46 protein-coding genes (1 of these 46 running past the window's edge) are annotated in these 57,671 nt (G+C 46.4%); 22 read left to right on the top strand and 24 right to left on the bottom strand.

The genetic code is table 11. From position 1 onward, the window contains the following. The 6 genes from rlmKL to pepN form a co-directional block, all read right to left on the bottom strand. A protein-coding gene (gene rlmKL, locus QL223_RS15805; protein ID WP_281545265.1) for a bifunctional 23S rRNA (guanine(2069)-N(7))-methyltransferase RlmK/23S rRNA (guanine(2445)-N(2))-methyltransferase RlmL crosses the window boundary here: on the bottom strand, positions 1-224 show its start. It extends 1,909 nt beyond the left edge of the window; 224 of the gene's 2,133 nt are visible here — the first part of the coding sequence; it begins with the start codon at positions 222-224; the stop codon falls past the left edge of the window. Between the two features lie 969 nt (positions 225-1,193). Next, positions 1,194-1,742: a cell division protein ZapC gene (locus QL223_RS15800; RefSeq protein ID WP_165011768.1), complete on the bottom strand. Its 549-nt coding sequence runs from the start codon at positions 1,740-1,742 to the stop codon at positions 1,194-1,196. Positions 1,743-1,883: 141 nt separating this feature from the next. Then, positions 1,884-2,894, bottom strand: a complete 1,011-nt coding sequence (gene pyrD, locus QL223_RS15795; protein ID WP_039849701.1) for a quinone-dependent dihydroorotate dehydrogenase — start codon at positions 2,892-2,894, stop codon at positions 1,884-1,886. A gap of 58 nt (positions 2,895-2,952) precedes the next feature. Continuing rightward, positions 2,953-7,770 carry an NAD-glutamate dehydrogenase gene (locus QL223_RS15790; protein WP_281545264.1) on the bottom strand — a complete coding sequence of 1,606 codons (4,818 nt, stop codon included), beginning with the start codon at positions 7,768-7,770 and terminating at the stop codon, positions 2,953-2,955. A 155-nt stretch (positions 7,771-7,925) separates the two neighbouring features. Next, positions 7,926-8,153, bottom strand: a complete 228-nt coding sequence (locus QL223_RS15785) for a DUF2835 domain-containing protein (RefSeq protein ID WP_002537074.1) — start codon at positions 8,151-8,153, stop codon at positions 7,926-7,928. Positions 8,154-8,220: 67 nt separating this feature from the next. Beyond that, the gene (gene pepN, locus QL223_RS15780; RefSeq protein ID WP_281545263.1) at positions 8,221-10,830 is read right to left on the bottom strand and encodes an aminopeptidase N; all 2,610 of its coding nucleotides are present in this window, start codon (positions 10,828-10,830) and stop codon (positions 8,221-8,223) included. Between the two features lie 953 nt (positions 10,831-11,783). On the opposite strand from pepN, the gene pncB reads away from it, so the two are divergent. Next, positions 11,784-12,944, top strand: coding sequence for a nicotinate phosphoribosyltransferase (gene pncB / locus QL223_RS15775; protein WP_281545262.1), 1,161 nt, complete (start codon positions 11,784-11,786; stop codon positions 12,942-12,944). Positions 12,945-13,004: 60 nt separating this feature from the next. Here the strand turns inward: pncB and QL223_RS15770 are convergent, their stop codons facing one another. From QL223_RS15770 to QL223_RS15755, 4 genes are all read right to left on the bottom strand, one after another. Further along, positions 13,005-13,670, bottom strand: a complete 666-nt coding sequence (locus QL223_RS15770) for a lipocalin family protein (protein ID WP_281545261.1) — start codon at positions 13,668-13,670, stop codon at positions 13,005-13,007. 249 nt (positions 13,671-13,919) lie between these two features. Further along, positions 13,920-15,923 carry a carboxy terminal-processing peptidase gene (prc, locus tag QL223_RS15765; RefSeq protein WP_002539357.1) on the bottom strand — a complete coding sequence of 668 codons (2,004 nt, stop codon included), beginning with the start codon at positions 15,921-15,923 and terminating at the stop codon, positions 13,920-13,922. Between the two features lie 17 nt (positions 15,924-15,940). Beyond that, positions 15,941-16,597 carry an RNA chaperone ProQ gene (gene proQ, locus QL223_RS15760; RefSeq protein ID WP_002539359.1) on the bottom strand — a complete coding sequence of 219 codons (657 nt, stop codon included), beginning with the start codon at positions 16,595-16,597 and terminating at the stop codon, positions 15,941-15,943. Positions 16,598-16,712: 115 nt separating this feature from the next. Continuing rightward, on the bottom strand, positions 16,713-17,171 hold the full coding sequence (locus QL223_RS15755; RefSeq protein ID WP_281545260.1) for a GAF domain-containing protein: 459 nt from the start codon (positions 17,169-17,171) through the stop codon (positions 16,713-16,715). A gap of 352 nt (positions 17,172-17,523) precedes the next feature. Between QL223_RS15755 and QL223_RS15750 the strand changes: the two genes are divergently transcribed. The 3 genes from QL223_RS15750 (at position 17,524) to rsmF (ending at position 22,912) form a co-directional block, all read left to right on the top strand. Further along, positions 17,524-18,738: a paraquat-inducible protein A gene (locus QL223_RS15750; RefSeq protein ID WP_281545259.1), complete on the top strand. Its 1,215-nt coding sequence runs from the start codon at positions 17,524-17,526 to the stop codon at positions 18,736-18,738. Continuing rightward, a complete protein-coding gene (locus QL223_RS15745; protein ID WP_281545258.1) occupies positions 18,725-21,349 on the top strand; it encodes an MlaD family protein in 2,625 nt (874 codons plus the stop codon). The genes QL223_RS15750 and QL223_RS15745 overlap by 14 nt, the downstream gene beginning before the upstream one ends. Before the next feature lie 132 nt (positions 21,350-21,481). Continuing rightward, positions 21,482-22,912 (top strand): 16S rRNA (cytosine(1407)-C(5))-methyltransferase RsmF, encoded by a 1,431-nt coding sequence (gene rsmF, locus QL223_RS15740; protein WP_281545257.1) that lies wholly within the window; start codon positions 21,482-21,484, stop codon positions 22,910-22,912. Positions 22,913-23,141: 229 nt separating this feature from the next. Here the strand turns inward: rsmF and QL223_RS15735 are convergent, their stop codons facing one another. Together QL223_RS15735 and QL223_RS15730 are read right to left on the bottom strand one after the other, a co-directional pair. Beyond that, complete coding sequence (locus QL223_RS15735) at positions 23,142-23,978, bottom strand: S1-like domain-containing RNA-binding protein (RefSeq protein ID WP_281545256.1); 837 nt, start codon at positions 23,976-23,978, stop codon at positions 23,142-23,144. A gap of 192 nt (positions 23,979-24,170) precedes the next feature. Further along, positions 24,171-24,974: a putative PEP-binding protein gene (locus QL223_RS15730; protein WP_039850116.1), complete on the bottom strand. Its 804-nt coding sequence runs from the start codon at positions 24,972-24,974 to the stop codon at positions 24,171-24,173. A gap of 327 nt (positions 24,975-25,301) precedes the next feature. Between QL223_RS15730 and QL223_RS15725 the strand changes: the two genes are divergently transcribed. The 3 genes from QL223_RS15725 (at position 25,302) to QL223_RS15715 (ending at position 27,503) form a co-directional block, all read left to right on the top strand. Next, positions 25,302-26,363, top strand: coding sequence for a 3-deoxy-7-phosphoheptulonate synthase (locus QL223_RS15725; RefSeq protein WP_002539369.1), 1,062 nt, complete (start codon positions 25,302-25,304; stop codon positions 26,361-26,363). 50 nt (positions 26,364-26,413) lie between these two features. Further along, entirely contained in the window at positions 26,414-26,896 is a 483-nt protein-coding gene (locus QL223_RS15720) for a YajQ family cyclic di-GMP-binding protein (protein WP_281545255.1), read from the top strand. A 73-nt stretch (positions 26,897-26,969) separates the two neighbouring features. Further along, complete coding sequence (locus QL223_RS15715) at positions 26,970-27,503, top strand: dihydrofolate reductase family protein (protein WP_281545254.1); 534 nt, start codon at positions 26,970-26,972, stop codon at positions 27,501-27,503. Positions 27,504-27,556: 53 nt separating this feature from the next. Here QL223_RS15715 and QL223_RS15710 read toward each other — a convergent pair whose 3' ends face one another. Continuing rightward, positions 27,557-29,908 (bottom strand): helicase-related protein, encoded by a 2,352-nt coding sequence (locus QL223_RS15710; RefSeq protein WP_281545253.1) that lies wholly within the window; start codon positions 29,906-29,908, stop codon positions 27,557-27,559. Positions 29,909-30,126: 218 nt separating this feature from the next. Here QL223_RS15710 and QL223_RS15705 point away from each other — a divergent pair, with 218 nt between their 5' ends. From QL223_RS15705 to QL223_RS15690, 4 genes are all read left to right on the top strand, one after another. After that, positions 30,127-31,818 carry an NAD-dependent malic enzyme gene (locus QL223_RS15705; RefSeq protein ID WP_281545252.1) on the top strand — a complete coding sequence of 564 codons (1,692 nt, stop codon included), beginning with the start codon at positions 30,127-30,129 and terminating at the stop codon, positions 31,816-31,818. Positions 31,819-31,936: 118 nt separating this feature from the next. Continuing rightward, entirely contained in the window at positions 31,937-32,596 is a 660-nt protein-coding gene (locus tag QL223_RS15700; protein ID WP_281545251.1) for an ElyC/SanA/YdcF family protein, read from the top strand. Positions 32,597-32,840: 244 nt separating this feature from the next. After that, a complete protein-coding gene (locus QL223_RS15695) occupies positions 32,841-34,211 on the top strand; it encodes a DASS family sodium-coupled anion symporter (protein WP_281545250.1) in 1,371 nt (456 codons plus the stop codon). 143 nt (positions 34,212-34,354) lie between these two features. Next, positions 34,355-35,437 (top strand): ketoacyl-ACP synthase III, encoded by a 1,083-nt coding sequence (locus tag QL223_RS15690; RefSeq protein ID WP_002539377.1) that lies wholly within the window; start codon positions 34,355-34,357, stop codon positions 35,435-35,437. 349 nt (positions 35,438-35,786) lie between these two features. Here the strand turns inward: QL223_RS15690 and QL223_RS15685 are convergent, their stop codons facing one another. From QL223_RS15685 to QL223_RS15670, 4 genes are all read right to left on the bottom strand, one after another. Next, positions 35,787-36,953: a GGDEF domain-containing protein gene (locus QL223_RS15685; RefSeq protein WP_281545249.1), complete on the bottom strand. Its 1,167-nt coding sequence runs from the start codon at positions 36,951-36,953 to the stop codon at positions 35,787-35,789. A gap of 299 nt (positions 36,954-37,252) precedes the next feature. Beyond that, on the bottom strand, positions 37,253-38,164 hold the full coding sequence (nagK, locus tag QL223_RS15680) for an N-acetylglucosamine kinase (RefSeq protein WP_002542533.1): 912 nt from the start codon (positions 38,162-38,164) through the stop codon (positions 37,253-37,255). Between the two features lie 163 nt (positions 38,165-38,327). Then, entirely contained in the window at positions 38,328-39,056 is a 729-nt protein-coding gene (locus QL223_RS15675; protein WP_281545248.1) for a tRNA-uridine aminocarboxypropyltransferase, read from the bottom strand. A 101-nt stretch (positions 39,057-39,157) separates the two neighbouring features. Continuing rightward, on the bottom strand, positions 39,158-39,502 hold the full coding sequence (locus QL223_RS15670; protein ID WP_002542531.1) for a DUF3802 family protein: 345 nt from the start codon (positions 39,500-39,502) through the stop codon (positions 39,158-39,160). A 324-nt stretch (positions 39,503-39,826) separates the two neighbouring features. Between QL223_RS15670 and QL223_RS15665 the strand changes: the two genes are divergently transcribed. From QL223_RS15665 to QL223_RS15655, 3 genes are all read left to right on the top strand, one after another. Further along, on the top strand, positions 39,827-43,087 hold the full coding sequence (locus tag QL223_RS15665) for an ATP-binding protein (RefSeq protein ID WP_281545247.1): 3,261 nt from the start codon (positions 39,827-39,829) through the stop codon (positions 43,085-43,087). An 83-nt stretch (positions 43,088-43,170) separates the two neighbouring features. Next, positions 43,171-43,860 (top strand): DUF3334 family protein, encoded by a 690-nt coding sequence (locus QL223_RS15660; RefSeq protein ID WP_002542528.1) that lies wholly within the window; start codon positions 43,171-43,173, stop codon positions 43,858-43,860. Positions 43,861-43,921: 61 nt separating this feature from the next. Then, complete coding sequence (locus tag QL223_RS15655) at positions 43,922-44,386, top strand: hypothetical protein (RefSeq protein ID WP_281545246.1); 465 nt, start codon at positions 43,922-43,924, stop codon at positions 44,384-44,386. Between the two features lie 48 nt (positions 44,387-44,434). Here QL223_RS15655 and fruA read toward each other — a convergent pair whose 3' ends face one another. The 3 genes from fruA to fruB are packed head-to-tail and all read right to left on the bottom strand — an operon-like array spanning position 44,435 to position 48,241. Next, positions 44,435-46,156, bottom strand: a complete 1,722-nt coding sequence (gene fruA / locus QL223_RS15650) for a PTS fructose transporter subunit IIBC (protein WP_281545245.1) — start codon at positions 46,154-46,156, stop codon at positions 44,435-44,437. Positions 46,157-46,174: 18 nt separating this feature from the next. After that, complete coding sequence (gene pfkB / locus QL223_RS15645) at positions 46,175-47,122, bottom strand: 1-phosphofructokinase (RefSeq protein ID WP_281545244.1); 948 nt, start codon at positions 47,120-47,122, stop codon at positions 46,175-46,177. A gap of 3 nt (positions 47,123-47,125) precedes the next feature. Beyond that, positions 47,126-48,241 (bottom strand): fused PTS fructose transporter subunit IIA/HPr protein, encoded by a 1,116-nt coding sequence (gene fruB / locus QL223_RS15640; protein ID WP_281545340.1) that lies wholly within the window; start codon positions 48,239-48,241, stop codon positions 47,126-47,128. Positions 48,242-48,570: 329 nt separating this feature from the next. Here fruB and cra point away from each other — a divergent pair, with 329 nt between their 5' ends. Then, the gene (cra, locus tag QL223_RS15635; protein ID WP_281545243.1) at positions 48,571-49,551 is read left to right on the top strand and encodes a catabolite repressor/activator; all 981 of its coding nucleotides are present in this window, start codon (positions 48,571-48,573) and stop codon (positions 49,549-49,551) included. Positions 49,552-49,659: 108 nt separating this feature from the next. On the opposite strand, the gene QL223_RS15630 is transcribed toward cra, so the two are convergent. After that, positions 49,660-50,376: a hypothetical protein gene (locus QL223_RS15630; RefSeq protein ID WP_281545242.1), complete on the bottom strand. Its 717-nt coding sequence runs from the start codon at positions 50,374-50,376 to the stop codon at positions 49,660-49,662. A gap of 112 nt (positions 50,377-50,488) precedes the next feature. Between QL223_RS15630 and QL223_RS15625 the strand changes: the two genes are divergently transcribed. Then, complete coding sequence (locus QL223_RS15625; protein WP_281545241.1) at positions 50,489-51,145, top strand: hypothetical protein; 657 nt, start codon at positions 50,489-50,491, stop codon at positions 51,143-51,145. Positions 51,146-51,223: 78 nt separating this feature from the next. Here the strand turns inward: QL223_RS15625 and QL223_RS15620 are convergent, their stop codons facing one another. Beyond that, positions 51,224-51,631, bottom strand: a complete 408-nt coding sequence (locus tag QL223_RS15620) for an Arc family DNA-binding protein (RefSeq protein WP_281545240.1) — start codon at positions 51,629-51,631, stop codon at positions 51,224-51,226. Between the two features lie 134 nt (positions 51,632-51,765). On the opposite strand from QL223_RS15620, the gene QL223_RS15615 reads away from it, so the two are divergent. The 6 genes from QL223_RS15615 to QL223_RS15590 all read left to right on the top strand — a co-directional run bounded on the left by QL223_RS15615 (position 51,766) and on the right by QL223_RS15590 (position 56,072). Next, a complete protein-coding gene (locus QL223_RS15615) occupies positions 51,766-51,930 on the top strand; it encodes a hypothetical protein (RefSeq protein WP_281545239.1) in 165 nt (54 codons plus the stop codon). Between the two features lie 72 nt (positions 51,931-52,002). Next, positions 52,003-52,212, top strand: a complete 210-nt coding sequence (locus QL223_RS15610) for a hypothetical protein (RefSeq protein ID WP_281545238.1) — start codon at positions 52,003-52,005, stop codon at positions 52,210-52,212. Further along, complete coding sequence (locus QL223_RS15605) at positions 52,209-52,922, top strand: phage antirepressor (protein WP_281545237.1); 714 nt, start codon at positions 52,209-52,211, stop codon at positions 52,920-52,922. Before QL223_RS15610 ends, QL223_RS15605 begins: the two co-directional genes overlap by 4 nt. A gap of 337 nt (positions 52,923-53,259) precedes the next feature. Beyond that, on the top strand, positions 53,260-54,411 hold the full coding sequence (locus tag QL223_RS15600) for a DUF262 domain-containing protein (protein WP_281545236.1): 1,152 nt from the start codon (positions 53,260-53,262) through the stop codon (positions 54,409-54,411). Next, positions 54,411-55,775 (top strand): AAA family ATPase, encoded by a 1,365-nt coding sequence (locus QL223_RS15595; protein ID WP_281545235.1) that lies wholly within the window; start codon positions 54,411-54,413, stop codon positions 55,773-55,775. Before QL223_RS15600 ends, QL223_RS15595 begins: the two co-directional genes overlap by 1 nt. 102 nt (positions 55,776-55,877) lie before the next feature. Beyond that, positions 55,878-56,072, top strand: coding sequence for a hypothetical protein (locus tag QL223_RS15590; RefSeq protein WP_281545234.1), 195 nt, complete (start codon positions 55,878-55,880; stop codon positions 56,070-56,072). Positions 56,073-56,140: 68 nt separating this feature from the next. On the opposite strand, the gene QL223_RS15585 is transcribed toward QL223_RS15590, so the two are convergent. Both QL223_RS15585 and QL223_RS15580 read right to left on the bottom strand, forming a co-directional pair. Further along, complete coding sequence (locus tag QL223_RS15585; RefSeq protein ID WP_281545233.1) at positions 56,141-57,106, bottom strand: hypothetical protein; 966 nt, start codon at positions 57,104-57,106, stop codon at positions 56,141-56,143. Positions 57,107-57,205: 99 nt separating this feature from the next. Beyond that, positions 57,206-57,490, bottom strand: a complete 285-nt coding sequence (locus QL223_RS15580) for a hypothetical protein (RefSeq protein ID WP_281545232.1) — start codon at positions 57,488-57,490, stop codon at positions 57,206-57,208. Between the last annotated feature and the right edge of the window lie 181 nt (positions 57,491-57,671).

Raw genomic sequence — 57,671 nt, 5'->3', positions numbered from 1 at the left:
CCCAGATACAGGTCCATGTCGTCACGCACTGCGAATTCACCCAAAACAAGAATGAAGCGTGACGCCGTGCGGCTCCATAAACAGCACGTGTAGAGAGTTTTTTCATCCGCGCGGAAGCGAACACCAGCGCTTACAGCTTTCACACTGCTGGCACCCAGTTTTTGTAGTTCTTCTGCTAGCAGATTTTCTAAACCGCGGGAGGTAATTGCTAAATATTGATTCATGGAAATGGATTCTGAGGAATGTTGCGCGCGATTATAAACGAATTCAGACGCCAACGCTCTATCAAGGGTGATATATCTCACTATTTTCCTTGATATACGGATGCTCCTTTTTCCCAGACTTACATGGCATAGCAATGCCTAATCACCCCTCAAAAAAGACGCTTAGCAAAAAGTCGGTTTCTCACAATCCCACGCTCACCTTTCCGTCACCCATCACTTATCCACAGGCGAATTTTCGTTTCCCAGGGGAAACATGCTTAATCCGCTTAGAATGCCGCTATCTTTCGGTGAAAATTTCTCATTTCATTCATCGCCCTTCGATCACTTAGTAAGCACACACTTATCCACAAAGACATATTTAATATGACTTTGTGATTCTGAATTTGGTTAGATTGATTCCCAGCAGGAAATACAAATCAACCCTAATATCTGGTATATACCAGATGGTGTTTTTGGATGTGTATCCCTCTATAAAGGGGGAAGAAATGGCATTGATGTTTACCAAATTGAGCTAATTTTGGCTTGAATGAAGAAGAAAGAGAGAGCAAAAATACAGCAGATAGTTTCACTTAATGTGACATTAATCACTATTAATATCCGATGTATCTCCCCGATTATCAGCTGAATCGACGAAATGTCGGGCTAACACTGTCGCATTATTTGCCAGAGAATATTGAGAATGTACCGAAGATTTTTATCACTCAGCTAATGAAACCTGAGCCTCATTCTTCGGCAAGATTGATGAAGAATTTCCGTCGCGTAAAATCTTTTTACAGAACATAAAGGCACACGCTATCGAATCAGCATTGCCCTTTTTCATGCCATGAGATCGGGTCATTTCTCTTTAGAGATAAAGAGCGAGTAAATGTGTCTGGCTAGGTAGCGCTGAGCGCTCGGTTTTGCATTTGGGAGTAAGAGGATTTTGAATCAAACAACGGAAAGAAGATGGGGCTGATAGAAGCCGCTCTATCAGCCCACTAACGCATAATGACCACTGCCGTTATCGTATTGCTGTTGGTATGTAGATAACCGGTCATTCATTACTTTTATAGCTTCGCAAAACCGCATATTTTTAGTGTCGTTCAGCATGAGCGGGTTCTCACTGGCATGCATGCACAAGGACGCTGAGCCTGCATTTTCAATAACCAGGAATGCTTCGCTGCCGTGATCGGTTTTCAGTTCAATAATGGAACCTAGTTCTGGAGAGAGGTCCCCTTCCTGAGCCTGAAAAAACCAGCTTTTAGGTAGAAGCGGTTTATGGAAGCGTTTTGCTGCCACTGCGTTCAAAACGATTTCGGCCTTTCTAGGGCCAGATAAAGGTAAGACGCTTACTGCATCTGAGTAAGCTTGAAAGAGTGATGCGTCATCGACTGAAAATGGGGTATCGACAAACGCATCGGGGATGAGGTGTTTCTTTTCAATAGCAACACGGAAAACCATCTCCTGACCCAAATCCAGCATCAGCGTTTGAGCTTCGGAATCGAAGTACCACTTCCACGCATTATTTGGCTTCAACATCGTTTTCGCTCCTGCGACAACCTGAGATTCGGTCCGTGACCATTGAAATTAAAGGTGCTTTCGGAGAAGTTTAATCGGCAGGAGAGAAAAAAAAAGGGGAAACAAATTCCCCTTCTCGTTCTAATTTCTTAATTTTCAGGCTTAAATATTTCGAACTATATCTTTTACCAGACGTGGGCCGTGGTAGATGAAACCAGAGTAAACCTGAACAAGTTCCGCACCTGCCATCATTTTCTCTTTTGCTGCCATCACTGAGTCAATACCGCCTACACCGATGATGGGTAGTTTGCCATTCAGTTCCAGATTCAAACGACGAATCACTTCCGTGCTCTTGTTCTGAACAGGACGGCCACTCAACCCACCCGCTTCATGTGCGTGCGGCATGCCTTCCACCAGCGAACGATCAAGAGTGGTGTTAGTTGCAATCACACCATCAATACCATGGCGCACTAAAGAGTCTGCCACCTGAACCAATTCGTCTTCGGTCATGTCTGGTGCAATCTTCAATGCGAGAGGAACATACTTGCCCTTCTCTTCTGCCAGTTTGTTCTGACGTTCTTTCAAAGAAGAAAGAAGATCGTCCAACGCTTCACCGTATTGCAACGAACGAAGTCCTGGCGTGTTTGGCGAAGAAATGTTAACCGCGATATACCCTGCATGGTCATAAACTTTGTCCATACAGATCAGGTAATCGTCTTTGCCATTTTCCAGCGGCGTGTCTTTGTTCTTGCCGATGTTAATGCCGATGATACCTTCGTACTTTGCCTTCTTCACATTCTCCACCAGCGCATCGACACCATGGTTGTTGAAACCCATGCGGTTGATGATGCCTTCTGCCGGAAGCACGCGGAACAAACGAGGCTTGTCGTTACCATCTTGAGGGCGTGGTGTTACTGTCCCTACTTCTACGAAACCAAAACCCATTGCGCCAAACGCGTCAATGCATTCGCCGTTCTTATCAAGGCCAGCCGCAAGGCCAACTGGGTTTTTGAAATGCAGTCCCATGACTTGAACAGGACGAGGAGGAAGATGCTGACGATAAAAGATATCGAGAGGAGTGCCGGTGAAACGCGAAAGATTCTTGATAGCCAGATCATGCGCATGTTCTGGATCCAACTGGAAGATTGCCGATCTGGCGAGGCGGTACATCATGTAACCTCCAAAAAAAAGCCCCGTATAAACGGGGCTGTATTATTAACGCTTTATCGGCTTAATTCAAATTTAAAAGCGTAAGTTCCCGCAATGCAACGGAGAATTTAGCAAATTCGTGGGCGGAACCGACTTTAAACTCGGCAACGATGCTTTCCCAACGACCTAAACTCACGGCATGCTCTACCATCCACGCTTCTAAACCAAGCTCTGCGCTCTCGCCTTTCTTCATTCCTTCCAGAATATGAGCAGTCAACATGCGTTGTTGCCAATCCAGATCTTCGCGGAACGATGCACGAGCCAGTGCCTGCCAGTGGTTTTCCACTGGTTGGTTTGTGATCTGCTTAAGGAACCAGTGCAGCGACAGCGTGTCACCCAGTACAAAGTACAGACGGGCAACCACATCAAACGGTTTCTTCATTTGATCTGAAACCTGCGCCAGATCCAAACCTGCGTAGAGACTGGTCAAACGGGCAACCTTATTCGAGATGTCTTTTGGCACACCCTGAATAATGTACTCTTCCGCTTGTTCTTCATGCTCTTTGATTTCCGCAGGAACCAGATATTTTTCAAGGTTGTCCGCCAGGTTCTTAACCGCTGGTTTGTAGAACGCCACTTGTTCTTCCAGACCTTTCCCTTTCATCGGATTACGGAGAATCCAACGCGTGGTGCGGCGCATCATTCGTCTGCAGCGATACATCACTGCATACTGAACCTGTGCGGGTAGCTTGTTATCCAATGCACGAACATCTTCAAACGTCTGACCAAAATCAAACACTTCACGGGCAATCGCGTAAGCCGCCGCAATATCACCGACGCTTGCGCCAGTTTCATCTTGCATACGGGTAACAAAGTTAAAGCCCATGTCATTCGACATTTGGTTTGCGAGGCTGGTTGCGATAATTTCGCCACGTAGAGGGTGCGTTTCCATCGCATCGCGATAGTTACGTTGTAACTCCTGTGGGAAGTATGCCGGCAGTAGCTTACCGAAATGCGGGTCTTGGGTGATTTGCTCAATCACCAACTGCTCTTTCAGCACCATCTTGCCATAAGCCACCAATACCGCGATTTCTGGTCGGGTCAAACCTTGACCACGTAGTTGGCGTTCAGCCAGTGTTTCATCATCTGGCAGATATTCCAGTGCGCGATCCAGTTTTCCGTCTTTTTCGAGGTAATGGATAAAGCGGATTTGCTCTTTCAACAGAGAAGCTTGTTGCTCAGAGGTCACTGAGATTGATTCACTCTGGCAATAAGCGTCATCAAGTACGATGTCAGAGACTTCATCTTCCATACGCTCGAGCAGCTCATTGCGCTGTTTGTATGTCAAATCCCCTGCAGCCACCAGACCATTCAACAAGATCTTGATGTTGACTTCGTTATCTGAACAATCCACACCACCGACGTTATCGATAAAGTCAGTGTTAACACGGCCACCGTTCATTGCGTATTCAACACGGCCGAGTTGCGTCATGCCTAAGTTACCGCCTTCGCCAATGATACGTGCACCCATTTCGTTGCCGTTAACACGTACTGCGTCGTTCGCGCGGTCACCTACGTCAGTGTGGGTTTCGGACTCTGATTTCACATAAGTACCGATACCGCCGTTCCAGAACAGATCCACATTGGTTTTCAGGATCTGCTTGATCAACTCATTCGGTGTCATGGTTTGCTTGCGCACACCCAACATCTTCTGGATTTCCGGTGTCAGCTCGATGGATTTCGCTTTACGCGAGAACACACCACCGCCCTTCGAAATCAGCTTAGGATTGTAATCTTCCCAGCTTGAACGTGGCAGTTTGAACAGACGATCACGCTCAACCCAGGATTTCGCTGAATCTGGGTTTGGATCAATAAAGATATGCAGGTGGTTAAATGCGGACAGCAGTCGAATGTGCTTAGACAGCAACATACCGTTACCGAATACGTCACCGGCCATGTCACCAACAGCCACACAAGTGAAATCAGTCTCTTGACAGTCGATACCGATTTCGCGGAAGTGACGTTTCACCGATTCCCAACCACCTTTTGCCGTGATGCCCATGGCTTTGTGGTCGTAACCGTTTGAACCACCTGATGCGAATGCATCACCCAGCCAGAAGTTATACTGGTCAGACACAGAGTTCGCAAGATCAGAGAAAGTCGCTGTCCCTTTATCGGCCGCAACAACCAAGTAAGGGTCATCTTCATCATGGCGAACGACGTTAAGTGGTGGCGTCAAATCACCTTCAACAATATTGTCAGTGATATCCAACAAGCCTTGGATAAAGATTCGGTAACAACGCTGACCTTCTGCAAAGATCTCGTCACGGCCGCTTAGCGAGTGTTGCTTCTTACAAACGAAGCCACCTTTCGCACCCACAGGCACAATCACGGTATTCTTAACCTGTTGCGCTTTCACCAAGCCAAGTACTTCAGTACGAAAATCTTCCTGACGGTCAGACCAACGCAGACCACCACGGGCAACTTTACCGCCACGAAGGTGAACACCCTCGATATCTGGCGAGTAAACAAAGATTTCAAAGAAAGGTACAGGTTTAGGAATTTCAGGAATATTGCCCGGCTGCAGTTTCAAAGACAGGTAATCTTTGTTTTCGCCAGTTTCCTTATCTTTCTGGTAGAAGTTCGTACGAAGGGTTGCAAGGATCATTTCCATGTAACGTCGGATGATACGATCATCATCCAAGCTTTCGACTTGCTCCAGCTCTTCTTCGATCTTCTGGATGATCAGTTGCTGATCTTTATCGCTGTTCTTCTTCGGATTAAATCGCTTGCTGAAGAGTTGAACCAAAAGCTGCGCGAGATCTGCGTGTGAAGCCAGCGTTTCTTCAATGTAAGACTGACTAAATGGGAACGCGACCTGACGCATGTAACGCGCATAAGAACGAAGAATCGTCACTTCACGGCCACTCAGGCCCGCATTCAAAACCAGACGGTTGAAACCATCATTCTCTAGTTTGCCGTGCCAGATACCTGCGAACGCATCTTGGAAACGCTCGCGCGCGTCAGACAATACAAAGCCATTGCTCACGCTGTGCAGCATTGAGAAGTCTAGGATCCAATAAACATCGCCAGACGTCGTCTCGACTTTGTACGGTGCTTCACCAATCACGCGAAGACCAAGGTTTTCGAGCATTGGCATTACGTCAGAAAGGTGAATCGCTTCATCTTTCTGGAACAGCTTCAATCGTACTGCACGCGAATCTTTAGGCTCTTCTTGAGGGCGATAGAAAAGCATATCCAGCTTTTTCTCTTCGCTCAGTCCTTCAAGGCGCTCAATATCCGCAACCGCTGAACCCGGCAGCATCGCCTCTTTATATGAGCGAGGGAATGCACCGAGGTAACGTTTGGCAACTGGTGTACCTAGGTTCTCACCAAAGGTCGTGATCACCGCTTCTTGCAGACGATCATCCCAGGTTGATGCTGCTTCAGTCAGGTTCTGTTCCAATTTCTTCACGTCAATGTCAAAGTTGTTGTTATCTACACGGACAATGTAATGGGTTCTCGCCAATGGACTTTCTGAGAAGAAAGTGTTGAACTCAACGTCCTGATCCGAGCCAAAGTAGTTGCCCAGAATGCGTTGGGTTGCGCGGCGGAATTCCGTGTTGTATCGCTCACGCGAAACATAAACCATGCAGGAGAAGAAACGGCCGAATGGGTCGCGGCGCACGAAGATTCTCAGCATGTCACGGTCTTGAACCTGAACAATCCCCATACCAATATCGAGCATCTCTGCTTCGCTGGCCTGGAACAGTTCATCACGTGGGAAGTTTTCAATGATATTCGCCAGCGCTTTCCACGAATGCGATCCTTCGTAGTAGCCACTGATATCTAGGATCCGGCGAACTTTGTTTTTCAACACTGGAATGTTGGTGGTTGACTGGTTGTATGCCGACGATGCGTAGAGACCATGGAATCGATGCTCACCGATAACATTGCCCTTCTTGTCGAAGCACTTGATACCAATGTAATCCATGTATGCTGGACGGTGAACGCGCGATTTGCTGCTGGCTTTATTAATGACCAACAAGTCTTTGCGAAGTGCAGTTGCACGTGCAGATTCCGGCATTTCAGACAACTTTAGACCAGGACGTTTTGGATCCAGCTTTTTCGCCAGACCTAAACCCTCTAGCGATGAGGCTTTCAGTTCGTGGTCACCTTCTATTGCATTCAGTTCGTAGTACTTATATGCCATAAAGGTAAAGTTGTGGGATGCAATCCACTGCAGGAAATCCACCGCTTCTTGTTGGAGGTCTTTGCTGACCGGCGGTTTGTCTTTCTTGAGTGATTCAATCACTGATTTGATCTTGTTTTGCATTGGCTGCCAATCATTAACAATCAATGCAACGTCCGTGAGGGTTTCCGTCAACTCTTCCTCCAGAGCAGACATCTCCTTCTTCGAACTCATTCGGTCAATTTCTAGGTGGAAGACAGTTTGCCTTACCCCTTTGTCGTCTCCGATTGCTTTAACACTGCCCTTCGCATCTTTCTCAACTGACAGTGGTCCGTTCAACATCAGGTGTGATGCAATGTCCAGACGGTTGAGCGCCATGCGGACAGAGTCAACGAGAAACGGAGCATCTGGGGTGAGAATTTCGACGATGGTATGGGTGGACTGCCATCCGTCTCCACTCAGTGTAGGGTTAAAGACTTTAACAAAAACTTTGTCTTGTTCGAAAGCGTTCAAATGATGCCACAGGCTGATAACAGCACCGTAGAGGTCGGATTCATTCCTTTCCTGCAAATCATCATCTGAGATGGGACCCAAAATCCTTTTTGCCAAAGTTTCTACAAGCGGTTGCTGTGTCTTGTCCAGTTTTTCAGCAATAAGATGATAAACCTTCTCAAGTAACACCGGCACAATAGGGTCACGCGCGGTCATGGTTTACTCCATATATTTTTTATGTAATCGCTATGAGTATAGAGGTTAATTAGTCTTTGCGACTCATGGAGTAGTTTACGGCGTCATTTATAATTTCGTTACATCAATTTTCGTTAATTAGATTCGAGTTTTTAGTTATGTGATTGCCGTACGGTTTAACCAATTTGTTCAAGAGATTTAAAACGGTTGTTTTCGTCAACTGTTAAGCGAAATCGCCCTTTTACACCCAGTTGACTCAAATATGGACGCAGTCTTGATGCAGGTAGTTGCAGTGTTAAACCATTGTCGGTTCTGACAACTACGGTTGACGCAGCACCGCTATAATGCTGCTGAAAAATGTGGTAATCGATGTCCACAGAAAATAAATAGACACTTGAGTTCATAAAAAAGCCGTCTCCTTTTAGACGGCTTTTAAATTACCTAATCGATATTAATTAGCAAGCGTACGGTTTAAGCTTCCAGCGCTTTGTTGATTTTCTCGTAAAGATCTTTCGCAAGATTATCCAAAGCAGCCAAACGCTCGAGTTGTGCGCGCATTAAATTCTGGCGTTCTTTATCGAAACGCTTAAATTTGAGCAGTGGATCTATTAAACGCGATGCAACTTGTGGGTTCGATTCGTTCAGTTTAAGCAATATTTCCGTTAAAAACGCATAACCCGAACCATCTTTCGCATGGAAATGCACAGGGTTAGCATTGCAGAAAGATCCGACCAGTGAGCGCGTACGGTTAGGGTTCTTCAAGCTAAATGCTGGGTGGCTCATTTGCGCCTTGAGATTTTCGAGTGCGTTCGCCGCAGGGTTACAACCTTGCAGTACAAACCACTTGTCCATAACCAAGCCATCATGTTGCCACTTATCACTGAAAGACTGCATCAGGGCATCGCGGTTTGACAGTTCAGCATGGTTTGCTGCCGCCAATGCTGCAGCAGTGTCGGTCATGTTATTGGATTCTTCATAGTGCGCCGTCACCAAAGCTTCACCCTGCTCATTAGAAGCGAGATAGCTTAAGCAAACATTACGCAATGAACGCTTTCCGATTGCTGCATGGTCAATGGTGTATTGGTCTTGCTTCAGCGTGTGGTAAATCGCACTGAACTCATCAGCCAGATCTACGGCAAGACGATGCTTGATTTCACCTCGTACTTTATTGATGGCATCAACGTCGACAACATCGAACCAACCGCCAATTTCATTTTCACTAGGCAGCGTGAGTACTTCTGCAATCAACGCCACATCCAAGTCTTTGTTGAGCAGGACACCACGGAATGCATCAACCACTTCGCTCGGCAGTTCTACACCCTCGCCTCGCTGGACTCTCGCAACATTTGCTTTGATATGTTTCGCCAACAACATTTGGCCAGCATCCCAACGCGCAAATTCGTTACGGGCGTGTACCATCAGGAATGCCAGTTCTTCGTCTGAGTAGTTGTAGTTAAGTTTTACTGGTGCTGAGAATTCACGCAGCATTGAAATCACTGGCTTCTCAGTGATGCTATCGAACACAAAGGTTTGTTCTGCGTCAGTGACACTTAGAACATGATGTACTTTTTCGCCGTTACGTTGTAACTCAATAACATCACCATTCGCATCATACAGCTCAATATCAAATGGGATCAGCAGCGGCTGTTTCTCTTTTTGATCTGCGGTGGCTGGCGTGTGTTGTTTTACGGTGAGCGATAATGTCTGAGTCGCTTCATTGTATTCATCGGTTACATCAAGTGTCGGCGTACCCGATTGGCTGTACCACAAACGGAATTGGCCGAGGTCAACGCCGGAAGCATCTTCCATTGCTTTCACGAAATCTTCGCAAGTTGCTGCTGTTCCGTCATGGCGCTCGAAGTACAGCTTGATGCCCTTTTGGAATTTCGCTTCACCAAGCAATGTATGCATCATACGAATGACTTCGCTTCCCTTTTCGTAAACGGTCAGGGTGTAGAAGTTATTCATTTCGATCACTTTGTCAGGACGGATCGGATGTGCCATTGGGCTGCAGTCTTCAGCAAACTGAGGGCCACGCATCACACGAACATTGCTGATGCGGTTTACCGCTCTAGAACCCAGATCGGAAGAAAATTCCTGGTCACGGAAAACGGTCAGCCCTTCTTTTAAGCTCAACTGGAACCAATCGCGACAGGTTACACGGTTACCCGTCCAGTTGTGGAAATACTCGTGACCGATAACCGCTTCAATGCCGAGGTAGTCTGTGTCCGTTGCCGTATCAGAATTTGCCAGCACGTATTTCGAGTTAAAGACGTTAAGACCTTTGTTCTCCATCGCACCCATATTGAAGAAATCAACAGCGACGATCATGTAGATATCAAGATCGTATTCAAGGTCGAAACGATCTTCATCCCACTTCATGGAGTTTTTCAAAGAGGTCATCGCGTGGGTAGCGCGGTCTAAGTTGCCTTTGTCGACAAAAATTTCAAGCGCCACATTACGACCGCTACGAGTCGTAAAGGTATCTTCCAGCAAATCGAAATCACCGCCGACCAAAGCAAACAGGTAGCTTGGTTTCGCATAAGGGTCTTCCCATTGCACCCAGTGGCGACCACCTTCTGCTTCGCCTGAGCCAACTTTGTTACCGTTGCTCAATAGGAATGGGAATGCTGATTTATCCGCAGTGATTTTAGTGGTGAACTTCGCCAGAACATCGGGACGGTCCAGATAGTAAGTAATACGGCGGAAACCTTCTGCTTCACACTGTGTGCAATATGCACCATCAGAAAGGTAAAGTCCTTCCAGTGATGTGTTTGCGGCAGGATCAATTTCTGTTTCTATCAGCAAATCAAATTCTGCTGGCAGATTGGAAAGCAATAATCCTTCTTTGCTTTCCTGATATTGGTTCCAAGCTTCCCCGTTCACTTCAACACGCTTCAGCGACAGTCCTTCACCATCCAACATCATAGAATCTGAGCCAGCCACCTGCTGCACCACTTTGCTCTTCGCAATCACACGTGTAGAAGATTCGTGTAAGTCAAAATCCAGGTCGATATGGGTGATCGTATATTCAGGAGCTTTATAGTCCTTGCGATATTTGGCCTGAGGTTGTTGCGTCATGTCAGATTCCTTTTATTGCATAACGTAGACAGACGAGCCGTGTCGCCTGTTATAGAAATGGGACAATCGTCTAAGATACTCGCTTCATAACCGCATTACCACACACCGACCGGTTAAAAACGAATCAAACTCGCTCTCATTTACTCGATTTATAGAAGGAGCTCCTACTCTAAACATTAAAAAGATTGATGGCGTTCGCTGTTAGCCCGGAAATGCCTTATCACAGTAAGGGTTTCCCATTTGAATATATATATACCCAAACAACCTGAAGATGCTCGCATTCAGAGGTCATCAATGCGTTCAATTCGAGGCAAATTTCACGAGGAATAGTCGTTCTATTTCCGTGGAATTTAACAAAGAAGTGGGCGCATTGAGGACCTCCCTTCGGGCGAGTTGACTGACGCCGTGCTCTTTGTTGTTCCTTTTTGATGGAGATGACTACACCTACAAAGGAACGCCGCGATCACAACGCCAGTCAATCTCGCTGAATCCTGCATCTTCAGGTTGTTTGGGTATACACTCAACCGACGATTTCATGCACAATAACGGTCGAAATCCCCTATTCAGGTTGACTAAATAGCTACATTTGGCGTTAAATTTGCTCCCTTGGGCTCGTTTTACATCGACGTAAATCTTGAGGCCAGTAAACGTTCAGACAAAACCCGACCTAGGGTCTGTTGGCCTTTGGTGGTTTAGTTTTGTTCTAGCCCTAAGCGTTTTAGGCGCGGCGAGGTGTGTGCCGCCTAGTCATTCTAAGCAAATACACCTCAACAAAGCATACAACGCTTAGGGCAGAACCCTTCGGGCAGCGTTTGTGAAAACTTTCTCCTGCGTTATCAGCTTCTCATGTAGGCTAGCTACACATCGAAGCCTCTGCCTTGCAGAAAGCTCCCACAAACTGCTGCAAAAATCATCACCAAAGGGCAACAGACCCTTGAGGTTATTTATCAGGCATGCTTACGCCAATCATTTCGTCATTACTAGACACGGATGCCTACAAACTGAATATGCAGCAAGCGATTTTCCACCACTATCCAAATGTGGCAGTATCTGCTGAATTTCATTGCCGAAGCAATGAAAGCCTTGCTGCGCTTAAAGAACGTTTAGAGTTTGAAATTCACGCTCTTGCTGAATTGAAATTTACCGCAGAAGAAATCACCTACCTCTCCAATCTTGGGCACTATCAAGGTGACTACCTCGATTTTCTCGGCACATTCTCTTTAAAAGCAGACCAGGTTACCGTTACTATTTTAGACGACCAACTGGCCATTCGTATTGATGGTTCCTGGCTCGATGTCATCCTATGGGAAGTGCCTTTACTTGCTGTTATTTGCGAGTTACGTTGTCACGCGAACTATCCTCATTCAACCTCAGAACAAGCTGTCGAATTACTAAAAACCAAATTGGGTTCGCTTGAGAATGTGAGCGAAGATTTTCACTTTGTCGATTTCGGTACCCGTCGCCGCTTTTCTAAAGCCGTCCATCATGCCATCGTTGAGCATCTAACTCTGAATTGTTCTCATTTTTCAGGAACGTCAAACCTGTTTCTTGCGAAAAAGCATGACATCCCAGCCGTTGGTACTCAGGCACATGAGTGGTTCCAGGCACATCAGCAGTTGACCGGTGATTTGGCTGATTCACAACAACTGGCGTTGCACCGCTGGTTACAGGAATATCCCGATCGTTTAGGCATTGCCCTCACCGATTGCATTAACATGGATGCTTTTTTGAATGACTTTAACCTGCACCTAAGCCAGAAGTTTGCGGGTTTGCGCCATGATAGCGGCGATCCAATTGAGTGGGGCGAAAAAGCCATTGGTCACTATGAAAGTCTTGGTATCAATCCTTTAGAAAAAACACTGATTTTCTCTGATGGACTGACACTGGAAAAAGCCTTGGCTATTCACGCTTACTTTACTGGACGCATCAACACCTCTTTCGGTATTGGCACTCAACTAACCTGCCATTTACCGAATGTTGAAACGCTCAACATCGTGATAAAACTCGTGACTTGTAATGGAAAGCCAGTGGCGAAGATTTCTGATGAACCCGGAAAATCTATCTGCCGGGACGACTCATATTTGGATGCACTAAGAAAAGCGTTCAATATCTGAACAGAGCAAATAACAAAGGGCGCATCAGCGCCCTTTGTTATTTTTGTAAGCATTGTTCAATTAAGGTGTTTGTTGCCGTTTCAACACTGCTTCCATACCAAATTGATTATTGGTTAGCGTGAGCGTGTCTGCATCCAGTTCAAACTGCGAGTCTTGTTGACCACCGCGGTAAATCAGTACCAAATGATCATCTTCCAAAATATAAACACCTCGGTGCGTAATAGACTGCCCTTCGGTACCGGATACTCTGACTGAGAATAGAAAATCAGGACGAAGCATCAGTGCCAGTTCAGCCACTCCATCATCAACATCATGCCCTTGAATGACATCGCTATACCAAGCGCCAGAAAGATTGTTTGGCAAAATTTTGGTGAATTTCGCGCCGCGCAGCATCAACTGATTATGGTTAAGTTTGTATTCATGATGTTGGGATTCGCCCTGATCGTCATTTAAAACCAGTGTGGATTCATCCAAATCGTAGTAGCCGTTGGCTTCTTCGACTGTGCCATCACGTTTTAATAGTTTTACGTTGAACCGATAGTCAGAGTTAAAGGAGATGTTAATGGCTTTGTATTGATTGTCTTCGCCTTCAGCTTCTTGCTGATCAGGGCTAAACCAATACCAATCGCCGAGGAGCAATGGGAAATCGAATTGGGTCAAATCTGATGCCTTTGCAGGCATAGACAAGCAGAAGAGCACGCTAAACAGGCATAACCACTTCTTCATAAGATTCCCCTTGTCAGGATGGCTGTCTTTATAACTTTAGACGCATATCACTTTTTGAGTGGGGAAAATTAACGTAATACAGAAGATAACTTATTGATATTTTCTATATATACCGAGACCTGTTGGTCTACATAGTCATCGCTATAGCCCTTTCCTCTGCCTGTAACGCATTCATATGAAATGAAACCAGAGGCAAAAAAAGCGGGCATAAAATGCCCGCTTTCGTTTTTGTGTTTTGATTTTTCTCGGTTAGCTATTCAGCTTCTTCGCGAGATCGACTGTGATAGCTGCTGCCTCGTCGAGGTAGGCATCAGGTTCTTCATAATCGTTTGGCACATCATCCAGTGTCTTGAACGGTTTCTCACCAAGCATCTTTTGGCGATCGTTCAATCGAACAAGACGTTTTTTATCAGCTTCTTCCTGCTCTGCAATACGCGCCTTTTCATTCAGAGAGATAACGTTATTGTCTTTGTCCGCTTTGTACTCAGCAATATCACTCATGATAAAACCAAACTCAGCATCTTGCTTAATACGCTGTTGATGCGCGTTGTCCAAAGCACCCACCATTCGACTGATGGTGTCAGTAGATTGGTATGCCGCTGGATTGATGCTGTCCCAAGGCAGAGCATTATCTTCCACACTCTCACCAGTCTCTGACGGATCAATGGCTGTTGGGAATGGAATGTCAGGTACTACGCCTAAGTGTTGAGTGCTTCCACCATCAATTCGGTAGAATTTTTGGATCGTGTATTGAACATGACCTAGCGGCTTATCGAACAAATCGTAGATGTGGTTCAGCGAACGGTGTTGTTGAACTGTTCCCTTACCAAAAGATTGCTCGCCGAGGATCACCGCACGTCCGTAGTCCTGAAGCGCAGCGGCGAAAATTTCTGACGCTGATGCTGAGTAACGGTTGATAAGCACAGTGAGCGGACCATCGTAATAAATGGTGTTATCACTGTCGCTGTTCACTTTCACTCGGCCGTAGCTATCACGCACCTGCACAACCGGACCGTTTTCAATGAACAGCCCCGTTAAAGCAGAAGCTTCGCTTAACGCACCACCACCGTTGTTTCGAAGGTCGATAACAAGACCGGTGACTTTGTCTGCTTTCAGTTTGGCGATTTCTTTCTTGGTGTCTTCCGCCAGACCAACGTAGAAGCTAGGTACAGAAATCACACCTACTTTCTTGTTGTCCTGTTCGATCACTTCAGATTTCACCGCTCGGTCTTCAAGACGGATTTTATCACGCACCAAAGTGACAGTGTAACTCTTCGCATTCGCACCATCAGGCAGGATTTGTAGTAAGACTTTACTTCCCTTTGGCCCTTTGATGAGCTGAACAACATCATCCAAGCGCCAGCCAATCACGTCGATAACTTTCTCTTTATCCTGACCAACACCGATGATGCGATCGCCTGGAGACAGTTTTTTCGATTTAGATGCAGGGCCACCTGCCACTAAGGAACGAATCACCGTGAAATCATCTTCTACCTGCAGCACTGCGCCAATACCTTCAAGAGACAGGTTCATCTCTGACTGGAATTGCTCTGCGTTACGAGGAGAAAGATAGCTGGTATGAGGATCAACTTCGCGGGCAAAGGCATTCAGATAAATCTGGAATACATCTTCACTTTTGGTTTGCGTCAATCGCTTAAGTGCATTGTTGTAGCGTTTTGATAACGTTTCCTGAATCTCTGGCCAAGTTTTACCCGCCAGTTTCAAGTTAAGCGCATCATTCTTTACGCGCTGACGCCAAAGCTCGTTAAGCTCAGCGTCGTTCTTTGCCCAAGGCTCTTCGCTGCGATCAATGACCATCTCTTCATCTGCATCAAAGGTAATTTCCTCATCAAGCAGAGCAAGTGCGTATTGATAGCGTTGGAAGCGGCTGCGTAGAGAAGCATTAAAAATATCGTAGGCTGCTGATGTGTCGCCTGAACGGAGTTGTTCGTCCAGAGTCAGTCGCCATTTTGACAGCGCATCGACTTCTTCCTGAGTTAGGAATAAGCGATTGAAATCAAGGGTTTCAAGGTAGCGGTCAAAGACGTTGGCAGAGAATTCGTCATCAAGCTGGAATTGCTTGTAGTGCGACTTTTCAAAGCGGCGAGTGATACGTTTGCTTGCAGTTTCATGCTGAGGCTCAGATACCAAAGTAGGAAGGTCAGCAGCATCGTAATTAGCCTCTAGGGCTTGGGCGGATGCCGCCAGCAGTACACTGGCAGCAATCGCGGAAAAGCGGATTCGACAGATCATGCGTCGAGGGATCTCCTTTACGAACTGAGGTGCTCCGCTTTTACTAGCATGGTCAGGCCATTACTTAAACGAACGCGAACCTCGTCCTTGTTGAGTTCTACGATGGTGGCAGGCATGTTGCCGTTGCCCATATTAACGTTGACGTCTTTACCTACGACAATGTCTTCAGCCTTGAGTTCGCGACGCGGTTCTACAGGCTTCTTATCTAGCTTAGTATTTTTTGACTTAGCTGGTCGAGGTTTTGATGGGTTAGCTGTTGATTTATTTGATTTTGGCGCTCTTTTCGCTTTAGCGTCAGATTTTTTGTCGCCGTTTTTCGCAGCTTGCTCTTTACGACGCTCAGCCGCACGCGCTTTGCTTTCTGCCAGTGCGGTCTGTGCGTGGTCGATATGCTCTTGCTCAAGCTCGCCACAGTCGTTACCGTCCAAATCAACGCGAATCGCACCAGCCTTCACGCCGTATAGGTAACGCCAGGAAGAGGTATATTGGCGCAGTGCAGCGCGGAGCTGAGTTTTACTTACTTTCGGGTCATCAGCAAGACGCTCTGCCAAGTCTTGGAAAATGCCGATTTTCAGAGGACGAGCTTCACCTTCAAGAGTAAAGCATTGCGGGAAACGTTCAGCGATATAGGCAATGACTTGTTTGCTGTTGGCCAGTTTTTCAGTGTTTTCCATTTTTCTTCCTGTCTCTTTGCTCTAGTAAGGGCAATAGAGAGTGTGTACGAGTTAACAAATTAAGTGCTGCGTATTATAGAGACCTGTGATTGAAAAACCACAGAGAAGCTTAAATTTAGAGGTGTTTTTGCAATTCATTGACCAATAAAGTGAGTCCGGTTTCATCCTCTTGATCAAATCTTGCTTTTTTTGGCGAATCTATGTCCAACACGCCAATCAATTTGTTGCCTTGATACAGAGGCAATACGATCTCAGAATTGCTGGCTGCATCACAAGCTATGTGACCTTCGAATTGGTGGACATCCTCTACCCGTTCAACTCCACCGTTTGCATAAGCTGTCCCACAAACACCACGACCGTAGGGAATTCTCACACAAGCAGGTTTGCCCTGAAACGGTCCTAGCACCAGCTCTTTACCATCATCAAGATAGAAGCCCGCCCAATTAATGTCGTCTAATTCCTGAAACAAGAGCGCGCTGATGTTTGACAAATTAGCGATCAGATTCGGCTCGTCTTCTATTAGAGCGACAGTCTGGCGAGTGAGAAGCGAGTAAAAATCCGCTTTGTTTTCCATATGTAGACTACTTCCTTAACGTGCGATGGCCTACGATATGTTGAATCTGCTGGGGATTCAATCGTCGCATTAACGTATGACAGTTTTATCATCTATTACTGTCACTAATAATCCAGCTTAGAAACCACTTTGAAGCTTTGACGCCCGATTATTTCAGGTTGTTTGGGCATAACAGTTTGATTAAGATGCACATTGTATTGAGTATCAGGCACGCGTAAAAATGTGTTGTTTTGGTACCAATAGTGACGCTTGCCTGCCAGGAATGGTCATCTCTGCACGAGTGGTAATACAGGTAGCTCCCAAGGATTGGGTATATTTACACCAGTGACTCTATTTAAGGGGAAGATACGCTATGCATGTGCTGAGATGTGCGTCATGCGATCTGCTACTACATGAAGTGCCTGTGACAAGAGGCTTTAGCGCTCGCTGTCCACACTGCGATAGCCGGGTGATTAAAAACTCGTCCATCAGTTTATCCGGTGAGCTGGCAATTGCCATCGCAGCGCTGGTGTTGTTCATCCCTGCCCAGCTCTATCCTTTGGTCACCATTAACCTCTTCGGTGTGCCATTCTCAACCACGGTAACCAGCGGCAGTGTCGTTCTTCTGGATACATTTCCTTTTGTTGGCACTTTGGTCATATTCTGCGTAGCGATTGCCCCACTTTTATATTTGTTAACCATATTGGCATCGCACTTTTCTCTATTCATTCGAAATGCCACTGCGCTGAGATACAGCACAAAAATACTGAAATACATCCGCCACTGGGTAATGGTTGATGTGTTCCTGGTTAGCTTGGCGGTGGGTTGCTTTAAAGTACGGGATTTTGCAGAAGTGAGCCCGGATGCTGGATTATTAAGTTTCGTTCTGCTCCAAATCCTGACCGCTGTTCTTCTCTCTCGGGTATCCCCAAAACGCTACTGGGATGCTTTTGGTCTATCAAAAGAATCACGCGAAGAATCTACCGAGATCAAGTGTGAAGAAAATACGCTGACCGCCTGTAAGCTCTGCGGATTGACACAACATTCCGATCATGAGCACTGCATCCGTTGTGGCACCAAGACCGAACACCGGGTATTTCAAAGCATGCAGAAAACCTGGGCTTCTCTACTTGCTGCTGTTGTCTTTATCTTCCCAGCCAACTTCTACCCCATTTCCATTTTGCTGACCAACGGAAAAAGGCTGGAAGACACAATATTCTCGGGTGTTGCCTCCCTCATTAAGCAAGGGATGTATGGCATTGCCATCATTATCTTCACTGCCAGTATTATTGTTCCCGTAGCAAAAATTATTTGTCTGGCGTACATCCTGCTTTGTATTCACTTCAAAGTGGAATCAGGCAGGAAGCTTCGAATGAAGCTGTATCGGTTTGTTAAATGGATAGGTAAATGGTCAATGATGGATCTCTGCGTCATTGCCATCATGGTTTCCCTGATTGACCGCGGAAACCTTCTCGATTTCACACCAGGACCTGGTGCTATAGCCTTTGGGCTCGTTGTGGTACTCACTATGATTGCCGCAGAAAGTCTGGACTCTCGACTTATTTGGGACAAGTATGAGCAACGTTGAAGACTCACAAGTCAAAGACCCTGTGATTAAGAAAGACAAAAGTATCTCTCCACTGTGGATTTTCACCCTATTAGCTTTTGTTCTCGCTGGCTGGCTGCTTTATAAATCAGTCAATGAAGCCGGTGAACGCATTGAAATCTTCTTTACCGATGCTCAAGGTATCGAGGCAGGAAGAACCACCATTCGCTATCAGGGGCTTGAGGTTGGCATTATCCGGAAAGTCACCCTTTCTGATGATCTAAAAAGCATCTCCGCACAGGCTGAAATTTACCCAGAAGCCAAAAAGATCCTTCGCCAGAACACCGTATTCTGGGTGGTACGCCCCCGTGCATCAATCACTGGCATCAGCGGTTTAGATGCTCTGGTTACGGGTAACTACATCGCGGTGCAGCCTGGCACAGGTGACGAACGAAATACCTTCGTTGCCGCCGATGAGCCACCGGTCAATGCATTCGGCGATGATGGACTGCTGATTCAGCTACAAGCACCAGATCTTGGCTCTATCAGCGTAGGCTCTGGCGTTTACTACAAAAAAATCCGTGTGGGCGAAGTCATTGATTACCGTCTAACTTCGGACAAGCAAGGTGTGACACTGTCACTCAACATCAAGAATGAATATGCCAAATTGGTGACAAAGGCATCGAAATTCTGGAATGTCAGCGGTGTTGAAGCCGATATTGGTATTGGCGGTGTTGAAGTCAGCATTGAAAACCTCGCTTCGGTGATCGCCGGAGGCATTGCTTTCGATTCTCCGCCAGAAAGCAAACCAGCTGAACCTTTGGCCATGTATTCGTTGTATCGCTCTATCAACGATACGGACCGCGGTATTATGGTTACGATTAATCTGCCTGATAACCACGGTATTACAAATCCAGAAGCCCCTATTCTTTTCCAAGGGCTGGAAGTTGGTCGATTAAGCGGCATTCACTTCAATGAAGATTTTAGTGGCACAGAGGCCACTGCCAACATCAACCCATCCATGGCTTGGCTGCTGAAAACAGGAAGCGAATTTCTCATTGAGAAGCCAGAAATCAGTCTCGCAGGCGTTAAGCGTCTATCGAATCTAATCACTGGCAACACACTGTCGATCAAGCCCGGACAAGGTGATGATGCCAAAGTGTTCGCTGCCAAAACACAATCCGATTTAATCGAAGAAGATCCCCGCTCTCTACTTGTCACTGTCACAGCGGAGAGCAGTTGGGGGTTAAAAGCGGGTACTAAGGTGCTATATCGTGGTGTTCAGGTGGGTTTTGTAAAAGGTACAAAACTCAGTGATCAAGAAGTTAAACTGGAGCTGGTCGTATATCCCGACTACAAGCATCTGGTAAAAAGCGGCTCCAAGTTCTTTATTCTTGGCGGTGCCACAGGGCAAATTAACGCTGAAGGCATTGAGTTTAGCGTTCCGACTGTCGCTCAAATGGTGGAACCGGCAATCAGCTTTACCAGCGCTGGTGAAAATACCCCTCTTGCCGAATACCCACTGTTTAAATCAGACATTCAGGCTCGTAACGCTCAGAAAGCCACCAAAGGCTTTCAGCGTTTCACTCTGATTGCAGACAAACTCCCTTCAGTGTCTGAAGGCAGTCCTGTCATGTATAAGAACTTCACTGTCGGTAAAATTGAGCGGTTTGAGCTCACTCAATCTCGAGTGGAAGTGACGATTCAGATTGAAAACCGTTATCGCCATTTGGTCACCAGCAATACCGTTTTCTGGAATCATTCCGGCGTCGACATCGAAGCAGGTTTAAGTGGCGTGAAGATCGACACTGGTTCATTGAAGTCTATTGTCTCCGGCGGTATTTCTTTTGGAGATATCAATGGCATCGAAAACCGTAACGGGAAAGACTGGAAGCTCTATGACAGCCTGACGGATGCACAAAACCACGGCCTCAAATTGACCTTCTCTGCCGATGATGCAAGTGGTCTTGCGAAAGGCAGCAAAATCAAGTTCCAGGGCGTTGACGTGGGTGAAGTCACCTCTTTAGCGCCGGCATTCCAAACGGAAGGTGTCACCATCAAAGCGATGATTTATCCTGAGTTTTCCGGAAAACTGGCGCGAGCCACCAGCTATTTCTGGGTGGCACAGCCTTCACTGAGTTTGACCAAAACAGAAAATCTGGACTCTTTGTTCGGCTCATACATCTCTGTGGTACCGGGCAAAGGCGACAAACGCGACAACTTCCAGCTTCATAAATCAGCGGAATATTCTGGTGGCTTGTCGCTGGTGCTAGAAAGCGAAAACCGCGGCTCAGTGAGTGTCGGCACTCCTATTCTCTTCCGAGACTTTGAAGTTGGCGCGGTTACGGCAGTCCGATTGGGCCGCTTTGCTGACCGCGTCTTAATGGAAGTAAAAATCAGTGATGATTACAAACACCTGATACGCAACAACACCGTGTTCTGGAATCAGTCCGGTGTCGATGTTTCTATCGGTATCACTGGCGCAAATATTCGAAGCGGAACGTTGGAAAGCATCCTCAAAGGTGGCATCGCGTTCGCTACACCGCCGGGAGATAAACTGGCGAAGCCTGCCCGTTCTGACCAACACTTCCTTCTTCATAAAGCACCAGAGGAAGATTGGACTTCCTGGCGAACAGCCATTCCCTATTTCTAAGTCAGTTATCCTGATACAGCGCGGGCTTTGTCCCGCGCTTTTTTATGCAGCAAGCCGAGGTTCTTACTGGTTTCTCAACGCTAATCCTTTTACACTTCGCAGTTCAGTAAATGCCAGCAAGAGACCTTTCAGGTGCATCCAAATATCAAGATCCCAGAGTCGTTCCTAAATCAAATTGAACAGATTCTGCCTTCTCACCTTTCTATGACTGATTTCATCGAGTCGTGTAAACGCCCTCTTCGAAGAAGCCTTCGCGTAAATACGCTGAAAATCTCGGTGGAAGATTTTCTTGAACGTGCCAATGAAAAAGGCTGGAATCTTTCGCCTGTGCCATGGTGTGACACAGGGTTTTGGCTGGATGACTACGACGAAGACAACGTGCCTCTGGGGAACACCGCAGAGCACATGGCTGGCCTGTTCTACATTCAGGAAGCGAGCTCAATGCTGCCAGTCACCGCATTGCTGGAAAACGACATTACATTGAACCGTGTTCTGGATATGGCAGCCGCACCAGGCTCCAAGACCACGCAAATCGCAGCAGCTTTGAGCAATGAAGGTCTTCTGGTTGCTAATGAATACTCGGCGAGCCGAGTCAAAGTACTTCATGCCAACCTGCTTCGCTGTGGTGTGGTGAATTCGGCGCTGACTAACTATGATGGCCGTGTGTTTGGTGACTGGTTGCCAGAAACCTTTGACGCGATCTTGCTCGATGCACCGTGTTCTGGTGAAGGGACGATCAGAAAAGATGCTGACGCCTTTAGCAACTGGAGCCTGGAATCTGTGCAAGACATCGCGAATACCCAGCGCGATCTGATTGTGAGTGCCTTCCACGCTCTGAAACCGGGCGGCACCATGGTGTACTCGACATGTACCCTTAATCACGATGAAAACCAACATATCTGCCATTTCATCAAAGACACTTTTGGTGATGCTGTCGAATTTGAACCACTCAATGACCTTTTTAAAGGTGCTGCTGCTGCCTGCACAGAAGAAGGCTTCCTGCATGTGTTTCCGCAGATTTTCGACAGCGAGGGTTTTTTCGTTGCTCGCCTGAAGAAAACGGACAGCGTCGGCTCTGAGATGGTCAAAAAGCGTCCACGTAAATTTCCATTCCAAAAGGCCAAACCAAAAGAGGCTGATGCAGTAGTCAAAGCACTGGATGACACACTGGGACTTTCCGTTCCTCAATCATCTAACGTGTGGCTGCGTGATAAAGAAGTGTGGATTTTCCCAGAACAGGTTGAAGATATTCTTCCTGAAATCAAATTTGATCGCATTGGATTAAAGCTCGCAGAAGCCCATAAGAAAGGATACCGCTGGCAGCATGAGACCATCATGGCTTTAGCGAAAGGAAACGAGCCAAAGTGTGTTGAGCTGTCTGTGGCTGACGCTAAAGAATGGTATATGGGCAGGGATATTAGACCAGAAGGCCTGACAGATTCTGGTGAAGTCATCGTTTGTTACCGTCGTCAACCGATTGGTATCGGTAAATGGGTAGGCAACCGAATCAAAAATGGCCTTCCAAGAGAGTTAGTTAGAGACGTCAATTTATTTATTGAATAGACGATCCCTAAATTCTCATTCATGACACGCCGCGAGAGCCTTGCGCCAGCTAAATTTTGAAGTGTTACAAATCTCCATTTAAACCAGTTAGCGCAAGGCTCTTACGAGCCATTCCCCTAAGCCCGGAACAGGAATCGTTCCGGGCTCTTTTTATCTGACGTTCTTCAACGGAAATCAGTCACAAAAAAGGCCGCTTTCGCGACCTTTCTTTACTCCCTTTCTACCTACATTACTTAATCAGGTAGATGCCATCTTTCTCGATGCGGATTCTGCGCTCTTTGTACAATCCACCGATGGTTTTCTTGAACGTCGCCTTACTGGTGCGGAACAATTCAAAAATCTGGTCTGGGCTGCTCTTGTCAGTCACCGGCAGGAAGCCACCTTTACGCTCTAGAGTGCGAACAATTTTGTCAGAAAGGTCGTCGACTTTACCTTTACCCAGTTTCTGCAATGACAGGTCAATTTTGCCGTCTTCACGAATCTGCTTGATGTAGGCCTTCAGGCTCTTACCAATAAACAGCTTTCCAAAGACTTCTGACTTGAACAGCAGGCCCCAATGGGCGTCATTCACAGCACACTTGTAGCCAAGCTCGGTTTCTTCCGCCACGGTCACATGAACCTGATCGCCTTTCTTATAGCGCGCAGGGGTTTTGTCGAGAAACTTATTAAACTTGGTGGAGCCAACGATACGCCCTGACGCATTATCAATGTAAAGGAAAACCAGATAGTCTCTTCCTTCCTGCATTTTAATGCGCTGTTCGCTGAACGGAACCAACAGGTCTTTTGGCAAACCCCAATTCAAAAACGCCCCAACACTCGTCGTGTTGACACATTTCAGCTTCGCGAATTGTCCGACCTGCGCCAATGGCTTTTCGGTGGTTGCAATCACATCGTCTTCAGAGTCAAAGTAGATGAACACTTCAATCTCATCGCCAATTTGCGTGCCTTTTGGCACATAGCGTTTTGGCAGCAGAATATTGCCGTATTCCTGTCCGCCGTCTACGAATACGCCGAACTCGACTTCTTTCACCACGGTAAGGTGATTCATCTGACCGATTTTAATCATGGATGTATTGCTCGTTGGTTTTTTAGGGTCTGTTGGCCGCAGTATACGAGATTTACTGGCTGATAGTTGCAGTAATTTGATGACAAAAGCTTGATTGGTTCTTTATTGGGCGGGAATGATTGCCAAGCTTGCAACGAAAAAACGCCACGACAATGCGTGGCGCTCAAAACAGTTGATATTCAGAAAGACAATCTACTGATAAATCAGTTCTACATTGGCCCCTTCCGCCAATTCGATAATCGCTTTGTCAGACTCTTGAGCAAGGATCTGAACCGGCTTATCAGCTAATTGCGTCTTACGAACCGTGTCGCGGATCAGGCTCTTTACTGCTTCATTGTGTTTGCTGAATGTATACGGTAGCGCTTCGTCACCAAAGTCCACCGCCAGCGTAAATGCTGCTAGATTATCGACATCAATGATGATGCCGTCGAAATACGCAAGCAAAGCCTCAGCCAGCACGGCATTAGCAGGTAACTGGCATGCCAGAAGCACTTTCAGACCGTTTGCGCCCCGACAAAGACCCTGCTCTGCCAGCAAATCAATCATGGTAGCAGCTTCACTGGATGTACGAACAAAAGGAACAACGACTTCCACAGGAAGCTTCTTGTCCTGAATCGCCTTTTTAAGCACCTCGCACTCAAAAATAAATCCGGGTTTACCTGCTTTGCTCGCATAGCGCGAAACACCACGCAGTCCCATCGCGGGGTTTGCTTCCTCAGGCTCGGAATCTGCGCCTTGCATTTGTTTTAACGCCAGCGCGCTTTGGTCGTTCAGCATGACACGAAATGGTCGGTCTGTGTTCGCTTTATAAGCACTTTCGAGCAAGGACACTAATTTGTCCTTCGTCGCATTACTGTCATCTAATGCTGACGGATGAGTTCCGATGGCATTGATATACAATTCACCGAGAGAGACCAGTCCAAACGACGTGTCGTGACCTTCCAGTTGAGAGGAGTTCTTAAAAACGTGGGAATAGGTTAAATCCATTTGAGACATAGCGCACCAATACTGCCTTGTAGAAACTTAAGTGCCTGTTGTGGCAAGAAAATGATGGTTTATCGACGCCGATTCTTCGCAAGCGACTGATTTTCGTCCATCCAGAGGAAAACATACCACAGAGCCCTTTTGTTACAAGAGAAATCCGAGATGAATTTTCGATTCCGGATGACCGCACAAAGCTCGGTTGTTTACGAATCTTTCCGGTCAAAACAAATGCAATAGAAAGAATAAATCGCTGAAAGACCACATCATGGCTTTTCTGACACCGATTTTTTGCTATCTTACTGCCTTCGCAAGAACACCGACGTAAGGAAGGCAGAGCCCATGCCGATTAAAACTGACGAACTAAGAACGCAACCTGTTGACACTCTGCCAACCCCAGCAGAAGTGGAAGCAGAATCCCCACTTACAGACAGTGTTGCTCAAGACATCGCCGAAGCCCGTAAACAAGCTGAAGATATTCTTACTGGCCGCGACAACCGACTCCTTGTCGTTGTTGGTCCATGTTCTATCCATGATCCAGATGCGGGTCTGGACTACGCAAAACGCCTTAAAGTGCTGGCAGACCAACACAAAGAAACACTTCACATTGTCATGCGTACCTATTTCGAAAAACCACGCACTGTTGTGGGCTGGAAAGGCATGATCAATGACCCAGATCTCGATGGCAGCTGTAACCTTCGCAAAGGCCTGTTCAAAGCCCGTAAATTTCTGCTGGATGTGAACAAGCTGGGCCTGCCTACTGCAACCGAGTTCCTGGACATGATTACCGGACAATACATTGCAGACTTGGTGACCTGGGGAGCCATTGGCGCACGTACGACGGAATCACAAATCCACCGTGAAATGGCATCTGCGTTGTCATGCCCGGTTGGCTTTAAAAACGGCACCGATGGGAACATTAAAATTGCCATTGATGCGATTCGTTCAAGCCAAACGTCTCATCTATTCTGCTCACCGGACAAAAATGGCGTCATGACCATCTACCGCACCAGCGGCAACCCTTATGGTCACGTTATCCTCCGCGGTGGACATCAGCCGAACTACCACAAAGCTGATGTTGAGAGTGCTGCAGCGAACTTGTCTGAAATTGGTCTGACACCCCGCCTTGTGGTGGACTTCAGTCACGCAAACTGTGAGAAACAGCACCGTCGTCAATTAGATGTTGCTGCAGACATTTGCAACCAACTGGTCGAAGGCGACACTTTCATCGCTGGTATCATGGCGGAGAGTTTCATCGAAGAAGGTAACCAAGCCGCTGATAAAGACAACTTGTGCGACCTTACGTATGGCAAGTCCATCACAGACCCATGTCTTGGCTGGAACGACACTGAAAAAATGCTGCAGATGCTTTCTGACGCTATTGCGAAACGTAATTCACGCTAAACAAGTGTGTGTGATAAGCTCAACCTTCAGTTAAATATCAGGAAATTACTATGCCTTCTTTTGATATCGTTTCAGAGATCGATACCGTTGAGTTGAAAAACGCCGTAGACAACGCGAAACGCGAACTGGCTACCCGTTTTGACTTTCGTAACGTAGACGCAAGCTTTGAACTCAACAAAGAAGTCGTGAAAGTCTCTGCTGAATCTGACTTTCAGGTTAACCAAATGATGGATATCCTTCGCGGTAACCTAGCCAAACGCGGTGTTGATGCCCGCGCGATGGAACCTAAAGACATGGTTCACTCAGGTAAGACTTTCTTCAGCGATGTGCATTTCAAAAACGGCATCGAAGCCGACATTGCGAAGAAAATCGTCAAGCTGATTAAAGAGGCCAAGATTAAGGTTCAAGCTCAGATTCAGGGTGAGAAGCTTCGCGTAACCGGTAAAAAGCGTGACGACCTTCAAGCAGCAATGCAAGTTGTCCGTGAAGCTGATTTGGGTCAGCCATTCCAGTTCGATAACTTCAGAGACTAACCCAGCCTAACGAGTAAAAAGCCATTTGCCTTTCGGTGAATGGCTTTTTTTGTTGATAACGAGGACGCTTAACATGACAAACATTGTTTATATCGCGACCAGCCTTGACGGTTACATCGCAGACAAAGACGGCGGCTTAGATTGGTTACACAGCATTCCGAACCCTGAACAATCAGATTTTGGCTGGGCAGAATTTATGGCTGGTATTGATGGGTTGGTAATGGGCAGAACCACTTTTGAAACAGTATTGGGATTTGACTGTGATTGGCCATATACCAAACCCGTGTTTGTGCTCAGCAATACTATGAATGAAATCCCTGACTCCCATAAAGATAAAGCTTTTTTGGTTTCAGGATCACTGTCAGAGATCCTTAAAAGCCTCAATGAGCAAGGTTTCAAGAATCTTTACATCGATGGCGGAAAGACGATTCAAAGCTTTCTGTCGGAAGACCTGATTGATGAACTCGTCATCACCCAAATTCCTGTATTGCTGGGCGGTGGCTCAAGACTGTTTGGCGATCTGAAGCACAGGCAACAGTTTGAGTTAGTCAAAAGTGAAGTGCTTATCGACGCTATGGTGAAATCTCACTTTAAACGCGTGAGATAAGCCATCCAGAAAGAGGCCTGAGCCCATTGCAGGCCTCTTATGGGATCATGTCCTTACCTAACATCAATCACGCGGCTGGCTTTTTTGTATTGCACCTTCCACCCGTTCCAAGACGGCAATTCCCATCGTTTAGGCCCGTCTTTTCTGGTGCCGCCGACATGATGCACCACCACAGTCCGTTTTCCTTTTTGATACTCAACATCAAGCTTCAATTCAGCAAGCGTCAGTTCCAGCGGGTATTTTTCGGCAAAATCATCAAACTCCCACGATGGAATGCCCTCAAAGACAAAATCATCACCATCAATAAGCTCAAGATCATCGACTGATTCAACGCCCAAATCCTTCAGAGCTTTCTCAAGCCATGACAATACATCTACCTGCGGGCGATTGGCGGTATCTTCCAATGATTGATAGAGGTTCCAGTATTTCACCTCTTTCGTTAAACGCTCGCCCGTCCCCTCGAGAAGTTCACCATGAAGAATTTGTGTCGCCAGCGCACGGATGAGGGTTTCCCCCTGAGCGGCTTTTCTGTATTCGCCAATGACCCTTCCTGCATAAATGCGCTCGATAACATCAACCACCACACCTTCGCTGTCATCAAACTCAGAAACGGATTCTTCACCTAACCCAGCATCAACAAGCCAACCGAACGGAACCGGTGCCATGCAGGTTGCGTAAGAGGTTGTCTGTTTCACACCGCGTCCCGCCAAGTGAAACTGATCAAACACTATGGCTGCCTGGGGCTCCGCAAGGAAATCACTATCTCGACTTAAAGTAACTTCATTAAAGCCATTACCAAAGGCTTGCTGACGTTTTTCGCGCCGGACATAAGCTAATTCTGAAGACACCGACAACACATTTTTTAGAAATGCTTCCCGATGAAACCGACTCGCGACTTCCCATTGCGGTAACTCTAATGCTTCACGTATCGAGGCCGAAAGTCGCCTTGCCTCATCCAGCGCAACAGCATCAACATCAATGATTTCGGCAGGTTGCTCACCACGAAGCACAGCAATTGATGTGACAACGTCACAAGAATAGGTGTTCCAACGGCGATAGTCCTCCAGTAGTAGCTCGCCAGCTTTGCGCCTCCAGACTGTCATCGGTGTTTGCAATATTGCCGCGAGATCAATCATGGCTTCGGTGTTGGATTTGCTGTCCATTCCTGAAATAAGGTGGGCGAAAAGGCTATCAATCGGCAAGGGATAGAGGCGCTGACCATGCGTTGTGATCTTGCCAGATTCATCAATAGCACCCATTTCAGTCAATCGCGTTTTTGCAATGTGCATCGACTTATCTGGGAGTTTGGAGAGAAACGTCAGAGCTTCCAGCATATAGCCACAACACGCTGCCGCAAGCATGGTCTCAGTGAGGTCTTCCCTTTCCAATTCTGGCGGTGTAAAAGTCTCTAGGGGCGCATGTTCCCCGAATAACCGTTCACAATATCCAGCAGAAATTCGGCCTGCGCGTCCGGCACGCTGTTTGGCGCTGGCTTTTGATATCGCGTGCAGAGCCAAAGCGGTGCGCCCGTTTCTCTGATGTGTGCGGCGCTCCATGCCGGAGTCAATAACAGTCACAATTCCCGGAATCGTCAGTGAAGTCTCTGCCACATTCGTTGCCAGCACCACACGTTGATTTTCCGACTGGTGCAAAGCACGAAATCGGTCGGAGTCGGACACAGATGCATGCAAAGGGATGACGTCTGCATCCAGTGTTTTCAACATTGATTGGCACTGGTTGATTTCCTTTTTACCTGGCAGAAAAACCAACACATCTCCACCTCTTTCGAGCGCCCTTTCAACAATCGGCTTAATGCGGTTCTCAATCGATTTTCCCGACGGCATATGCTGGGAGTCGAGTGCATGGTGATATGTAGTGACACCGTAACTCCTTGCACTTGCGATAAGCACTTTGGCGTTGAAGTAGGCTTCAAGACGCTGGTTATCAAGGGTCGCAGACGTGATGATCAAACGATGCTGATTATGCTCTACCAACAACGCAGCAAGTAAATCAGTCTCCGAGCGACGTTCGTGAAACTCATCAATCATCACCACATCAAAATCTTTCAACTTATCTTCGCTGAACCAGCGCAGCACCAAGCCAGGTGTGGCAAATACCACCTCAGAGTTTTCCTGAAAACGGTAATCAAATTTGATGGCATAGCCAACCCGTTCTCCCACTTGGCTGTTCAATGTATCAGCGACGAATCCAGCCAAACTGGTGCAGGCGACACGACGAGGTTCAATCACCAATACCCGACCGAGTTTTGTGGCCCACACTGGCAGACGGGTCGATTTACCAGTTCCAGTATCCGCCTGAACGATTAGGTTGGAGTCGCAGAGAATGTGTTCAACGTCTTGTTGAATGCTATCGATAGGAAGCGTGAGGTTTTTTCCGTCATTCATGACTTTTTATATGCGTTTCTGGTTTGTTGTGAGTGTACCCTAGTGTTTGTGTGTATGTGTCGTTTTCCACCCCTTGCGCTCGCATCAGCTCACCTTTTCCTGCTCAGTTGCTCGTTTAAAACAAAATGCGCTTGAATACCAAAGGTTAACAACACTACACTTTCACGCCTTATACTTTAGTATTAATCACCTTCTGAAAGAACAGAGTTGTCTTCTCAATGCATAATCAAAAACGTCCTCTCTATATCCCTTACGCGGGCCCAGCACTACTGGAAACGCCTCTCCTGAATAAAGGCAGTGCATTTTCTGTCGAAGAACGCATGTTCTTTAATCTTGAAGGCCTTTTGCCGGAAGCGATTGAGTCTATCGAAGAACAAGCCGAGCGTGCCTACAAGCAGTACCTCCGTTTCGAAAATGATATGGATAAACATATCTATCTTCGAAATATTCAGGACACCAACGAAACCCTGTTCTATCGACTGGTTAACAGCCACATTTCTGAGATGATGCCAATCATCTACACCCCGACAGTTGGCGCAGCATGCGAAAACTTTTCCGAAATCTACCGTCGTGGCCGTGGTTTGTTTATCTCTTACCCGAACCGCTACCGTATCGATGAAATGCTCAACAACGCTTCGCGCCACAACGTGAAAGTCATCGTTGTAACGGATGGCGAACGCATTCTGGGTCTTGGGGATCAGGGCATCGGCGGCATGGGTATTCCGATCGGTAAGCTTGCGCTATACACCGCATGTGGGGGTATCAGCCCAGCCTATACACTTCCAATTGTTCTGGATGTTGGCACCAATAACCCTCAGCGCCTTTCTGACCCTATGTATATGGGTTGGCGTCATACACGTGTGACGGGTCAAGATTACGATGATTTCATCGAAGAGTTTATTCAGGCAGTACAACTTCGTTGGCCTGATGCATTGATTCAATTTGAGGATTTCGCGCAGAAGAATGCGATGCCAATCCTTGAGCGATACAAAGACCGCGTATGTTGTTTTAACGATGACATTCAAGGTACTGCAGCCGTGACCGTTGGTTCGCTGATTGCGGCTTGTAAAGCTGCGGGGACCAAGCTTTCCGAGCAACGCATTACCTTCCTGGGTGCAGGTTCAGCGGGTTGCGGTATCGCAGAAGCGATCATTGCGCAGATGGTGTCTGAAGGCATCACTGATGGTGAAGCGCGTGAGCGTGTGTTCATGGTTGACCGTTGGGGTCTGCTGTTGGATTCCATGCCAAACCTGCTCGATTTCCAGCAGAAGCTGGTTCAGAAGTCATCTGCGATCAAAGACTGGGAGCTGCAAGACCAAAATGTTTCGCTACTCGATGTGGTTCAGAATGCTAAACCTACCGTTCTTATCGGTGTTTCTGGTGCACCAGGTCTGTTCAGCGAAGAAGTCATTAAAGCGATGCACGCTAACTGCGAACGCCCTATTGTGTTCCCACTGTCTAACCCAACCAGCCGTGTCGAAGCGACGCCGTTTGATATCCTTCGCTGGACAAACGGTGAGGCTCTGGTAGCAACCGGTAGCCCATTTGAGCCTGTTGTTCTGGATGGCGGTAAAACCTTTACCATTGCACAGTGCAACAACAGCTACATTTTCCCAGGCATCGGTTTGGGTGTGTTGGCGGCTGAAGCGAAACGTGTCACTGACGAAATGCTGATGGAATCCAGCCGCGCACTGGCTGAGTGTTCTCCACTGGCCAAGTTTGGTCGCGGCCCACTGTTGCCTGCGCTTGAAGAGATTCACTCTGTGTCCCGCCACATTGCATTGGCAGTGGCGAAGAAAGCCATTGAGCAAGGTGTAGCGCTGGAACTGACGGAAGATGCCTTGCAAGAACGTATCGATGCCATTTTCTGGCAGCCTAAGTACCGTCAGTACAAACGCACGTCGTTCTAATCTCTCTATCTGCGCCATTTGAAACAACCTCTGCTTTTGCGGAGGTTGTTTTTGTTATTTCGCTCAATTTGGTTTAACCTCCTGTTTCTTCCGCTGATATTTATTTCCCCATACTGTGATGTCATTGCGTAAAGCGTCTTTTGTAATCATGACTCTTGTTGTCGCCTCACTTGTTGCTATCGCAGCAATGGATTTCTGGGTGACATTTCAGGCGAAAGACCGCATCTACGATTCCGTCGATAACACACCAAATCGCCATATCGGTTTGGTGCTGGGTACCAGCAAGTACATCGGCAGAACACTGAACCCTTATTACACCTATCGCATTGAAGCCGCACAGGAGCTCTATCTCAGTAAAAAAGTTGAGGTGATGCTGCTCAGTGGCGACAACGCCCACCGCTCTTATAACGAACCTTGGACGATGAAACGGGACATGCTGAAAGCTGGGATCCCAGATGATCGGATCTTCCTCGACTATGCAGGCTTCCGCACGCTGGACTCCATTATTCGCGCTAAGAAGGTGTTTGATGCAGACGAATTCACCCTCGTTACCCAAGCTTTCCACTGCGAGCGAGCCCTTTTCATCGCTGACTATTACGATATTGATGCTATCTGTCTGGCCGTTCCAAGCCCCGGCGGCACAGCAGGCATGAAAATCCGCGCCCGAGAAACCTTGGCGCGTGTTAAGGCTGTGTTAGACATTTATGTATTAAACGAACAACCCAAGTTCCTTGGACCAAAAGAAAGCATTCCCACCGAAACACTTTCTGACAATTAGATAACCACTGTTACTCCGCCAGTAAAGTGATGGGTAGGTTTCCACCCATTCCAAAAACATCAGCTCCCAGTTTTAAACATCCGCGCAACATCTTGTTAATCCTGTGGCTTCCGCCTCTCTCACCCTTTGATTCTTTCAGCAATAATGCACCCACAAAGAGCGAAATGCTCGATAGCGGAAACCTTGATTCATCGTTTCCACCAAAACAAGAAAGTTGCCCTACTTATATATGAAGGAAGCCCATATGACAGCATTAACCCTTGCTTTCAAAGATTGGCTGTTTAACAGAAACAGTTTGATCCTCCTTGCAGACATTGCACTCTTTTTCATCCTGATGAATGTCTTACCGTTTGAAGAAAACGTCGTTATCGGCCTGTCCATGCTGGTCTTTATCGCTGTACTTTGGCTAACCGAAGCCCTGCATGTCAGCATCACTGCCCTGCTCGTTCCCTTGATGGCAGTCGTACTGGGTGTATTCAAAACCCCCGCCGCACTGGCAAACTTTGCCAACCCAATTATTTTCCTTTTCCTCGGCGGTTTTGCTCTGGCTGCGGCGCTTCATGTACAAAAGCTTGACCAAGCGATTGCCGATAAAGTGTTGGTATTGGCAAAAGGACGTATGAGCGTTGCTGTGTTGATGCTGTTTGGTGTGACAGCAGGTCTTTCGATGTGGATTTCAAACACTGCAACGACAGCCATGATGCTTCCTCTGGTACTGGGTGTACTGAGCAAGGTTAACGCTAAATCTGAGCGTGGCACTTATGTTTTTGTTCTACTGGGTATTGCTTACTGTGCAAGTATCGGCGGTATCGCGACTATCGTGGGTAGCCCGCCAAACGCGATCGCTGCGGCAGAAGTTAACCTGAACTTTGCACAATGGATGAAGCTTGGCCTTCCGATCACGCTGACGCTGCTTCCTCTCACTATCGCAGTGCTTTACTTCCTGACGAAACCAAACCTAAACCACACGTTTGAACTCAACCACAAACCTATCGAATGGACGAACGGTCGTCGTCTGACACTGGCCATCTTCGCTTTCACTGCTTTCTGCTGGATTTTCAGCAAGCCAATCAACCAAATGCTAGGCGGCCTAAGCAAGTTTGACTCGCTGGTTGCGCTGACTGCTATCATCCTGTTGGGTGCAACCCGTGTGGTGAAATGGAAAGACATTGAGAAAACGACTGATTGGGGCATCTTGCTGCTGTTCGGTGGTGGCTTAACACTGAGTAACGTACTGAAAGCGACTGGAACCAGCGTATTCCTTGCGGAATCTCTGAGTGGTTTCTTATCAAGCGCAGGCATCTTCTTCACTCTACTGACCGTTGTTGCTTTCGTGGTGTTTCTGACTGAATTTGCAAGTAACACGGCAAGTGCGGCGCTTCTGGTGCCAGTCTTCGCCACAGTCGCTGAAGCACTGGGTGTGTCTCCGGTCGTGCTGTCAGCCTTGATTGCTGTCGCTGCTTCGTGTGCATTCATGCTGCCTGTTGCCACACCACCTAACGCAATTGTGTTCGGTTCTGGTCATATCAAACAATCAGAAATGATGCGTGCCGGTAGCTACCTGAACGTTGTCGCCATCATTGTTCTGGCTATGTTTGCCTGGATGTTCTGGTAATTAGAACAAGCCACCGTAAACCATCCCCCTAAGTGGCCTTCGGGCCACTTTTTTGTTTTAAATCACTTCCTGCTAACACTCGTTTGTTTCAACCCTGTAACGGGAGTAAACTGCTTTTATTATTACGAGAAAAAGAGAAACTCATGCCATTTGCAGAAATTACTGGCTGGGGAAAGTGTTTACCTCAGGCAGAACTTACTAACAACGACCTCAGCACCTTCATCGAAACTTCCGACGAATGGATTTCAAGCAGAACCGGCATCAGTAGCCGCCGCATTAGCCACGTAAATACATCTGATATGGCCGCCGTCGCTGGCAAACATGCGCTGGCAGCGGCAGGCATTGAAGGCAAAGACCTCGACCTGATTATCGTCGCCACTTGCTCTCCTGACACCCTGATCCCAAACATTGCTTCTAAAGTACAGCTTGAACTAGGTGCCAAAAAAGCCGCAGCTTTTGACCTAAACGCAGCGTGTACCGGCTTCTTGTATTCACTTGAAACCGCTACCCGCATGATTCAATCAGGCAACTATCAGCATGCACTAGTGATTGGTGCCGAACGCCTAACTTGGTATCTCGATTGGAGCAAACGAGATACGGCCGTACTGTTTGGTGATGGTGCCGGTGCTGTCATCCTCAGCAAAACGGATAAAGAAGTCGGCTTACTCGACGCGCAACTCGGCTGTGATTCAGAAGGTCGTGATGTGTTAGCCATTCCAGAGTTTGGAACTGCGATGCCGCGCTTCGAACAAGACAATGGTTATTTTGATTTCAACTTTGTTGGGCGTGAAATTTTTAAGCGCGCGGTAAAAGGTATGGGGTCGGCTGCTGGTACAGTGCTTTCACGTTCGAGCATGACGCCGGAAGATATCAATGTTGTTATTCCGCACCAAGCTAACAAACGCATTATCGAAGCGCTTTGCGATCATGCAAAGATCCCGCTAGAGAAAGCATTTATCAACATCCACAAGTACGGTAACACTTCTGCGGCAACCATTCCAATCGCGCTTTGTGAAGCGGTGGAAGAAGGCCGAGTTCAGCCAAACAATACCCTGCTGATGGCCGCTTTCGGTGCTGGCCTGACTTGGGGTGCTGGTGTGCTTCGCTGGGGTGACCGTGTGACGCCTATCAGCCAATCGGATGCTGCGCTTCCAGAACCCGAAACCAACGCACTGGGATTGCTGGAAGAGGCTATCGCGCTCTGTAAAGCGAACGCTGAAAAGTAAGAATCACTGATTACATAATACCCAAACAACCTGAAGATGCAGGATTCAGCGAGATTGACTGACGTTGTGCTCGCGGCGTTCCTTTGCAGGTGTAGTCATCTCCATCAAAAAGGAACAACAAAGGGCACGGCGTCAGTCAACTCCCCCGAAGGGAGGCCCTCAATGCGCCCACTTCATCGTTAAATTCCACGGAAATAGAACGACTATTCCTCGCGAAATTTGCCTCGAATTGAACGCATTGATGACCTCTGAACTCAAGCATCTTCAGGTCGTTTGGGTATACAAACGAAGAAGCCGCTTAAATGCGGCTTCTTTCTATTTCTAAGCTCTGTTGACCTTTGCTGAAGATTTATACCGTGGCAATAAATGACTCAGCAAATACCTCAACACGGTTACGGCCATTTTGTTTAGCGCGGTATAGCGCATCGTCCGCATCGGCGATCATGGCTGCAATACTGCCTTCACGCATAGAAGACACACCCACGCTGCAGGTCAATTCTGCGTCATGTGGCCACTCTGTGGTCTCAAACGCCGACCGAATTTTCTCTGCCAGAAATGATGCCTGAGCCAGGTTGCGATTTGGACAGAAAATCACGAACTCTTCCCCGCCCCAGCGGACAATCACATCGCTAGAGGATACCGACTCGCGAAGCACATCAGCGGCCGACACTAACAACTTGTCGCCCATGTCATGGCCATAGTTGTCATTAATCTTCTTAAAGTGGTCAATGTCCATGCATAGCGCTGTACAGTTCTTTCCGTTTGTCGAAGCCAACGCTTTTTCTAACTCACGGTAAATATCCATGCGGTTACGGAGCCCAGTCAAAGCATCCGTCGTTGCCATGATAGACAAGGTTTCACTCTGTTGTTTCAACGCAGTGTTAATGGCCTTCAATCGATTTGCACGGCGTCTTTCCGCATCATATACACGGCGGCTTTGGGTGTATTTCACAGCAAGTAAGAATGTCGCCGTAGCCAACCAGATGAACGTCAGGGCGCGGAACAATTCAGCCTCTGTGACCATCATACCCTCAAAGCGGACATTCTTGATGGTGAGTTCATGACTTCCGATCGTTGGCGCACTACCGGTCGCAATCTCAATCAAGGAGATGTTTGTCATGTCTGGCCCGGCGTGCTCAAGCGGAATATCTAGATCCGAAATCCACCAGGAAAGCACCTGGAAGGAGTTCAGCGGCAATACAATTTCGGACATGGATTCAGTCGGATTGTATTCAATACCGTTGAATTTAAGTGAAACCGGATCGTCCGTGGTTGAATACGCTTCATCATAGTTACGCAGGTAAACACGCAGGCGCTGGTCAGGTGCAGGGGCTTTATAAGCGGCCTCAATGACCATGGAATGGTAGTTTTTCAGGTCGATACCGCGCGTCACACTAGGGCTGACACTGATCGCCACTTCACAAAATGGCCAACGGTACCCCGCACCAAGTTCACACTCTAGCGCTACATCTCCCTCTTCGTTGATATAGACACGCCCGTGTGTATCACCACCCATAGGGGTATCGTCAATGTAGCGGAACTCAAAATCCGTAGGAGAAATAACGTAACTCGATTTTGCCCCACCAACAAAAAACCAAACGACGGTGGCTACAGAAAAGAAAAGCAAAACGAAGATTGCAATTAATGCTCGCGAAAATTTATAACTCAACAATGCTTACCAAACTCTTTCTTGTGATTATTCTTGCTATGCCACCTTCTCACATTTCGATGGCTTTATTTAAACGAAAGGCACCGCTTTTGCGGTGCCTCGAATTTATCTAGATTAAAAAGGTTTATACAACGGGTCTAATCACTTTATCGCTGTATATTCAGGAATGCGGCACCTCGCACACCACCTGAGTCACCGTGTTTTGCCTTGATGATTTTAGGCGCATTCGCGATAGACAGCAGGTATTTAGGCACGCGCTTTGGCATTTCTTCATAAATGTATTCAAAATTAGACAAACCACCACCCAGCACAACAACATCTGGGTCAATACCAGTGAAAAGACCTGCAAACACCATCGCAAGCATTTCCATGTATTTATCAACGAACTCAGACTCGGTTTTTTCGCCAGCCTTGAATGCATTAATAATGTCGATGGCTTTCTTTTCTTCGCCATGAAAATGCGCATAGAGCATTTCAAAACCACGGCCCGACAGGTAGTTATCGATACACCCTTTCTTTTCACAGCCACAGTCAAAGATCGGCGCATTGTCACCCAGATGAAGCCAAGCGTCGATTGGCATACGCATGTGACCTAGTTCGCCTGCAACGTTGTTTTTGCCTGATACGACTTTGCCATCGACAATGATACCGCCACCAAATCCGGTGCCCAGAATCAGTCCTAGAACGACCTTTTCACCCTGTAGCTCTTCATCCCATGCTTCTGAGAGCGCAAAACAGTTTGCGTCGTTGTTAAGAGCAACTGCACGACCTATCTTCGCTTCCAGATCTGCACGTAGCGTGCGCCCTTTCGCTGCAGGCACGTTAACCGTCAAAACGGTGCCGTCTTCCGCTTTTTCAATACCCGGAATGCCGATACCCACAGTGCCTTCACAGCCAAACTGTGCATCGTACTTCGCCACCAGCGCCGCAAGTGTTTCAATCAACTGCTCGTAATTGTCGCCTGGTGTAGGAACACGTTCTGTTGCTTGGCGTTTCAATTCACTATCAAACGCACCAAACTCAATTTTCGTGCCGCCTACGTCAAAGCCGTAATACATCCTTTACTCCATTGTTCCAATTTTCAATTCGCTAAACTGCCCAAATTATCCCTGTTTCAGCGAGGTATGAATGTGATTAAAAACAAAATACCTTCTCTGCAACCCAATGACCTCCGCTATTTATGCGCATCTCATCGCAAATTTGGTTTGGGTATACACCCCATCAATCTTTGAATTGTCTTTGTACCACTTCTCGGTACTTATCTAACGCGCCGGGAACAGGTAACTGCCTCTGTTTCTTACCCGTAAGATAGTGCTCTCTAAACACATCAAACCAAGCGTCTAAACTTTCGCCCGCCAATCTGTCACCGTTTAGTGCCAATACCTTTGCAGCCACTTCTGCAGTAGCGAGTTGGCTTTCACCACTCGCTTCGCGGACACCATACCGGGATAAAGCTTCGGCCTTAATACTCAGCACCGGAAAACGCGCCATCCAGGGGCTTTTACGGAAAATCTTTTTCGCTTCCTGCCAGGTACCGTCAATCATGATAAAAAGTGGCCGTTTGCCTTCGGTGATGACAGGCTCAGCATGCACTCTTTCTGGCTCAGCATATTGAGCAGGGAAAACGATATAGGGCTGCCATTTGGGATCATTCACCAAATCCAGCATTTCTTTATTCGGCTCAGTGCGAGACCAAATATACGCAAAGGTATCTTCAACCGTATCTGCGATAAGACGTCCTGTATTGCTGGGTTTCAACACTTCATCGTCATACATCACCAACAGAAACGCCGCATTTGTTGGATACGAGACTTTCTCTTCGCAAATACAAAGGCGACTCACAACCATGCATTGAGAGCAGCGTTCAACATTTGCTCCCCTCGCCTTAAAAGGACGGGTCGATTGAGCCAGTCGTTGCTGATAGAGGTGATGTACTGCGTGGAGTTTCATGAAATGCGCCGTGATATGAAGCGATAAATAACAGGCGCATTTTAATGTTGGTTCTGTTTGATGCAACTATATTGCAAAAAGCAGGATGTGGGAGGTGATATTTAGACCAACTCAGACACAGTAGCATCGAACAGGTTTTTCACCAGACCAATATATTCTTCCAGAATATTAATTTGGCTATAAGTCGGTTTTTGGTGCCAGACAGAGCTGAGGATCTCTTCTAGGTCAGCAACAATTTTATCGGCTTCTCTCATGATCTCGAAGCGCAATGCCTGTGGCATGTCTTTGTTCTGGTCACAGATCGCCATAATTTGGCTCGCGACCAATTCATGCACGAGATCGTCGATGGTTTCAGAGCCAACTTTGTCGCCGGGCTCTGAAAACTGCCCCAGGTTATCGACAAAAAACTCAATCAGCGCTGCATACCCATCCGATTCAACGACCATTTTTACCTCCAGTGATAAAGCTCATCCCGCAATTTTATTGCCCTCAGCCTCAAATTGGTACCAATAATTACGCCTGATGTCACTTTATTGAAATCAATGTCTCCATATTGCGATTACGGCGTCTACATTATAAGTTCCCAAGAACATGATTGTCCGGTTTAGCGTAACAAGGTGCCTGCACTGCACTTGTCTTCAAAATTCTAAACCACTGATTTCATGAATTTATTGCACAAGTGGCGATACCTTCATTAAAACCAATAAAAATGATTACGGCCACACAGCACATTGCTGATCAGTGCTTGAATGCAAGGTTAAGGAAATATGATGTCTGACGAACGGATTCAGCGCGCTAATCAGTTCCCATTTTCTAAAAGTATCGTCGGTAAAGTTGGTCTTATCATGGCCATGGTGACACTCTGCGCCATGCTGCTGTCAGTTTTTACCTATGTGAAGCACAACAGCGTCAGTATAGATACCAACAAAACCAGCCGGCTGGAAATTCCAAGCGCCTTACTCTCAGTCTCCATGCTTCGATATGCTGGCGAAATGAACCGTAGCATGCTCAGTTACGCCTTGGGTCAAGAAACTGCTCTCGAGAATTTCTACCGTAACAAGAATCAGTTCGAAGTTTCCCTCAATGAACTCAAGAAATTGCACGGCGATCATACAAGTCACCTAAAAAACATCGAAACTATCTACGGCAATTTCGTCGATAAGATAGAAAATGATGTTATCGGACAGTACGACCCTAAGAGAGAATCTTGGGCACTGAATGAGAAGCGAATTATTTCTGCCACGTTAGCGCCAGAGCTTTTCGATTCCATCAACCTGATGGACAGCAGTAAAGAAACCTCTGAGCTCCTGTCAAAGCAAGATACACAGCACTATGTATGGCTCATCCGGGATGAAGTTGATGACATGACATCTGCTCTGTTTTTCTACCTTAGCGGCGAGGAAAATCAACGGGATCGTTTTGATGCCAATGAAGCGTTTTTCCGTAACCATATTAATTACTTGAGAAAGAATACCGCTGACGTATCTACCATCGAACAGCTCGATCTCATCAAAGGGTTAGGAAGAGTATTTTCTGAGCGTATTCGCCGGGTATTCGACCAATATGACCCATCGAAAAAGTTGATCGCTGTGTCTTCACTCAAAGCCATTAATGTTAATGAATACAAAGCACTGGAAACCTCGCTGACGGAGTTTTCCCGCGAAACCAGTTTCAGCGCGGCCAATTCCATGGCCAATCTAAGAAACGTGCTCAACAACAATCAGCTTTCGTTCTTTGCACTTTTTGCTGTGATGACAGTGGTCAGTATCTTTGTGACCTACTACATCTATAAAAAAGTGACGCAGCCAATCGCTCGACTTGCGGACACTATGCGCAATCTGGCCGATGGCAACACTGAGATTCCGATCCTGTATAAAGACCGCCCGGATGAAGTGGGGCAAATCTCACATGCACTCAGCTCGTTCCGCGACCACATCATTTCCCGCAACCAAGCCAGAGAACAGCTGCTTTATCAGAAAGAATTAGCTGAAACTGCCTCCAAAGCGAAGGCTCAGTTCCTTGCCGCAATGAGCCACGAAATCCGCACCCCGATGAACGGTGTGATCGGTATGATCGATATATTGCTGCGTTCCAAACTCGATGCGTCTCAAAAGAGTGTCGCCAACACAGTGAGGGAGTCGGCGCTCTCATTATTATCTATTATTAATGACATACTCGACTTTTCCCGCATAGAGGCCGGTAAAATGCGTATCGATAATGTCAGCATTTCTCTCAGACATATCGCAGAACAGGTGATGGATAACCTGGCCACAGAAGCGGCCGAGAAGAACGTTTCATTAACCTTATTTGTTGATCCAAATGTCCCCACCGCCATGTTTGGCGACCCAACCCGTATTAAACAGATTCTGTTTAACATTATCGGGAATGGCATCAAGTTCTCTGGCGGGCAGCCACATCGCGGCGAAGTACAGGTTTGGATAAAATCACAGGATACAACGGATGGCACAGCGAAAGTCTTTATTGAAATCCGCGACAACGGTATCGGGATCGGTAAAGACAAGCTAGAAGCTATATTCCAGCCCTTTACACAAGCAGAGTATTCCACTACGAGGCGCTATGGCGGCTCGGGTCTGGGCCTCGCTATCAGTCGTAATATAGCGTCTTTAATGGGCGGCTCTATTTCTGCCACCAGTGAAGAAGGCATTGGCTCAACCTTTATGGTGACCTTTACCCTTCCCTACTCGCAAGAAGTCACAGCACCGGATGACTGCAACATTGACGTACTGCGTGAGTCAGCCGCCACCATCAACAATGTGGTGTGCATCAACACCCTCGAAAACGGTGCGCTGAAGGTAAGTATTGATAATTACCTGAAAAACATGAATATATCGGTGCAAAGCATCACCATTGAATTGCTGCACCTTCAGAAATTCCCACGCGATGACATCAAATATGTGGTGCTTTGCCGCGATTACTTGAAAACCAAACAATTGATGCCGGCTTATGTTCCGTCAAACATCGATATTCGTTACCTCGAACTAGATATGAACCTTCCAGTCAGACGGTATGGCGGCATCGATGTTTTCGCGATTTTCTCTTCCCCGCTCAAACTTTCCAGCCTGATCAGTGGCCTAAGGATCTGTGTCGGTCTCGAGAGCCCCGACTACCCGGTTATCGACACTCGGGGTAAAGAAGCCTTTATTGAACGTGCGCAGGACAACCATGGCACGATATTGGTGGCAGAAGACAACGTCACTAACCAAACGGTGATAGAGAAGCAGCTTACCTACCTTGGCTACCATGTGGTGATGACAGCCGACGGTCAGGAAGCACTGCGGGCCTATCGCAATCAGCCGTTTTCTCTGGTGCTCACAGACTGCCACATGCCAAATATGGATGGTTATGAGCTAACGAAAGCAATCCGCGAGATTCAAAAAGAACGCGCCGAGTTTGTTCCTATCGTCGCACTCACCGCAAATGCACTGGTCGGCGAAGCTGAGCGCTGTATTGAAACCGGTATGAACGATTTTATTGCCAAGCCAGTTGAAATCGATGTGATTCAAAAGGTCTTAGCGAAATGGTGTGCCCAAAGTAAACCCTTCGCTGAACCTAACGAGGAACCGACGGGAATCGAAAAGCCTTCCTCGGAAACAGAAAATCCATCGCTAGACGATCCACAGCAAGACGAAGAATGTGTTGAGATAGAGCTAGACCCTCAGGTGCTGAAAAAGCTGTTCTGGGGCGATACCGAAACCTACGCAGAAGTGCTGGGCGAATTCATTAAGCATTGCGAACCTGAGCTCAACACCTTGTCAGAGTTCAAGTCGCCTTATGATTTTGCGGAAGTGAAAATGCTGTCCCACAAGCTTAAAACGTCATCACGTAGCATCGGCGCAATCGAACTATCAGATCTGTGTATGCAGATAGAGAAATGCGCTGCGGCAGAAAATGCGGACACAGAGGGACTGATCAATGACCTCAGACCAGTACTACGCGCATCTTTGGTTGCCGTCCATCGAAAGCATGCTGATTTATTACAATCACTTGGGTCAAATGCGGTGAATAGTTAAAGCAAAGATAGATTTCAGCAGAATGAGAGATTTAGTGCCACACTTGTAAGGATTCAATCAACATCAGAACGAGTGAGCCAGTCATGAGAAAAACAAAAATCATCACAACTGAAGACATTCTGCTGAAACTTTGCCAATCGGTAACCGCGGTCCTTTCGAAAGCAACAGATACACAAGTTCACCACTCTGCCATGGTGCAGAAGATATCCAAAACCAGCCTGAAACCTGACTTCGGTTGCTTTGTTCTTTTTGATGGCGGCTTCTCCGGATTAGTGGTGATTAATTTCGAAGCCAAAGCAGCGCTTGAGGTCTACCAGAAATACATGTCCCACATGGGCATTCCAAAAGAAGAACTTGCAACCCTGCACACTTCTGACGAAGTCGCGGACGTTTTGGGGGAGCTCATGAACCAAATCGTGGGTGACTTCACCGGTAAAGTGAAACGTTCGCTACAAACCAATATCACACAGAATCAACCCAAAATGATGGCGATCAACAAGAACATTAATGTCACTGTTGATAGCAATATTGAACGCCCTCAGGCACGCCGCGTTAGCTTCAGCACTGAAGACAACAATATCTTCTACCTAGAGCTTTCGATGGAGCGAACAGAGTTCATCCAACTCGAAGAATTCGAGGAAGGCGATGAAATCAATCCTGATGAAATTCTGGAGACGGAAGTCGCCAAAAGCCTCGATGCTAAAGACAAGAAAAAGAGTAAATCCAAAAAAGCGGCAGAAGCCGACTCTTTGCTGGACGATCTAGGTATCTAAGAGCTTCACCGATCCCCATGGCGGCACCATGCCGCCAAAAAAAATTATCAGGGAGAATGTTGTGGACATCGTCGACGCATGGATGAAGAAAATTCAAAACTGGTACGAAGACGCTGAACATCGGAATGTTGATACACTCGCTGCTGTTGTATCCCAAACCCCGGCCATGATTTTTGACCCGCCTATCGACCTAACCAGAAGTGATGCTATCGCTTATTTTGTGGATGGCTGCACCAAGTTACAACGTCACTATCAGTTTGAAGGCAAAGCGGAAGAAGCCTTTAGTTACTTGCAGTTTTGCTATGCCAAACTGCAGGCTTTGGCTTCACGATCAGATATCGAACCAGATATTAAACGCTGGAGTTTGAAAAAACTGGATACCTTGATCGTCGCCATGATGGAGTTCTGCCAACAGCAGAATGACGCATCATGGCAAAGGGAGAGTGAGCAGTTAGTGGAGCTTCACGTCACCTTTATGATGGGTCAAAACGACCTGAATTTGCACACCCCCGCTAGCCCCTACTAAACGCAAAAAGCCGACCATAAGTCGGCTTTAGGCTTGCTGAGACTTCAACTATGCATGCTGAACAACTGCTTGCGTTTCTTCGCTTTGCTTCAATGCTGCATACATAAACCCTGTCACCAAAGTACCTGCTGCAATCGCACCAAGGTAAAGCAGTACTGGTGTGATGGCATTTGGAATGAACAGTACAAAGATACCGCCATGAGGAGCCATCAATTTTGCGCCAATCAACATAGACAACGCACCAGTCAATGCGCCACCTACCATACAGGCTGGTATAACGCGCATTGGATCACGTGCTGCGAAAGGAATCGCACCTTCAGAGATAAAGCACATCCCCAGAACAAACGATGCTTTACCCGCTTCACGTTCCTGAGCATTAAACTTACTGCGTGCCAACAAGGTTGCCAGACCCATGCCCATTGCAGGTACCATACCCGCTGCCATCACTGCTGCCATTGGTGTGTAAGTTTGGGAAGCCAGCAAGCCAACACCAAAGGTATAAGCTGCTTTGTTAACTGGGCCGCCCAAGTCAAAGCACATCATGGCGCCAAGGATCACACCCAGCAAAACCGCATTGGTCGAACCCATACTGTTCAGGAACTCGGTCAGGCTGTTCATCACACCTGCAACTGGGCCACCCACCACGAAAATCATGACTAAACCCGTCACCAAACTCGCCAGTAGCGGAATGATCAAGATTGGCTTCAACGCTGCCATGGAGTCCGGCAGTTGGACTTTATCAGCAATCAGTTTTGCGGAATAACCCGCCAAGAAACCCGCGACGATACCGCCGAGGAAGCCTGCGCCTGTAGAACTTGCCAGCATACCGCCAATCAAACCCGGTGCCAGACCCGGACGGTCAGCGATAGAGAACGCGATAAAACCCGCCAACACAGGAACCATTAACGCAAATGCACTCGCGCCACCGATTTCCATGAGTGCCGCCGCCAGTGTGCCCTCTTCTTTGAACGCTTCAATACCGAAGACGAAAGACAGCGCGATACACAGACCACCAGCAACAACCAATGGCAACATATGTGAAACGCCAGTCATCAGGTGTTTGTAGGCACCAGTGCGTTCTTTCTTACTGCTGTTATCCGTTTTCGCGCCGCCGTGCTTGTAAACTTCAGCTTGCTCAAACGCATTGGACAATTCTTGCTTGGTTTTCTTTAGCGCTGCTCCAGTACTGGTTCGATAAACGCGCTTACCATCAAAGCGAGCCATATCGACTTCAATATCCGCGCCGATGAAGACCAAGTCTGCAGCTGCAATCTCTTCCTCGGTCAGCTGGTTTTTCGCGCCCACAGAGCCCCGGGTTTCAATTTTCACCCACATACCCTGTGCTTTGGCCTCTTCTTCTACAGCTTCTGCCGCCATGAAGGTGTGCGCCACCCCTGTGGGGCACGCGGTAATGCCAACAATTCTTTTTTGGGCTGCAGGTTTAGCCGCTTCACCTACATGGGCATAGACTTCAGCGTTTGAGCCCGCATCATCCAGCAACTGCTTCACATCTGCATAGCAGGCTTCTAATGATGCTTGGTAAACCGGTTTGCCATTGAATCTCGCCATATCAGCGACTGGTCCAACGGTCACGATAAGATCCGCAGCTTCAATGTCAGATACAGAAGCGGGCTTATTCGGTTTCACAGTGCTTTGGCATTCAATCACAGCTTGCCATTGAAGTGCTGCGACGGCTTTTTCAAGCATTCCCGCGGCGATAATAGTATTTGCAATACCACTTGGGCACGATGTCACGATTACTGCTTTCATCTCTCTACCCCTGTTCCTTTAGTTATTTTTAATCTGTTTCACGTTAACTTGGCGTTGTAGCGTTTCTACTTGAACAATATCTTCAACACCAACATTGACCTGTGTGACTGCTAGCGCAGACAGCGCGGTAGCGAAACTCAGAGAGGTTTCCCGATCCCACTGGTTCAATTCTGCCCAGCACATTCCTGCCACCAGCGTGTCGCCAGCACCTACTGTGCTGACCACTTTCATTTTTGGTGGCTGGCTGGCATACCAAACGCCATCTTTCAGCCACAGCACACCTTCTGGGCCACGGGAAATCACCACATTATCAATACCCGTATTACTCAAGGTTTTACCCGCTTCGAGAAGTTCAGATTCATTGGAAAGGTGCCTACCCGCCCATTGCGAGAGTTCTTCATCATTCGGCTTAACCAGCCAAGGAGAGGCATTCAAACCCGCTGCCAATGCAGCGTTACTGCTGTCGAAAAATACTTTTTTGCCTTGCTCCCGAAGCGCGGCAATCCAAGAAGCGAGTTTTTCCGGTGAAATACCCGACGGTAAGCTTCCAGCAATCACGAACACGTCGTGAGTCTCTGCCAATGTATGGAGGGCGCTTTCAAGCTGTTGAACATCATCTTCAGATACAGCAACACCAGGGAAATTCAGATCAGTGACGCGACCTGACTCTTCCACCAGTTTGACGTTAATGCGCGATGCACCAGCTACACGAATAAAGGCATCATGAATGCCTTTCTGTTCGAAAAGGTGCGCGAAAGGATCCTGATTTTCATCACCGAGAAAGCCAGTCACTGTGACATCTGCCCCCAATTCGGCGAGCACTTTTGCAACGTTAATCCCCTTACCGCCCGGATTCATGTTCGAAGACTGGATAAGGTTGACGGTACCTGCTTTGAGCTCTGCCATGGCACCAGTCATATCCAGCGCAGGATTAAGCGTGACGGTGACTACACGAAAATTCGTCATGATTTACCCCTCACCCAAACCGGCTTCAATGGCTTGGCCGATGGCGTCAATGGCAACTTGAGCGTCGGCACCGTCAGCGGTAAACTCCAATTCATGGCCTTGCTTAACACCCAACGCAATCACCTTCATCAGGCTTTTGGCATTCACTTGCTTGCCATCACCATTCAGGTTCGACACCCAGATCTGTGAATCGAACTTCTTAGCTACACTCACCAGCATGGCGCCTGGTCGGGCATGAAGACCGTGGGCATTTTTGATTTTGAAGATTTGGCTAAGACCGCCCTGGCGAACCTCAGAAAAAGCCTTAACCACGGATTCTGGGGAGGATGCAAACACCTCTGCGATTTTTCCATCAAACGCCAACTCACTGATGTTGTTCATGATGTATGTGTGCTCTGCGCTGTTAGCCGCAATAGCAATCAACCCTTTCACGGCTTTACCATCGACTTCGAAAGCTTGCTCTACAGACAAGAAAGCTATCGCGGTTTGCTTTACCGACTCTGATGAAGCATTCAGCCAAAGCCCCTGGCCCAGACATACTGGCGCCTGACCAACAAGTGAGGAGACAAATCCCTGACCAACGGCATCCGCTGCTTTCAATTTGCCCGCACATACCGCGCTCATGGAAACTAAATCTGCTGTAGGGAAATTCAGGGTGATAGTGCTTTCATTGAAAAGCAGGCCTTTCTGGTTCGCACCGTTTAATACCGCAAGGATCTGCTCGGCGCTGGTCGCGGCCTTTAGTGCTTCTTCCACAGAGTCGGCAGAAAGAACGTGGGTCAGTTGCTTCAATATGCCGAGGTGTTCGTCAGATTTCGCCGCAATACCGATTGCAAGGTAAACCGTGTTTCCGTTGCCCCAATCCACGCCATTAGCAAAGTGATGAATTTGCACGCCAGTTTGCTTCACCAAATCGCGGGTGTCAGTGGTGCCATGAGGAATCGCAATACCATTTCCCAGGTATGTTGAATTCTGGTTTTCTCGTGCAAGCATGCCTGAACTATACCCTTCAACAACAAGCCCTTTAGCGACCAAATCATTAGCAATCTCTTGTATCGCCTCTTGTTTCGTTGCAGCACTCTTGCCGAGTTGCACGTCGTTTTGCGTGAGTTCAAGCATCATTCTTACCTCAGATTTCAGTGGGCTGAGCCCACTTTTCATTCGCCCCGCCACACATTGATTGCTGCAGCCAAGCCGTAATATTCATAGTCAGTAAAGCGTCTTCAAGCGCACTTTCAGCTTCACTGAATCGTTTCAGCATTCAAATCAAAAAACAGGCTTCACGCACAGTTTTCATCTTTGCTGAAACCTTTCAGCTACCAATGCTGAATCCATTCAGCTTATAATGCAAAGAATCGATAAGATCCTTTGTGCTTTTTATGATCACGCGCACAGAGTGTTCCCAATCTGATAAGTAAGTCGGATTTGGTTTAAGGGGAAAAATTTCAATGAAACTGGACGAGATAGCCCGCTTGGCTGGAGTTTCACGCACAACGGCAAGTTACGTGATTAACGGCAAGTCAGCTAAATACCGCATCAGTGAACGCACTCAACAGAAAGTGATGGAAGTTGTCGAGAAATATAACTACCGTCCCGACCATGCAGCCAGCGCTCTTCGCGCAGGTACGACCCGATCGTTTGGCCTTCTAATCCCCGATTTGGAGAATGGCAGTTACGCAAAAATCGCCAAATTACTTGAGCGGGACGCACGTCAGGCAGGTTATCAATTGATTATCAGTTGTTCTGACGACAATCCTGAGACCGAGAAGCAAGTGGTGAATATGTTAGTCGCACGCAAAATTGATGCGTTGATTGTTGCCTCTTCCCTGCCTGCAGAGAACGACTTCTACCCTGCCATTCAAGCTTCTGGCACACCAGTAATTGCCATTGACCGTGCATTAGATGATGAACACTTCGCCTGTGTGATCAGTGAAGATCTGGATGGTGCATTTTCATTGACCAACCAGTTAGCTGAATTGGGCGCAAATACCATTGGACTGATTGGCGCAGTACCCGAACTGGGTATATCAAAAGAGCGTGAACAGGGTTTTTTGTCTGCTGCCAGAAAAGCAAACGCAGGTACACAAATCGCCTATGGTGACCATTTCAGTCAGAAAGAAGCTAAGCGGCTTATTCTGCAATGGTATCACGCTGGTATGATGCCTGAGGCCATACTCACCACTTCATACGCGTTGTTTGAAGGTATCCTTGATGCCATTCTGGAAGAACCAGAGATTGGCGAGAGAGTGAAATTCGCCACGTTTGGTGACAATCGCATGCTGGATTTCATCCCGATGAAAGTACAATCGCTGCCACAGCAGTTTGAATTGATCAGTGAACATGCACTGGAACTCACGCTCAATGCTATTGCAGGAAGGTATCAAACCGGTGTCGAGGTAGTTCCAAGAGAGCCTAAATGGCGCACTTAAAAAGACTGGTAAGCTTATGTTGCAGTGGTAAGGGTTTCATTGTTCATGCCCGCACGGTAGCGCGGGCAGTTTGGAGGGGATTAGGTGAAAAGGTTCAGTGTCAGAGATTTAGGTTTCGGTCTTTTCCTCAGCACTTTCACATTTGTCGTTTCTAGTGCCCCTGATTTTTTCCCAATACATTCGCAACTTACTTTTCTTGGCCGGGGGGAATTTATACGACTCAATAATTTCCATGAATTCAAAGGCCTTATAAAAATTTATAGGCTCTCTAAGCTGGCTCATGGCAAACCGCCAGCAAAACAGAGACAACACTAAACTTGCTGAAAACTTAAGGACAGTCTTGTCCGCAGAGAGCTGTTCTAAAGACCCTTGCAATGCCACCTCCACCGCAAAAACTAAACTTACACAAGCCAACAAGGCAAAAACAAAATACTTAAGCAAAGTCTTCCCGAAGATTATTGAACCCTCGCGATACCTCTTCTCACCGAGGAGGGCATCCGTTTTGAGAGAAAAGTGTCCGTCAGAGAAGGTAATCAGAGGGGCAGAAAAACGATAGAGGTTAAACAACTTATTGCTTTCGGGGTGCTTTAGGATTCGCATCAGACGTTCGTGGGGGATCCTGACTGAGTAGGCACTTTCAATAATATTTCCCAGTACAAAGGACTTACCATCATAGTCTTCTTCTTTTAAGCAACTGTGCAAAAGCTCTGTGTTCTTAATTTTAAACGCGCGGTGGTTATCAAACATCTTATAAAAGAACGTTACTAGAGTAACTGCGATAGAAAGCAGTGAAATAGCAACAGTCCAAGAGAAATTCAGTTCCATAATTGTTTGTGATACCTCTCTAGCGATTTCCCACAGTGTATGAATAAACATACTTGCATGTGTTGTAATTGCCTACATAAAAAGTTGGTATGCGAGTCAAATGAGGAATGCATTGCAAATAGATTTTCCCAAAATCAAACAACCTGACGGTTCCATCTCATGTGGCGCATACAGCCTCACCGCTTGTCTGCATGTGATGGGATTGTTGCCCGTCTCCCATCGTCTCTTTCTTTATCAAATCGATTTATCGAAAAACGCTTTTGTTGGCGAGCAAGTTGTTCTTGAGCCGACTGACTCTCTCGAGGAAACTGCAGAAAAAATCTATTTGGTCACAGGGATCATTGATCAAAGTGATTGCGCTGAATTCGTCAAAGACTCGGGCCTGAACGCCATCTCGGCGATGGCTTACGTGTTGATGTGCTTTGGCCTTAAGCCTCAAATAGTTCTTCGCGACGAGCATACATACAATCAGCTGGCTGGCGCATACCCGCAAGAACTTCGCATGAGCAACGCGTTAGATGTACCAATTCTTTGCGGTATGGAAAATCTAACCGTAGCTGAAGAGAGCTACCTGATGCCTACAGCAGTTTTTCAAGGGGAAAATCTCCATGTTGTAGCGATGAAACCTGACGGTGTGTGGTTTGATCCTGAACAGGATGACCGACCGGACTGGCCAGCTTTGGTGAATTGGGATTCTATACCCGAGTCAGAGCTCGAGCATGAGTGGTTGGGGGTAACCTTGAAAATTCCACTCTCTCTTAAGGCCTAATTTATTGGTATTCGGACTGTAGCGTTTTCTTTTTGATTCGTAGCTCAAGACATTCATATACCAAGGCCACAGACAATATCAGAACGCTAACACCACGTTGCCAGAATCAAAGGTGACTGTATACCCCAACCCTTCCAGCCTCGCCTTCGCAGGCTGGATGATCTTCTCTTCCATTTCTGCGCTGATGGCATCAAAGCCGGTATCCACTGTCACTTCCGTCACTCCTTGACGGGCCATTCGTGAAACTTCTTCCAGACACTTGGCGACAAGCGCTGCAGCACCATCTTCCAATGCGTGTTCAGCCAGCTTTTTCGCATCAGCGGCAGAGAGCTCGCCGGTTGGAGTGGTAGTGGTGATAAGGCTTTTTTCAAGGCGATCAATTAGTTCAGCATTCATCGAGCGCCTATTAACTTTGGCATTGCTTTCAAGTTCAGTCTTTAGTTCTGAAGGCATTCTGAGCCCAAACGGTGCGATATCTCTGCTCACAAAAATCTCAACAGTTGGAAACTAAAAAAGTAGTTACACAGTGTAGTCAAATCAAACTTGTGATAATAGCTACACCGTGTAATTATTGTATTACTTTTTACTACACCGTGTAGTCATAAGTATGAGGATATTCAATGGAAAATAAACAAGCTAACAGCCCATTTAGTATGAGAATGCCAACACCTTTGAAGGTCTGGATAGAAAAGCGAGCGAGAGAGAGCTTCATGAGCAACTCAGCATTCGTCACTCAAATCCTTGTTAAAGAGATGAAAGAAGATAAAAAAGAAATTAGTCAGTAGATAAAGTGAGACCCCAAGAGCGGCAACTCTTGAGGCCTCGTCAACTCACCTATCATCAGTAGGAGAATCGACATGTCGACTCTAACAAACAACCACTTGGAAATCCAAAACGATATCAATCGCCTGTTGGCTCAAGCCAATGCTCTTATTGACGTTCTATGCGTCGAAGACCAATACCGCACACTAGATACGACCACCCTATCCAATGCCCTTTGGTTGTTGAACGATCGCATAACCGACATCGACCATGCCTGCCAACAACTGTTCAAGGAGGCCGCATGAACGTTATCCCTTTTCAATTTCAGCATGCCAATATCAGGGTGATTGAGCAGAATGGCGAGCCTTGGTTTATCGCAAAGGATGTGGCTGAATTACTCGATTATAAAGAGACACACAAGGCAGTGTCGCGCCATTGTAAGGGGGGGACGAAACGTCCCGTCCCTACCCAAAGTGGCATACAGGAGATGGTCATCATCCCAGAACGTGACGTCTACCGCCTCATTATGCGCTCAAAATTACCCGAGGCAGAGAAATTCGAAGACTGGGTGGTGTCAGATGTCCTGCCTTCAATTCGAAAGACCGGCAACTACAGTACCGCTGACCTCTCGCGCATGGATATCCTGAAACTCGCCATGCAGGCCGAGGAAGAGAAACTGAAGCTGCAAGCCCAAGTGGCAGAAGACCGGCCCAAGGTTGAGGCCTATCATCTCATCGCGGACAGCCAAGGCTCGCTTTGTATCACCGATGCCGCCAAGAACCTGCAGCTGCAGCCCAAAGCCCTCTTCGCTTGGCTGGCTGCGAATCGCTGGATTTACAAACGCCCAGACGGGAAAAGCTGGATTGGCTATCAAGACAAGCTGCAACGGGGGCTACTGGAGCACAAAGTAACAACGGTGAATCAGCGAACCGTTGAGCAAGTGCGTGTGACGTCTAAGGGGTTGGTGGTGTTGGCTGAGAGGTTGGCGCCGGGGAGTTTGGATCTAAAGGACTAGATATTCTTGGGTTTTGTCAAAAGGGCCATTAGAAGAGCTCATTGTTTATCTAGCTTAATCATAAAAAGTCACTTTATGAGCAATCTTCTGAACTCTATTTACTTTCATTTGGCTACTTTGCTCTCTCTAAGCAGAGGAAAAAAGGACACTCCGTATAAAACATGTGCAAACGATCTCATTTACTTTCTATTGGAAGTGTACGTAAAACTAAATTCTGTTACTTTCCACTTAGAATTCTATGAGCGAAAAAATCTAGTACAAAATTGCTTTGTGTACTAAGTAAATCGAATAGAAATCAATTAGATAAAAACTCCACATCTCAAATAAGGAGAACCCTTTGTTACTTGAGTCAATCAACCCAGACATTCGGTCAATACTTGCACAATTAGAAGAAAAAGAAATTGACTTAGACCCTGAGTTTCAGCGAGGAGATGTTTGGAATATTAAAAAGCAACAAATGCTGATTGACACGATTATTCGTCGATGGGAAATCCCCCCTATTTTTCTTATCATAAATGAAGAGAGAAATATTCGCGAGGTTTTAGATGGTCATCAAAGACTCCGAGCCATCGAATCTTTTTATACTGATAAATTTAAGTTCAGTGGTGACTTTCAGCCTTTTGATGATAATCTAAAGAATTTAGATGGACTCTACTTCTCAGAGTTTCCAGAAATTATCAAGAAAAGCTTCAGAAACTTTCCCCTACGTACTTTTCTAATTAGTAATTATAGTGAATCTGAGCCATTTGAGCTTTTTTATCGTCTAAATCAAAACGCTCCACTTACTAGTGCAGAGAGAAGAAACACACTATACGGGCCGGCTAGAGAGACAACGAAAAAAATTGTCTCCTTTATGATAGAAAACAACTTCAATATAAATACTATCGGATTTAATAATACCCGATTAGGTTATCATGATGTAATTGCTCGAGTTCTAATATCAATCGAAAAACGGGATATAAGTAAGAAAATACTAGATTCAGTAATCACAGATAGATATAGGCTGGAAAGTAATTTTGACCCTCAGGATGTCTGCGACCTTGAGAATGCGCTTAAAATTTTAATAGAAACCATCCGCATCACTGGAAAAGTGAAGTTCAACAAGCCAACTCTATACTCTTTTCTTGTATTCATGCTGACATCTCTTGAGAACTTTAATACTAGTGATATAGAAAAAATCATAACTGAATATCAAAAAATAATCTTATTAAAAAATCAACCAAATATAGATTTAGACATCCTTCAGCAAGTTATATTTGGAGAATTTGCATTACGTGTAAGCACTGGTGTAAACGATGCAAAAGCGGTTATTTTTAGGAATTTTTTCTTTAATTGGCTAGCTAACAACTTAGAAATACCCAGCTTAAAGAAAGAAGTAACTTTAAAGGTTGAATACACAAAAGAAAATCTCTTAAATTCAGTGTGTCATAAAAATAATAATATTGAAATAAGTAATATCATTATAGAAAATGAGTGGGGTGTATTGTAATGTTTAGATCAGCAAGAATTGGTGATAGTTTCAGAAAACTCCAATATTCAAAATATACATCCGGCTTAGAATACATTGAAAGCGAGAAAGGCCAATTAGCTATATCAGAAAATAAAATTGAAGTAGACAAAACCTTAGTTTTATTTGGCTTGAACGGCTCAGGTAAAACGCAACTTTTAAAGGAGCTATCTAAAGGAAATGACTCATTAGGGAATATAAAATTCAAAGCAAAGGATAATAGTGAATTTTATTATTTCAGCCCATCCGAGCTAGTTGTATCAATAAAAAATAGCATTGAAAATAAAACAAAGAACTTTGGCAGAGCTCTATTTGAAGAGAAACTAAATGAATATACCCCGTTGATTCTGGCGGAAGATGAAATAAAAAAAATAAATTATATTTTAGCAACTGATTTCTCAGAGATTTTAGTATATGAGCTTGAAGCCGAACAGCCAGACGAACCTGAAATACCATATTTTATCACTACCGATAGTAGTGGAGATGTCAGATGTACGAGCAACCTCTCTCATGGTGAAAAATATATCATAACTTTAGTTTGGTTTTTAAAATATAAAAACGAAAGCTCATTACTCTTTGATGAACCAGAAACATATCTATATCCAGCCGCACAAAAAAGGTTAATTGAAGTCCTCGTTATTTTGATGGACCCATACAGAAACCAGATTATTGTAGCCACACATTCAAAGGACGTCATCAAAGCATTAAGAATAGCTAAAATAGTTAATATTACAAAATTCAGGAAAAATGAATTTTTAATTAATGATGATTATGAAGATAATGCTTCTATTATGGGTATAATCCGACCTGTTACCCTACTAATGGTAGAAGATGCCAAATCAAGAGCATTTCTAGATTTCATCCGAGACGAGTTCAATCTAGATGACAGAATAGGAAAGCAATCAATTATTATTTCGGCGAAGAATGGATTCGGTGACATAAACAAAATTTATTCATCAATATTGGACTTCGATGGTTTTAGCTTCTCCGTCATATTAGATAATGACTTAGAAGTGAAAGGTGAGATCCCCAAGAATTTAGAGAGTATTTCACTCACATTACCAGGAAAAATGAACCCTGAGTATGATATACTAGAAGTTATTAATAGGAAGAGAGAAAATTTTGTCTCAGCATTTCAATCTGAACATCAATATACCGTTGCTCAGTTTCTTCAGACGGCAATTGTATGTGACGATCATGATTTCTTTGTCGAACTCTCAAAACTAACAGAAATAAAAGAGTTTGATATATTCAAAATTGGCTTTCAGATATGGTTAGAAGACGCTGACAATCGTAGAGGTTGTGAAAATTTCATTCGCCAACTGGAATCCAATTTACAACATTAGATTGTTGCGCCCATTACTGCCCGCCAAGCGGGCAGTTCTTCCCCACCCCACAATCGACGAATCTACTAGAATTACCCCAATTTCTTTCTACAAGTAACAACCATGACAACAACCACACCCAAAACCCGCACTGACTGGCTCATCTTCTTCCGCCGCGCAAAGACTGTGGAAACGTTAGATTTGATGCTAGAAGGTGCTTTGAAGAAACTAAAGACGCCTTCAGAACAAGCCGACGCGATACTTGGCCATGAGGCGAGATTGGATGAGTTGGAAGGGTTTAGGGGCTCACTGAGGTGAGCCCTTGGGGGGCCAGCTTATTCAACACCCAAATAAGGTTTCGGCTGTGCGACACTTATTCTTGTTGGTTATATTTCAAGCACGACAGAGTCAATAGACAACCTCGAGTTTTCAGAAATATCCTCAACAAACTCAGCCCAAGTACCTCTCTCGACTCTGCGACTGCAATAATGCGAAGTAGCCCTAATAAAGCCAACAGATACGTCGTACAAATCTTGGATAAACTCTTCTATGGTAGCTTCGTTGTTGTCACCGTAGGACAAAAATATAGAGTCACGATAGTTCGCTTTGCCACGATATCTAAATGCCTGAATAAGGAAGTTAACCTGTACTTTATCTAGCGCACGATCGCGAACCTCGCGAGCGGCTTTCGTGCGAAAGTTGTCAACACCAAGAGCTTTGAAATCACGAGAAGTTTTTACCCTCTCTTCTGTTTCCCACTTTTTATAGCCATGAGTCCCCTTTAAATAGGAAACCACTGCACCATGAGCAGTTTCATTGTCATATGCTCTGTCATTCAAATCGAAACGATTAGCGCCTCTATATGCAGCAATCTCAGTATCAGCAGTTTTTGAAACTAAGCTAGTTAAAAAGAGGTTGAACGGATATGGGATAAGTTCTTTCTCCGCGATATCTGACTGCCAAACTTTTGCAGTGGCTGTATGCGTTTCTTGAATAGAACCAGAAGATGCTGCAATCATTGCGCTAGCGGAGAAATAGACACAGTAATACCAAGAAATAATGGCTGAACGGCATATGTCATATTTGTCTTCGACGTCGTCATTCATGCTTCTAAGAGATGAAAGATTATGCAAAGCCATCATTGTGTTCTCAAACACAAGCGTATCAGCCTCACGATTGACAGGTCTGCGTTGCACCCGAGAATATAAATGATTTAATTCATCATCGGCACAAGCACCATCGTTAACGACTTCTGCTAGAGCCCTCATCCAATTTACAGTCCCCTGAAACGCAAAGCGGGGCTCTGCTTGATCACCAGCTTCAAATAGCCTGTCTAATAGCCACTTACTCATGATAAGTCTCCAAAATATAACGCCGCCAGCAGGGGCCGAAAAACCAGAGCGAAGCGGCGGTTTTTTTGGTCTCTCTGGCTAGCTTTTTTAGGCCCGAACTTAACTCGGAGGATTATTTTCGAGCCAACTGTTTGTGCCTGCTTTCGCTCTCAAATACCAGTTTTCATTTCTGCGAACAGATGAAACCCAGATGCGATCGTCTGTATCTGTAAACCGTTTAAAGTGCTCTACAACTTCTTTTGGAGTGTTATCGAGATTTACCAACCAGAGAGAATCTTGGACACGGTGTGCATCTAGACGCTCTAGCTCATCCCACAGCTCTTGATAGTCACTGGAATTACCCTGTTCATTAACTAAATCATATGCAAGTATATAAATTGCCATACTAACTCCTTACCTTCTTTTGCATTGTTTATTTGTACGCTTGGCATCAGGAAACCTATCGAAGATTCTCGAAGTGAGACTGACGGGTTCTGCTTTCGATAACATGATGTATGGAATCCACTCTTTCCTTGGCGATCTACAATTCCAAGGTTTGATTAAACACGAGGGTTCCATCATGTTG

Source organism: Grimontia sp. SpTr1 (assembly GCF_947387585.1).
Classification (GTDB): Bacteria; Pseudomonadota; Gammaproteobacteria; order Enterobacterales; family Vibrionaceae; genus Enterovibrio; species Enterovibrio indicus.
The sequence above is the reverse complement of the archived record's forward strand: the minus strand, read 5'-3'. Positions and strand labels throughout refer to the sequence as shown.

Bases quoted from the DNA above. Each gene is read 5' to 3' on its own strand.
- QL223_RS15800 (WP_165011768.1), bottom strand. From the start codon at position 1,742: ATGTTGAAGCCAAATAATGCGTGGAAGTGGTACTTCGATTCCGAAGCT.
- pyrD (WP_039849701.1), bottom strand. From the start codon at position 2,894: ATGATGTACCGCCTCGCCAGATCGGCAATCTTCCAGTTGGATCCAGAA.
- QL223_RS15790 (WP_281545264.1), bottom strand. From the start codon at position 7,770: ATGACCGCGCGTGACCCTATTGTGCCGGTGTTACTTGAGAAGGTTTAT.
- QL223_RS15785 (WP_002537074.1), bottom strand. From the start codon at position 8,153: ATGAACTCAAGTGTCTATTTATTTTCTGTGGACATCGATTACCACATT.
- pepN (WP_281545263.1), bottom strand. From the start codon at position 10,830: ATGACGCAACAACCTCAGGCCAAATATCGCAAGGACTATAAAGCTCCT.
- pncB (WP_281545262.1), top strand. From the start codon at position 11,784: ATGCTTACGCCAATCATTTCGTCATTACTAGACACGGATGCCTACAAA.
- QL223_RS15770 (WP_281545261.1), bottom strand. From the start codon at position 13,670: ATGAAGAAGTGGTTATGCCTGTTTAGCGTGCTCTTCTGCTTGTCTATG.
- prc (WP_002539357.1), bottom strand. From the start codon at position 15,923: ATGATCTGTCGAATCCGCTTTTCCGCGATTGCTGCCAGTGTACTGCTG.
- proQ (WP_002539359.1), bottom strand. From the start codon at position 16,597: ATGGAAAACACTGAAAAACTGGCCAACAGCAAACAAGTCATTGCCTAT.
- QL223_RS15755 (WP_281545260.1), bottom strand. From the start codon at position 17,171: ATGGAAAACAAAGCGGATTTTTACTCGCTTCTCACTCGCCAGACTGTC.
- QL223_RS15750 (WP_281545259.1), top strand. From the start codon at position 17,524: ATGCATGTGCTGAGATGTGCGTCATGCGATCTGCTACTACATGAAGTG.
- QL223_RS15745 (WP_281545258.1), top strand. From the start codon at position 18,725: ATGAGCAACGTTGAAGACTCACAAGTCAAAGACCCTGTGATTAAGAAA.
- QL223_RS15735 (WP_281545256.1), bottom strand. From the start codon at position 23,978: ATGATTAAAATCGGTCAGATGAATCACCTTACCGTGGTGAAAGAAGTC.
- QL223_RS15730 (WP_039850116.1), bottom strand. From the start codon at position 24,974: ATGTCTCAAATGGATTTAACCTATTCCCACGTTTTTAAGAACTCCTCT.
- QL223_RS15725 (WP_002539369.1), top strand. From the start codon at position 25,302: ATGCCGATTAAAACTGACGAACTAAGAACGCAACCTGTTGACACTCTG.
- QL223_RS15720 (WP_281545255.1), top strand. From the start codon at position 26,414: ATGCCTTCTTTTGATATCGTTTCAGAGATCGATACCGTTGAGTTGAAA.
- QL223_RS15715 (WP_281545254.1), top strand. From the start codon at position 26,970: ATGACAAACATTGTTTATATCGCGACCAGCCTTGACGGTTACATCGCA.
- QL223_RS15710 (WP_281545253.1), bottom strand. From the start codon at position 29,908: ATGAATGACGGAAAAAACCTCACGCTTCCTATCGATAGCATTCAACAA.
- QL223_RS15705 (WP_281545252.1), top strand. From the start codon at position 30,127: ATGCATAATCAAAAACGTCCTCTCTATATCCCTTACGCGGGCCCAGCA.
- QL223_RS15700 (WP_281545251.1), top strand. From the start codon at position 31,937: ATGTCATTGCGTAAAGCGTCTTTTGTAATCATGACTCTTGTTGTCGCC.
- QL223_RS15695 (WP_281545250.1), top strand. From the start codon at position 32,841: ATGACAGCATTAACCCTTGCTTTCAAAGATTGGCTGTTTAACAGAAAC.
- QL223_RS15690 (WP_002539377.1), top strand. From the start codon at position 34,355: ATGCCATTTGCAGAAATTACTGGCTGGGGAAAGTGTTTACCTCAGGCA.
- QL223_RS15685 (WP_281545249.1), bottom strand. From the start codon at position 36,953: ATGGGTGGTGATACACACGGGCGTGTCTATATCAACGAAGAGGGAGAT.
- nagK (WP_002542533.1), bottom strand. From the start codon at position 38,164: ATGTATTACGGCTTTGACGTAGGCGGCACGAAAATTGAGTTTGGTGCG.
- QL223_RS15675 (WP_281545248.1), bottom strand. From the start codon at position 39,056: ATGAAACTCCACGCAGTACATCACCTCTATCAGCAACGACTGGCTCAA.
- QL223_RS15670 (WP_002542531.1), bottom strand. From the start codon at position 39,502: ATGGTCGTTGAATCGGATGGGTATGCAGCGCTGATTGAGTTTTTTGTC.
- QL223_RS15665 (WP_281545247.1), top strand. From the start codon at position 39,827: ATGTCTGACGAACGGATTCAGCGCGCTAATCAGTTCCCATTTTCTAAA.
- QL223_RS15660 (WP_002542528.1), top strand. From the start codon at position 43,171: ATGAGAAAAACAAAAATCATCACAACTGAAGACATTCTGCTGAAACTT.
- fruA (WP_281545245.1), bottom strand. From the start codon at position 46,156: ATGAAAGCAGTAATCGTGACATCGTGCCCAAGTGGTATTGCAAATACT.
- pfkB (WP_281545244.1), bottom strand. From the start codon at position 47,122: ATGACGAATTTTCGTGTAGTCACCGTCACGCTTAATCCTGCGCTGGAT.
- fruB (WP_281545340.1), bottom strand. From the start codon at position 48,241: ATGCTTGAACTCACGCAAAACGACGTGCAACTCGGCAAGAGTGCTGCA.
- cra (WP_281545243.1), top strand. From the start codon at position 48,571: ATGAAACTGGACGAGATAGCCCGCTTGGCTGGAGTTTCACGCACAACG.
- QL223_RS15630 (WP_281545242.1), bottom strand. From the start codon at position 50,376: ATGGAACTGAATTTCTCTTGGACTGTTGCTATTTCACTGCTTTCTATC.
- QL223_RS15615 (WP_281545239.1), top strand. From the start codon at position 51,766: ATGGAAAATAAACAAGCTAACAGCCCATTTAGTATGAGAATGCCAACA.
- QL223_RS15610 (WP_281545238.1), top strand. From the start codon at position 52,003: ATGTCGACTCTAACAAACAACCACTTGGAAATCCAAAACGATATCAAT.
- QL223_RS15605 (WP_281545237.1), top strand. From the start codon at position 52,209: ATGAACGTTATCCCTTTTCAATTTCAGCATGCCAATATCAGGGTGATT.
- QL223_RS15595 (WP_281545235.1), top strand. From the start codon at position 54,411: ATGTTTAGATCAGCAAGAATTGGTGATAGTTTCAGAAAACTCCAATAT.
- QL223_RS15590 (WP_281545234.1), top strand. From the start codon at position 55,878: ATGACAACAACCACACCCAAAACCCGCACTGACTGGCTCATCTTCTTC.
- QL223_RS15585 (WP_281545233.1), bottom strand. From the start codon at position 57,106: ATGAGTAAGTGGCTATTAGACAGGCTATTTGAAGCTGGTGATCAAGCA.
- QL223_RS15580 (WP_281545232.1), bottom strand. From the start codon at position 57,490: ATGGCAATTTATATACTTGCATATGATTTAGTTAATGAACAGGGTAAT.